This window comes from Streptomyces sp. HNM0645 (genome assembly GCF_030056615.1).
Taxonomy (GTDB): domain Bacteria; phylum Actinomycetota; class Actinomycetes; order Streptomycetales; family Streptomycetaceae; genus Streptomyces; species Streptomyces marianii.
On record NZ_JASHLT010000013.1, the window covers coordinates 1 to 57,671 of the forward strand.

Below are 57,671 nucleotides of genomic sequence, written 5' to 3' on the forward strand. Positions count from 1 at the left end.
GCAGCGACAGGCAGAGCACCCAGACGCTTCTCCACCACGGACGTCACCGCCACTTCAAGACGCTGACGCTGAGACCGTGGCCGCGGGGACCGGGAAGTCATCGACACACCCGATCCAACGCCACACCCCCGGCCCAGGACACCCCCAGGCCGGTCACACCATACGAATCAACGACCCGCGAAGTACGGGTCTAGAGCACGAAGGCCGGGTTGCCGCTGTCCGTGACCATCGGACGGCCGGCGGAGTCCCAGGCCTGCATCCCGCCGTCGATGTTCACCGCGTCGATGCCCTGCTGCACCAGGTACTGGGTGACCTGGGCGGAGCGGCCGCCCACCCGGCACATCACATAGGCCCGGCGGCCGCCGGCCACGGCCTCGGTGACCTCACCGAAGCGGGCCACGAAGTCGCTGATCGGGATGTGCACCGCGCCCTCGACATGGCCGGCCGCCCACTCGTCGTCCTCCCGGACGTCGATCACCAGACCGCTGGCGGGCACGGAAGCTGCATCCACCGAGGGCAGCTGGGCGAAGTTCATGGTCGGACCCTCTCTCGTACCTGGACTCGTCATGCCTCCCGCCCGCCGTACGTCCCGGCGCGAGCGAGTGGGCAACCTCCCGGAAAAGCTACTGCACCAGGGCGGCCAGCTCGGCCTCTCGCTCCGCGACCTGTGCCAGCAACTGCTCCGCGATCTCCTCGAGCAGCCGGTCGGGGTCGTCCGGCGCCATCCGCAGCATCGCGCCGATCGCGCTCTCCTCCAGGTCCTGGGCGACCACGGTCAGCAGTTCCTTGCGCCGCGCGAGCCACTCGAGGCGGACGTAGAGCTCCTCGGCCTCGCCGAGCCGTGCCTCATCGGGCGCGGGCCCCGCCTCCCACTCCCTCGTCAGCTCCCGCAGCAGCGCCTCGTCACCGCGCCCGTACGCGGCGTTGACCCGGGTGATGAACTCATCCCGGCGCGCCCGCTCCTTGTCCTCCTGGGCGAGGTCGGGGTGGGCCTTGCGGGCGAGCTCACGGTAGAGCCTGCGGGCCTCGTCCGTGGGCCGCACCCGCTTGGGAGGCTGCACGGGCCGGTCGGTGAGCATGGCCGCGGCCTCGGCGGACAACCCCTCGGAGTCGACCCAGCTGTGGAAGAGCTCCTCGACGCCGGGCATCGGCATCACCATCGCCCGTGCCTCCCGGGCCTTGCGCAGATCCTCGGGGTCTCCGCTCCGGGCCGCCCGCGCCTCGGCGATCAGCGCGTCGAGTTCGTCCAGACGCGAGTACATCGGACCGAGCTTCTGGTGGTGCAGCCGCGAGAAGTTCTCCACCTCGACCCGGAAGGTCTCGACCGCGATCTCGAACTCGATCAGGGCCTGCTCCGCGGCGCGTACGGCCTTCTCCAGCCGTGCCTCGGCACGCTCGGACTCCTCAGTGGCGTCCTCGCGCACGCCGTCGGCGCCGGGCGGGTCCTGCGCCGCCCGAGCGTTCTTCACGTTCTGATCGTCCACGCGGTGGTCGTCCTGCTCGTCCTCGTTCCGGGTGGCCGGGCCCCCGGGAGCGTCCTGAGTCACCCGCCCAGCGTATGGCAGAGCACCAGTCGCTCCGGCGGGCGGACGGACGATGCGCCCGTCACACACCCAGCTCGGCGGCTATCCGTCCACTGCGGACGGCGGTGACCAGATCGGCGTGATCGGCCTCGGTCCGGTCCGCGTAGACCACCGCGAAGCCGGCCACGGCCTCGTCCAGCTCCTCGCTCTTGCCGCAGTAGCCGGCGACCAGTCGCGGATCGACGCTGTGCGCGTGGGCCCTGGCCAGCAGCGCACCGGTCATACGGGCGTAGTCGTCCACGTGGTCCGCCGCGAGGGCGGCGGGATCCACGCTGCCCTTGCGGTTGCGGAACTGCCGCACCTGGAAAGGACGGCCCTCCACCGTCGTCCAGCCCAGCAGGTTGTCACTGACCACCTGCATCCGTTTCTGGCCCATCACCACACGACGCCCCTCGTGCGGAACTCCGGGGACCTCGAAGCCGGCGGCGGCCAGATGCGGCACCAGCACGGAGGGCCGTGCCTCCTTCACCTGCAGCACGAGCGGCTCGCCCCGGTGGTCCAGCAGCAGCACCACGTAGGACCGCGTCCCCACGCTGCCGGTACCGACGACCCGGAAGGCCACATCGTGGATCGCGTAGCGCGCGAGCAGCGGCAGCCGGTCCTCCGAGACGGTCTCCAGATACCCCGCGAGTGATGTGGCGACAGCCGCGGCCTCCGCGTCGGAGACCCGGCGCAGCACCGGCCGGGCGTCCACGAAGCGCCGGCCGCCGTCCTCCGACGCCTCGGTCGACTTGGCGGCGAAACGCGCGCTCGTGTTGTTCTTGGCCTTCTCCGAGACCCGCTCCAGCGTGCCCACCAGGTCACGTGCGTCGGCGTGCGAGACGAGCTCCTCGTCCGCGATGGCGTTCCACGCGTCCAGCACGGAGAGCTTCGCCAGCAGCCGCATCGTGCGCCGGTACGACCCGGCCGCGTCGTACGCGGCCTTGCGGCAGACGTCCTCGTCGGCGCCGGCCTCGCGGCCGGCGAGCACGAGCGAGGTGGCGAGACGCTTGAGGTCCCACTCCCAGGGGCCGACGGCGGTCTCGTCGAAGTCGTTGAGGTCGATCACGAGACTGCCGCGTGCATCGCCGTACAGACCGAAGTTGCCCGCGTGAGCGTCGCCGCAGATCTGTGCCGCGACGCCCGTGACCGGCGTGCCCGCCAGGTCATGGGCCATCAGCCCGGCGGAGCCGCGCAGGAACGCGAACGGGGTGGCCGCCATCCTTCCCACACGGATCGGTGTGAGTCCGGGGACCCTGCCCCGGCTGGACTCCTCCACGGCCCGCACCGCGTCGGGCCGCCCCTCGGGGAGCACCATCGTGGCGTGGGAACAACGCGGCACCTCCCGGCGCAGTGCCTTGCCGTCCCGCTTCGGGGAGTCCGGCACACCGCCCGGCACCCGGCGGGCGAAGCCGGTGACCTCCGGTATGCGCGCCTCGTCCGACGCCGTCCGCCGGTACGCCACCGTTTCGGTCCCACTCATGGCGTGACCGCCTCCCCCCGCTGTCGTGCAACATCAAGTGCCCACGACCGTACCGTCCGACCAGGCCGCCGTCTCCCCCTGTGGAAAACCGCGGCCGTCGTCCGCTTCACCGGCTCCGCGACACCGCAGGGGCCCCAAGAGCGCCGCCCACCGGAGATCGGGGCATCGGGACGCCATCCGATGGCGAAAGCCCCGGGAGGACCCTCCGGACCCGCGGGATGTCATGGACGACGTCCTCAGCAGGCCCCGTCCTCCGCGCCGCCGGGAAGGTGCGACTCCGCCCAGCGGCCCAGTTCCTTGAGCGCGGGCTCCAGCGCCGCACCGGCGTCGGTGAGCCGGTAGGCGACACGCAGCGGCGGGCCCTCGTCGACCTCGCGCACGACCAGCCCGGCCGCCGAGAGTTCGGTCAGCCGGTCGGACAGCATGCGCTCGCTGATCCCCGGGATGGCCCGTCGAAGCTCGGCGAAGTAGACCGGCCGCTGCAGCAGCACCGACACGATCTGACCGGTCCAGCGCTTTCCGAACAGCCCGAAGACACGCGTGATCCCCCCGTCGACCTGCTGGCACGCGTGCTCTCCGTGTTCCGCCATGCCTCCAGAGTACTGCCTCCCCGTGCGGAGGTGAAAAAAAGTAAGGACCTGTGTTATCTGTAGTTACGAACGGAACGGCGGCGGATACTTCCCATCTCCCGCCGGCCCCCCATCCCCTCACGGAGAACCCCATGGCCACGCTGCTGCACATCGATTCCGCCCTCTTCCCGCAGGGCTCCGCCTCGCGCGATGTCACCGCCACGTTTGTGAAGACCTGGTTGGAGGAGCACCCGGAGGGCAAGGTCGTCTACCGCGACCTGGCCGCGAACCCCCTGCCCCACCTGGACTTCGCCGCGGTGTCCGCCGGCGCGGACGACGCGCTCCGGGCGGAACTCGCCACCGAACTCGCCGATGCCGACGCTGTGTTGATCGGCGCCCCGATGTACAACTTCACGATTCCGTCCACCCTCAAGGCATGGCTCGACCAGGTGATCATCGTGGGTCACAACGCGGGCACTCCGGACGGACCCCTGTCCGGCACTCCCTTCACCGTGGTCGCCAGCCGGGGCGGTTCGTACGCTCCCGGTACGCCCCGGGAGGACTTCGAGTTCGTCCAGAACTACCTGGAGAAGGTGTTCGCCGGGATGTTCGGGGCCAAGGTGGACTTCATCGTCCCCGAACTCACCCTGGCGCCCAGCAAGCCCGAGATGGCCGAGCTCGTTCCGCTCGCCGAGGCCTCCCGTTCCAAGGCGTTCGCGGATGCCGCGCGGAAGGCCAAGGACCTGGCGGCACGGCTCGCCGCGTAAAGGCAGTCCCGGGGGCACGAGCGGCTCCCGCCGATGTTCCACGTGAAACCCTCCGCCACGGCCCTCGGGAGGGCCGTGGCGGAGGGACGTGCCCAGCGCCGACGCCCGGCCCTACAGCCCGGCGTCCCGCGCCAGCAGCGCGGCCTGCACCCGGTTCTCGCAGTCGAGCTTGGCCAGGATCCGGCTCACATAGGTCTTCACCGTCGCCTCGCTCATATGCAGCCGGCGCCCGGCGTCCGCGTTGGACAAGCCTTCCCCGAGCAGCGCCAGCACCTCGCGCTCACGGGCGGCCAGCGCCGCGACTCTGGCCCTGGCCTCCTCATCGCGCGTCGCCACCCGCCCCGAGGCCAGCTGGTCCACGACATGGCGCGTGGCAGCCGGCGAGAGATAGGCGTCCCCGGCCGCCGCCGCCCGCACCGCGCGAATCAGCTCCGCCGGAGCGGTGTCCTTGAGCAGGAATCCCGCGCCGCCGTGCTCCAGCGCTCGTAGTACGTTGTCGCGCTCACCGAAGGTCGTGAGCACGATGACGCGAGCGGTGGGAACCGCGCGGCGCAGTTCGGGCAGCGCGGTGAGTCCGTCCATCACCGGCATCTGGATGTCCAACAGCACCACGTCCGCCCGGTGCGACCGCGCCAGCTCGACGGCCTCACGGCCGTTGGCCCCCTCGGCGACGACCTCTATCTCCGGATCGGAGGTGAGGATCATCCGGATCCCGGCCCGGATCAGCGGCTCGTCGTCGGCGATCACGACCCGGATCGGCGAACCGGTCACAGACCCCCCTCTGCTCCCCAGCACCTGGCCGCTTACGCCTAGCGCCTGACCTCGTAGGACTTCTTCTCGACCAGCTTGCCGTCCTTGAAGCAGAACCGGAACACCGGCTCTGAGTCCAGACTCTCCCCGATCTCCGAGGACATCAGCACCAGGCACCGCGAACCCGCCGGCTCCGTCGGCCCCTTGCCGTCCAGTCCCTCGGTGGCGATCGTGTCCCCGCTCGGCAGCTGGTCCCGTACCGTCTTCTCGGCCGTTCCGACCTTGATCGCCTGGTACTCGGAGGGCTCGATCATGCCCTTGTCGAGGGAGCCGACCAGGAAGAACATCCCCACCAGAACAGCGATCCCCAGCAGCATCACGACACCCAGCGCGATTCCGCACCCCACGGCCACCCCGCTGAACCTGCTGTTCCCGTTCTTGCCGCCCATCGCCCACTCCCTCTCCGAAACGGTCCGGTCCATGACCGAAACACCGTCCCCGTAGAGGGTCTTCGCCGACTGCCGCCGGAAGTCGTCCGCCGGGTCGACGAACGGCGATGCTTCCCCGATGCCGTACGGAAGGACTCCCGCCACCCGGAAACCGCCGCCGGGGACCGGACCGGCGTGCACCATTCCGCCCACCAGCCGGGCGCGCTCGTGCAGTCCCGTCAGCCCCTGTCCGCCACTGACGACGTGGCCGACCACGTCCGAGGCCGCTCCGTTGACGATCTCGACGACGAACGAGTCCGGTTCGTAGCGCAGATCCACCGTGATCGGCGCACCGGGCGCGTGTTTGTAGGCGTTGGTGAGGGCCTCCTGGACGATGCGGTACGCCGCGTGGTCGGCGGCCGCCGCGAGTGGCCTGGCCTCCCCCGAGTACTTCAGCTCCACCGCGTTCCCCGCGCCCCTGGCCGCGTCGACGAGCGCCGCGATGCCTGCCGTGCCGCGAGCGGCCCGGCCCGACTCGTCCACTGACGCGGGCGCGGGCGCCTCCACCCCGTCCCTGAGTATCCCGACGACCTCGCGCAGCTCGTGCATGGCGGTCACCGACGCCTCCCGCAGCACCCCGACCACCTCACGCTGGCGCGGGGTGAGTTCGCGGTCGACCTCGAGGGCCCCCGTGTGCACGGAGATGAGCGCAAGCCGGTGCCCGAGGCTGTCGTGCATGTCCTGAGCGATGCGCTGCCGCTCCCTCAGCCGCGCCTGCCCGGCGACCATGGCACGCTCACGCAACAGCTGGCTGTTGCGCTCCTGCAGGGTGTGCAGAAGGGTCCGCCGCTGTGTCCAGTACCGGCTGGCCAGGCCGGGGACGACCGCGACCGCGAGGAAGTAGAGAGTGGTGAGCAGCACCAGCGTCAACGCGGTCGAGGGCGACCAGGTGTCGACGAGCGAGACGGTGACACAGAGTGCATAGGCACCGGCGAACGCGGCCACGGCCCGGCCCGCCCCGGTGATCCGGCGTCCGGCCGACCAGCCCGCCGCCATCATCAGCGGGAGGAACCCGTTCCCCACCGGCGTCAGCGCGGCGGTCACCGCCAGCACGGTCGCCGGCAGTCTCCGCCGCATCAGCGACAGGCCCGCGATCGCGACGGCCTCGGCCAGCACGGCCGGGACGGACGCCCCCAGCGCCTGTCCCAGACCCACCGCCAGGAGGGCGAGCAGCAGCGCGACGGTCGCCTCGCCCGCGAGTCTGCGCCGGGACCACAGCTCCGGCGGCGCCAGCCATCTGCCGCCCGACCGCACCCCGGCCCATATCTTCGATGACGCGTCCACGACCGCACCCTAGGCAACCGTGTCCCCCCGTCACTGCCCACTTTCGTCGCACACACGTCCGACGAAGGTTGCGAGGCCCGCTCTCAACCGTGGAGACGAAGCGCATATGAAAAGGATCGACCGGACGGATCGGAGTCCGATGAGGACCGGTCCTGGGGGAACTCAACGAGAAACGGGCCCCACCAGGACTTTCGTCACTGGTGAGAACCCGTTTCGTCGGTTTCTCTTGGTGCGCGAGGGGGGAGTTGAACCCCCACGCCCTTGCGGGCACTGGAACCTGAATCCAGCGCGTCTGCCTATTCCGCCACCCGCGCATTTGGGTGATGCCCCCTGCCCCCTCACCTGTTCGGTGCGAGCGCCTGGCGACATGCAGAAGATTAGCACGGTGCGGAGGGTGGATTCACATCCGTTGTTTCGGGCGGCCCCCGGCGGCGGAGAACACAGCAGAGGCCTGCCGGGCAGGCCGCGCACCGCCTCCGGTGCCGGGCCCCGGGCACCGCCTCGGCCGAGTGACGGGCACCCTCACCGGCCCCTGCGACGTTGAAGGAGCGAAGGCGGCGGACGGGCACCGGCCACACAAGCGGAACCCGCGGAGGAGAAGAGGCAGGGCTGGAGGACGAGGACACGGACAACCGGAGAGGGACAGACGAAGGAACGCAGCGCGGCCGCCGGCACTCCTCCCGGGTGCACGTCCCCCCGCTCCCCCGGGGTGCACCCCGGGTGCGGGACACTGTCAGGAGGCCGCCTCTACGATCCGTGTGAGAGGTGACACTCATCGACGGGGCAGACAAGGGGAACCAGCCGATTTCCCGACGCGTGGATACGATCAGTAAGCAGTACCAGGACGACATCGACGGAGGAGGTGCCCCATGGGAGTTCTGAAGCGTTTCGAGCAGCGGCTCGAAGGTCTGGTCAACGGCACCTTCGCCAAGGTCTTCAAGTCCGAGGTCCAGCCGGTCGAGATCGCGGGCGCCCTCCAGCGCGAGTGCGACAACAACGCGACGATCTGGAACCGGGACCGCACGGTCGTCCCCAACGACTTCATCGTGGAGCTGAGCGCGCCCGACTACGAGCGACTCAGCCCCTACTCCGGCCAGCTCGGCGACGAGCTCTCCGGACTGGTCCGGGACTACGCCAAGCAGCAGCGCTACACCTTCATGGGCCCGATCAAGGTCCATCTGGAGAAGGCCGACGACCTCGACACCGGTCTGTACCGGGTGCGCAGCCGCACCCTCGCGTCGAGTACGTCACAGTCACCCGACCGCGCCCACGCCGGCCCGGAGGCGGGTCACGCGGGCGCCCCGCAGGGGGCCCAGCGCGGCGGGTACGGCTACCCTCCTGTCGGTGCACCTCCCATGCCGCCCGCCCCGCCGTCCGGCGGAGGCAGGCCCGGCCCGGGAGCAGCCCATGGCGGGCGTCCGACGGCACCCGGTCCGATGCCGGGCGCCCAGGTGCGCCGCTGGATCGAGATCAACGGCACACGCCACCAGATCTCCCGCCCGACGATGGTGCTGGGCCGCAGCACCGACGCCGACGTGCGGATCGACGACCCCGGCGTCTCCCGCCGGCACTGCGAGATCCGGACCGGAACGCCCTCGACGATCCAGGATCTCGGGTCCACCAACGGCATCGTGGTGGACGGGCAGCACACCACCCGCGCTACGCTCCGCGACGGCTCGCGGATCGTCGTGGGCAGCACCACCATCGTTTACCGGCAAGCCGAAGGGTGAAGCGGGGGCAATGTCAGAGCTGACCCTGACGGTCATGCGGCTGGGTTTCCTGGCCGTTCTGTGGCTGTTCGTCATCGTGGCCGTCCAGGTCATCCGTAGCGACCTGTTCGGCACCCGCGTCACGCAGCGCGGCTCGCGCCGCAACGCCGAAGCGCGGCCGCAGCAGGCCGCGCGCCAGGCGGCCGCGCCTCCGCAGCAGCGCCAGCAGGCGACGCGCCAGCGCCGGGGGGCGCCCACGAAGCTGGTCGTCACCGAAGGCTCACTCACCGGCACCACGGTCGCGCTGCAGGGTCAGACGATCACGCTGGGCCGTGCGCACGATTCCACGATCGTGCTGGACGACGACTACGCCTCCAGCCGGCATGCCAGGATCTACCCGGACCGTGACGGCCAGTGGATCGTCGAGGACCTCGGGTCCACCAACGGCACGTATCTCGACCGGACCCGGCTCACCACCCCGACACCGATTCCGCCGGGCGCGCCGATCCGCATCGGCAAGACAGTCATCGAGCTGCGGAAGTAGTACGACAATGAGCGAGCGGAGCGAGCGAGCCGCGGCGGTCCGCACGGACCGCGCAGCGGTCCCGGCGACGGACCGGGGCAGGCTCCCGACCGGAGGGTGGGCAGTGTGGCTCGAGACCGGCTGTACCCCGAGGCAGCGTCGACAGGGCAGGTGCACATGAGTCTGTCACTGCGCTTCGCGGCCGGATCGCACAAGGGCATGATCCGGGAGGGCAACGAGGACTCCGGTTACGCCGGTCCGCGTCTTCTCGCGATCGCCGACGGCATGGGCGGCCAGGCGGCCGGCGAGGTCGCCTCGTCGGAGGTCATCTCCACGCTCGTCCAGCTCGACGACGACATCCCGGGCTCGGACATCCTCACCTCGCTCGGTACCGCCGTGCAGCGGGCCAACGAGCAGCTGCGCCTGATGGTCGAGGAGGACCCCCAGCTCGAGGGCATGGGCACCACGTTGACCGCGCTGCTGTGGACCGGACAGCGGCTCGGCCTCGTGCACGTCGGCGACTCCCGCGCGTACCTGCTCCGCGACGGGGTGCTGACCCAGATCACGCAGGACCACACCTGGGTGCAGCGGCTCGTCGACGAGGGCCGGATCACCGAGGAGGAGGCCACCACCCACCCGCAGCGCGCCCTGCTGATGCGTGCGCTGGGCAGTGGCGACCACGTCGAGCCGGATCTCTCCATCCGCGAGGTGAGGGCCGGCGACCGTTATCTGATCTGCTCCGACGGACTGTCCGGCGTCGTGTCCCACCAGACGCTGGAGGACACCCTCGCCAGCTACCAGGGCCCGCAGGAGATCGTGCAGGAGCTGATCCAGCTCGCCCTGCGCGGTGGCGGCCCCGACAACATCACCTGCATCGTCGCGGACGTGCTCGACACGGACTCCGGCGACACCCTCGCCGGCGCGCTCAGCGACACCCCGGTCGTCGTCGGCGCCGTCGCCGAGAACCAGGCTCAGCTGGGTGACGGCGGAGCGATGCAGCCCCCGGCCGGCCGCGCGTCCGGCCTCGGCCGGCCCGCCGCACCGCCGCAGGGCGGCGGCTTCGGTCCGCCCGGGAGCGGCGACGACGTCGGCTACGGCGGGATGCCGCCGGAGGGCGGCTACGGCACGTACACGGACGAGGACTTCGTCAAGCCGCGCCGCGGCCGTAGGTGGCTGAAGAGATCCTTCTTCATCGCGCTCGCGCTGGGCGTCGTGGGCGGCGGCCTCTACGGCGGATACCGCTGGACGCAGACCCAGTACTACGTCGGCGCGAACGAGGACCACGTCGCGCTGTACCGGGGCATCAGCCAGGACCTGGCCTGGCTCTCGCTCTCGAAGGTCGAGAAGGACCACCCCGAGATCGAACTCAAGTACCTGCCGCCCTACCAGCAGAAGCAGGTCAAGGAGACCATCACCGAGGGCAGCCTCGGCGATGCCCGCGACAAGATCCAGGAGCTCGGCGCACAGGCCGCCGTCTGCAAGAAGGACGAGCAGCGCCGGGCCGCCGCGGACCGCGCCGCCGGCACGCCGCCGGGCGAGGGCCAGGCCGGCGGTACGACCGGCACGCAGCCCTCGACCCAGTCCGCCCAGACCAAGCCGACCGCAGCGTCTCCCTCTCCGGGCCCCACCCTCTCGGAGGAGGAACAGAAGCTGGCCTCGAACTGCGGCAAGCAGTAAGCACCCGTAGGGGGGCCTTTCTCCACCATGAGCGTTGTCACCAACACGACCACCATCGGCGCCATCGACGCGCCGAGCCGCCGCAACACAGAGCTCGTGCTGCTCGCGTTCGCCGTCGCGATCCCGGTGTTCGCGTATCTCAACGTGGGGCTCGCGCTCGACGGCGAGGTGCCGTCCGGCATGCTCGGCTACGGGCTCGGCCTCGGGCTGATGGCGGCCGTCGCCCACATCGTCGTGCGGAAGTTCGCCAGGTACGCCGACCCGCTGCTGCTGCCCCTGGCGACGCTGCTCAACGGGCTCGGGCTGGTGCTGATCTGGCGGCTGGACCAGTCGCCGCGGCTGAACGCACGCCCCGACTTCGCCCCGCAGGCGACGAACCAGCTGATGTACTCGGCTCTCGGCATCGCGTTGTTCGTCGGCGTGCTGATGATCCTGAAGGACCACCGCGTCCTCCAGCGCTTCACGTACATCTCCATGGCGGCGGCGCTGGTCCTGCTGATCCTGCCGATCGTGCCGGGTCTCGGCGCCGACGTCTTCGGCGCGAAGATCTGGATCCGGGTGGGCGGGTTCTCCATCCAGCCCGGCGAGTTCGCGAAGATCGTCATCGCGGTCTTCTTCTCGGGCTACCTGATGGTGAAACGGGACGCGCTCGCCCTGGCCAGCCGCCGGTTCATGGGCCTGTACCTGCCGCGCGGCCGCGACCTCGGCCCGATCCTCACGATCTGGGCGATGAGCCTGCTCATCCTGGTCTTCGAGAACGACCTCGGCACCTCGCTGCTGTTCTTCGGCATGTTCGTGGTCATGCTGTACGTGGCCACCGAGCGGACGAGCTGGATCGTCATGGGCCTGCTGATGTCGGCGGGCGGCGCCGTGGTCGTCGCGCAGTTCGCGAGTCACGTCCAGTCCCGCGTCGCGGCCTGGCTCGACCCCTTCGGTTGCCTGGAGACCGCGCCCGAGCGCTCCAACATGATCAACGCCTGTGACCAGATGACCCAGGTCCTGATGTCGTTCGGCGCCGGCGGCACTCTCGGCACCGGCCTCGGTCAGGGCAATTCCGACCTCATCAGCTTCGCCGCGAACTCGGACTTCATCTTCGCCACCGTCGGCGAGGAGCTCGGCCTGACCGGCGTCATGGCGTTCCTGCTGCTGTACGGCCTGATCATCGAGCGCGGTATCCGCACGGCTCTGGCCGCCCGGGACCCGTTCGGCAAGCTGTTCGCCGTCGGTCTCTCCGGCGCCTTCGCCCTCCAGGTCTTCGTCGTGGCCGGCGGTGTGATGGGACTCATCCCGCTGACCGGTATGACCATGCCGTTCCTCGCGGCCGGTGGCTCCTCCGTCATCGCCAACTGGGCCCTGATCGGCATCCTCATCCGTATCAGCGACACCGCGCGCCGTCCGGCGCCGGCTCCCGCCCCGTCCCCCGATGCCGAGATGACCCAGGTGGTCCGACCGTGAACAAGCCCCTGCGCCGCATCGCGATCTTCTGCGGCCTCCTGGTCCTCGCCCTGCTCATCCGGGACAACTGGCTCCAGTACGTCCGCGCGGACGAGCTCAACACGCACAAGCTCAACCGCCGGGTGCAGATCGAGCGTTACGCCCACGAGCGCGGCAACATCATCGTCGACGGCAAGCCGATCACCGGCTCGGTCGAGACGAAGGGCAGCGACTTCAAGTACAAGCGCACGTACACCAACGGGCCCATGTGGGCGCCCGTCACCGGGTTCGCCTCGCAGGCCTTCGACGCCAACCAGATCGAGAAGCTCGAGGACGGGATACTGACCGGCAACGACGACCGGCTGTTCTTCGACCGCACGATGGCGATGTTCACGGGCGAGAAGAAGAAGGGCGGCGACGTCGTCACCACCCTGAACGGCAAGGCCCAGGAGGCCGCGTTCAAGGGACTCGGCGACAAGAAGGGCGCCGTCGCGGCGATCGACCCGCAGACCGGCAGGATCCTGGCGCTGGCCTCGACGCCGTCGTACGACCCGTCGGTCTTCGCGGGCAACTCGCTCAAGGACTCCGAGAACCGCCAGGAGCTGCTCAACGACAAAGACAAGCCGATGGTGAACCGCGCGCTGCGCGAGACCTACCCGCCCGGTTCCACGTTCAAGGTCGTCACCGCGGCCGCCGCACTGGAGAACGGCGTGGTCGAGGACATCGACGCGCCGACGGACACCCCCGAGCCCTACCTGATCCCGCTCTCGCGGACGCCGATGAAGAACTCGCACGGCGGCTGCGAGAAGGCGAGCCTGAACGCGGCCATGGAGGTGTCCTGCAACTCCGTCTTCGCCAATCTCGGTGACAAGGTGTCCCGGGACAAGATGGTGGAGATGGCCGAGAAGTTCGGCTTCAACAACGCCGAGATCGACACGCCGGTCCGGGCCTCCGCGTCCGTCTACAACAAGACCATGGACCGCGGCGGCAACGCGCTCTCCTCGATCGGCCAGTTCGACACCGCCGCGACACCCCTGCAGATGGCCATGGTCACCGCGGCGATCGCCAACGACGGCAAGCTGATGAAGCCGTACATGATCGACCAGCTGCGGGCGCCCAACCTGGACGTGATCCAGACCTTCGAGCCGGAGGAGATGAGCCGGCCGGTCTCGCAGGAGAACGCGCAGCTCCTCCAGCAGATGATGGAGAACGTCGTCGAGAAGGGCACCGGTACCAACGCGCAGATCAACGACGTCACCGTCGGCGGCAAGACCGGTACCGCCCAGCACGGTGTCGGCAACAGCAAGCGCCCGTACGCCTGGTTCATCTCGTACGCCAAGACCGACAACGGTTCGCCGGTCGCGGTCGCCGTGGTCGTGGAGGACTCCAGCGGCACCGCGCGCGACGACATCAGCGGCGGCGGACTCGCCGCTCCGATCGCGCGTGACGTGATGAAGGCGGTGCTCGACGGCAAGGAGTGACGGATGTCACTGTCCTGGCCTCTTCCCGCCTCATACCCGCACAATGCGATACCGGTCGCGTATCAGGTCCCGGCCATGGGCGGATGAGGAGCCCCCTGGCCGGTAGCGTATGCGCGAACAGCACACCGCCGGAGCACACACACGGGTGCGGTCGGGACTGACGGAGAGGGCTGGAACAGTTATGGAAGAGCCGCGTCGCCTCGGCGGCCGGTACGAGCTGGGCTCGGTGCTCGGCCGTGGTGGCATGGCCGAGGTCTACCTCGCCCACGACACCCGGCTCGGTCGCACCGTTGCCGTGAAGACGCTGCGGGCCGATCTCGCCCGTGACCCGTCCTTCCAGGCCCGGTTCCGCCGTGAGGCCCAGTCGGCCGCCTCCCTGAATCATCCCGCGATCGTCGCCGTGTACGACACCGGCGAGGACTACGTGGACGGCGTCTCCATCCCGTACATCGTGATGGAGTACGTGGACGGCTCCACGCTCAGAGAGCTGCTGCACTCCGGGCGCAAGCTGCTGCCCGAGCGCACGCTCGAGATGACCATCGGCATCCTCCAGGCCCTCGAGTACTCGCACCGCAACGGCATCGTGCACCGCGACATCAAGCCGGCGAACGTCATGCTGACGCGCACCGGCCAGGTCAAGGTGATGGACTTCGGCATCGCGCGCGCCATGGGCGACTCGGGCATGACCATGACCCAGACCGCGGCCGTGATCGGCACCGCCCAGTACCTCTCTCCGGAGCAGGCCAAGGGCGAGCAGGTCGACGCCCGGTCCGACCTGTACTCCACGGGCTGTCTGCTCTACGAGCTGCTGACGGTCCGGCCGCCCTTCGTCGGGGACTCCCCGGTGGCGGTCGCCTACCAGCACGTTCGGGAGGAACCGCAGGCACCGAGCGTCTTCGACCCCGAGATCACGCCCGAGATGGACGCGATCGTCCTGAAGGCGCTGGTCAAGGACCCGGACTACCGCTACCAGTCCGCCGACGAGATGCGGGCCGACATCGAGGCGTGCCTCGACGGCCAGCCGGTCGCGGCGACGGCGGCGATGGGAGCCGTCGGCTACGGCGGCGCGTACGGCGCCCAGCAGGGCCGCGGCGGCGACCAGCAGACGACGGCGCTGCGCCAGGCGGACCCGGGCGGCCAGACCTCGATGCTGCCGCCCATGAACCCGGACGACGGCGGATTCGGCGCGTACGACGACCGTCCGGACCGCCGCCGCCAGAAGAAGTCGAACACCTCCACGATCCTGCTCGTCGTCGCCGGCATCCTCGTGCTGGTCGGCGCGATCCTGATCGGCAAGGCGGTCTTCAGTCAGAACGAGGCCGGCGGCAAGGTCGACGTTCCGCAACTGGTCGGCAAGCCGTTCGAAGAGGCCAAGCAACTCGGCGAGAACGCCAAGGTCAAGGTCGCCCAGTCCGGCACGGACCGTTGCGACCAGCCCAAGGGCAGCGTTTGCAGCCAGACCCCCAACAGCGGTCAGATGAACCAGGGGGACACCGTCCAGGTGGTCGTCTCCGAGGGCGCACCGCTGGTCAAGGTGCCGGACGTCACGAAGGACTCCGGAGAGGACGCCGTCAAGGAGCTGAAGGACAAGGGCTTCGAGGTCGAGACCGAGTCGGTCGAGTCCGACCAGGAGCGCGGCACGGTCGTCGAACAGGACCCCGAGGGCGGCACCCGGGTGGAGAAGGGTGAGACCGTCACCCTGAAGATCGCCAAGCAGGAGACGAAGCCCGTACCGGACGTGGTCGGTCAGCAGTTCGACCAGGCCAACCAGCAGCTGACGACCCTCGGGTACACGGTCGTGCGACAGGACGTCGACGGCGCCGAGCCGGCGGGCCAGATCATCGCGCAGGACCCGACCGCGGGCTCGAAGGAGGCCAAGGGCATCACGATCACCCTGAAGGTCTCCAAGGGCCCGCAGACGCCTCAGGCCCAGGTGCCGGAGGTGCGGAACCGCACTCTGGGCGAGGCCAGGGCCCTGCTGCAGCAGGCCGGATTCAACAACATCCAGGTGCAGGGCGACCAGAACGACAACGCCCGGGTGATCCAGCAGACCCCCCAGCCGGGAACCCAGGGTGACCCCGCTCAGACCCAGGTGGTGCTGTTCACGCTCCCCGGTGGTGACGGCAACGACGGCGGGGGCAACAACGGCGGCGGATTCATCGGCGGACGCGGCGACTGACCTCCCGGCCACCGCACGCCCGGGACACGGGAAGAAGCCCCGGCACCCATCAGGTGCCGGGGCGTTCCCATGTCCGACTGCGGTCCTCCAACTCGCACGTGCGAGCCCCGGCCGCACCCGGTCCGCGGATCTCCCCGCTACGGCTCGCGGTGTCGCGCTCCGGGCCCGGCGCCGTGCCGTACGGTGGCGGGGCTACAGGGGCGAGGTCACGACCTCCCGGCCCGCACGGGCCGGAGAAGCGCGGGTCACGGTGCCGCGCTCGCAGCGGCCTCGCTCACGACTGCCGCAGCTCCGCCGGCGGCGTGCGGTCCCGGTCGACCTTCTCCGTGCGCTCGAGTTCGCCCCACACGATGTAGCGGTAGTCCGAGGTGTAGATCGGCGTGCAGGTCGTCAGCGTGATGTAGCGGCCCGGCTTCGTCCGGCCCGACTCCTTCGGCACGGGCTGGAGCACGTCGACGTTGTACTTGGACGTCTCCTTGAGGTCCTTGAAGACCTTGTAGATGTACCAGGTGTCCACGGTCTCGAAGACGATCGAGTCGCCCGTCTTGATCTTGTGGATGTTGTGGAACTTGGCGCCGTGGCCGTCCCGGTGGGCGGCGAGGGTGAAGTTGCCCTGCTTGTCGGCCGGGAGAGCCGACGCGATGGGGTCGACGTAGTAGCCCGCCACCCCGTTGTTGAGGGTCTTGGGATCGGTGCCCTTCTTGACCAGGACCTCGCCGTTGTTCATGGCGGGCACGTGCAGGAAGCCGATGCCGTCCTTGGTGTCGAGCGCACCGGGGCCCCCGGCCCAGCGGTCGCGGACGCGTTCGCCCTGCTCCGCGGCCTCACGGTCGGCGATGACGTTCGTCCACCACAGCGAGTAGACGACGAAGAGGGCCAGCACCAGCCCCGCGGTGATCAGCAGCTCGCCGAAGACACTGATGACGCCGGCGATCCGGCTGCGCGCACGTGCCACTGCACCTGTCCCTGTCCCAGTCCCTGTTGTTCTCTCGCCCGGAGCGACGCCCGTCCGTCAGCCGACGAGCGCGTCCGGCTTGCCCTTGCTGCGCGGGCGTTCGTCGACCATCTTGCCCCACACGATCATGCGGTACGTACTCGTGAACTCGGGCGTGCACGTCGTGAGCGTGATGTACCGGCCGGGCCCGGTGAAACCGGATCCGGCCGGCACGGGAGCGATCACCCCGACGTTCGAGGGCGAGGTCTGCGGCAGGATGCTGTGCATCTCGTACGTGTAGTAGGTGTCCTGCGTCTCGACGACGATCGGGTCGCCCTGTGCGAGCCGGTTGATGTACCGGAAGGGCTCGCCGTGGGTGTTGCGGTGCCCGGCGACCGCGAAGTTGCCCTGCTTGTCCTCGGGCATCGCCGTCTTGAGCCCGCCCTCGGCGTAGTGGCCGACCATGCCCCGGTCCAGTACCCGGTGCTTGTCGATGCCCTCGGCGATCGGCACGACGACGTCGAGCTTGGGGATGTGCATGATGGCGAAGCCCTGGCCCGGTTCGAACGCGCCCGGGGCCCGGCCCTTCGCCCAATCGTCCTGGATCTTGCTCGCCGCGGCGTTGGCCTGCTGGCCGGCCAGGATGTTGGTCCACCACAGCTGGTACGTGACGAACAGCAGCATGAGGACGCCGATGGTGATGAACAGCTCGCCGAAGGCCCGGCTGGCGATCACTGCCGGGCTGTCCTTGGCCGCCCGGGCCGCCCGCCGAGCCTCCACGCGGGAGAGCGGGGCCCCCGTCTCCGAGGGTTTGGGCGCCGCGGGCCGGGCGGTCGGTGCCCGGCGTCTGCGGCCCCGTCCCTGTGCTTTGGCCGCCCTACGGCGCTCTGCGCGGCCTCCGGTGGGCCGCTCGGGCTCCGACGGGCCCGTTCCGGGCACCCGAAGCCCCGCGGTCTCGTTCTCGGGCGGGAAGAACGGCGACGGCACGGCCGCGGTCGGACTGTCGGCTCCAGTCCCTGACGGCGACGGGTACCCAGCCCCCGTCATGGAGCCGGTCCGGCCCCGGACCCGGCCCCGGGACTGCTCCTGGACCTGGGTCTCTTCCCGGCCCCGGGGATACGCCTGCTGTCCGTGCAAGTCCTCCTGGTACGCCGCGGGGTACTGGCCGTGGTCGGGCCACTCCCGTGGCGGGGACTGCTGCGGTCCGCGCTGTCCGGGAACATCCGGAGCGCGGTACCAAGGCGGTCCCCCCTCGCCGTTCACGCCAGGGCCTTGCCCACCACCGGCGCGAGCCCCGCCGACCGGCCCACCGCCCCCGCGTCACCGCATTCCACCAGCCAGTTGGCCAGCATCAGATGGCCGTGCTCCGTGAGCACCGACTCGGGGTGGAACTGCACACCCTCGACCCGCTTCACCCTGTGGCGCAGGCCCATGATGATTCCGTCCTCCGTGCGGGCCGTGACCTCGAGCTCGTCGGGTACGGTGCCCGGCTCCGCCGCCAGCGAGTGGTAGCGGGTCGCCGTGAAGGGAGAGGGCAGCCCGGCGAACACGCCCTTGCCCTCGTGCCGCACGAGCGAGGTCTTGCCGTGGAGGAGTTCGGGCGCCCGGTCGACCACCCCGCCGTAGGCCACGGCCATCGACTGCATGCCGAGGCAGACGCCGAAGACGGGGACGTCGGTGGCGTCGCAGTGACGGACCATCTCGATGCACACCCCGGCCTGTTCGGGGGCACCCGGCCCCGGGGACAGCAGCACCCCGTCGAAGCCGTCCTGCGCATGCGCAGTGGACACCTGGTCGTTGCGCACGACCTCGCACTCGGCGCCCAACTGGTAGAGATACTGAACGAGGTTGAAGACGAAGCTGTCGTAGTTGTCGACGACGAGAATCCGCGCGCTCACTGGCCGTCCACCGTCACGTCGTTGAACGGAAGCAGAGGCTCCGCCCAGGGGAACACGTACTGGAAGAGCACGTACACGACCGCGAGGGCCAGCACGAGCGAGATGAACGCCCGCACCCACGCGTTGCCCGGCAGATGCCGCCAGATCCAGCCGTACATGCCGTCCCTTTCCTTTCGGTACGGGACCAGATTAGAGGGCGCGGGGGACCTGTGGGTCAGCTGTGGAAAGCTTCCGGTTTGCCGTGGGTCACAGGCCGGGTGGCGTCGAGGTGCGCCCAGACCACCAGCCGGTGGCTGCTGCCCCACTCGGGATCGCAGGTGGTGAGGGTGAGGTAGCGGCCCGGTCCGTCGAATCCGGACTTCACCGGAACGGCGTCGATGACTCCCACGTCCCCGGGCACGGTGCGGTACGGCTTGTTCCGTATGCGGTAGGTGAACCACATCGTCCCGTCGTTGAGGACGACCGCGTCGCCGGGACGCAGCCGCGGGAAGTCCTTGAACGGGTCCCCGTAGGTACGGCGGTGGCCGGCCACCGAGAAGTTCCCCGTCGCGCCGAGCCGGGCGCTGCCCGCATAGTGCCCGAGCCCCTTCTTCAGGGTTTCCGCCTCGGTGCCCTCCAGCACCGGCCAGTCCCAGCCGGCGCCGAAGCGCGGCACGTACATCACCGCGAAGGGCCGGCCCCGCTCGTACGGCTTCGCTGCCGGCGGAGCGGGATCCGCGGCGGGCGGCGAGACGGCGGGGCCGCTCGCCTCCGGTGCCGCAGACGGCGCCTGCGGCTGCCTCGCCCACTCCTCATGGAGCCGGACGATCTCGTCGTCGGTCGCTCCCTCGGCCTTCACACCGGTCCAGAACAGCACGTACGCCACGAACAGCACGATCACCGCACCCGTGGTGATGCATATCTCACTGAACGTCCGGACGATCAGTCGCACCGACACGGGCCGGCCTCCCCGGGGGCTACTGCACGGGCTTCGCGTAGTGGAGATCCACTGTGCCCGAGTAGCCCGGGAGAGTCACCGCCTCGCGCTCGTCGACTTTCCAGCCCAGCCCGTACGCCTTCACGTAGAGCTGGTAGTTCTGGATCGCGGGGGAGGCGGTCAGCGCCCGCTTGAGCCGATCCGGGTCGCCCACGGCGGTGACCTTGTACGGCGGTGAGTAGACCCTGCCCTGCAGGATCAGTGTGTTGCCCACGCAGCGCACGGCGCTGGTGGAGATCAGCCGCTGGTCCATGACCTGGATGCCACGGGCGCCGCCCTGCCAGAGGGCGTTGACCACGGCCTGCAGGTCCTGCTGGTGGATGACCAGGTCGTTGGCCTGCGGCTCCGGGTAACCGGGTGCCGCCTGGGCGTTCGGGGGAGCATCATTGAGAGTGACGGAGACCGCCCGGCCGCTGAGCTTCTCGGTTCCCGCGGCCGTCTCCAGCGCCCGGAGCTTCTCGTCCTCGGCCGCGGTGGAGCCGTCGTCGCGCCGGGCGAGGGCGTCGACGTCCTCGCGGACCGCCGACGTGGACTCGTCGAGTTCGGCGTTCTCGTGGCTGCGCTGCTGGATCAGGTCGGAGAGCCTCAGCAGTGAGTCGTCGGTCCGGAGGTTGGTGCCCTTGGCCGTGTTGAAACTGGTGACGAAGATCATTCCGGCGAGCGCGAAAACGGCAGCGGTCAGCAACCGGACCGGTCGCCACGAGGAACGACGGACCGGCCCACCGGGGGAGTCGGCAGAATTGCTCAACGTACCCTTACCCTTCAGGCGCTGCGGAAGGACTACGCTAACGGACGCCCGGGGGAGGACCAGGTCCCCCTCATCCCCCGCCGGCGCCAGCCACAGTTTCCCCTGCGCGGTCACGCAGCGCATCGACAGGAGAGTCCCTCGTGCCGAAGTCACGTATCCGCAAGAAAGCCGACTTCACGCCTCCGCCGTCCTCGAAGCAGGCGACGAGCATCAAGCTGACCAACCGCAGTTGGGTCGCTCCCGTGATGCTGGCGCTGTTCCTGATCGGGCTGGCGTGGATCGTCGTCTTCTACGTCACCGACGGCTCGCTGCCCGTGAAGACCCTGGGCAACTGGAACATCGTGGTCGGCTTCGGCTTCATCGCGGGCGGCTTCGCCGTCTCCACCCAGTGGAAGTAGCGGCGACCGACGGTGGAGCCGGTGGACCGGCCGCTGTCAAGCTCTGCCCCCAAGTTATCCACAGCGTCGTCCACAGATGAGGAAAAGGTCTGACGATCTGTGGATAACCCTCCGGTTGTTGACGCCGGTGTGACCACTGGGGCCGATCCAGCGACGATCGCCCACCCTGTGAGCCCCTTGTCCCTCCTGGGAAAACCCAGGTCAGGGACAGGGGGCACAGTTGTTCCCCACGAGGCGCACAAGATCCGCCACACGCTGTGGACAACTTTGGGGAAAGCTCACGCTCAGGCGAGCAGCGACTGGGTCCTCAGCACGATGGACAGGACCGAGGCGACCAGAACGAGAGCGCAGACACCGACCTGCACGAGGACCCGCCGCTCACGAGGGGCGTGCACCATGCCGAACGCGATCAGCGTGCCACCGACCAGACCGCCGACGTGGGCCTCCCAGGAAATGCCGGGCATGGTGAAGGTGATGAGCAGATTCAGCGCCAGGAGTGCGATCACCGGACGCAGGTCGTATTCGAGCCGGCGCAGCAGCACGGCCGTGGCGCCGAGCAGTCCCCAGATCGCCCCGGAGGCGCCGAGCGCACCCTGGTTCGGCTCCGCCAGCAGATAGACCAGCGCGCTTCCCGCCAGTCCGGAGAGGAGGTACAGCGCGAGATAGCGCGCCCGGCCGAGCGCCGCTTCCAGCGGGCCGCCCAGCCACCAGAGCCCCAGCATGTTGAAGGCGATGTGCCAGATCTCCTGGTGCAGGAACACCGAGGTCACCAGGCGGTACCACTCGCCGTCCGCGACTCCCACGACCTCCTGGATCCGCGGGTTGAACGCCAGCCCGATCAGATCGAGCCGGTCCGCGACGGTCCGGTCGGCGAGCACCGCGAGGAACACCGCGGCGTTGACGGCCAGAAGGATCTTGGTGACGAGCCGGGGGTCGCCCGAGGTGAGTTCGGCCCCCGCGATCGTACGGGGACGGCTCGCGGACGGGGCGTGTCCGGTACCCGAACCCGTACGCACGCACTCCGGGCACTGGAAACCGACCGACGCGCTGACCATGCAGTCGGGGCAGATCGGCCGCTCACATCGGGTACAGCTGATGCCGGTCTCCCGGCCCGGGTGCCGGTAGCAGCTGGGCAGCCCGTGTGCGGCCCGGGGCCGGTCCGGGCTTCCTGGCGCCTGATCCATGAGGTCCCCTCGTCTTCCGCGCGGGCTCCCGCGCAATGCTTCGCCCCGCTCGTCTTACGGACGAGCGGGGCGTAAAGGTTCCCGTACGGAACCCGGCCCCCGCAGCTGGTTCCCGCCGCGGCCCCCCGGGGGTCAGCCCTGGCGGGTCTCGATCACGACGGACTCGATCACCACGTCGTTCAGCGGGCGGTCGGTGCGCGGATTGGTCGGCGCCCCCGCGATGGCGTCCACGATCTTCCGGCTGGCCTCGTCCGTGACCTCGCCGAAGATCGTGTGCTTGCGGGTCAGCCAGGCGGTGGGGGCCACGGTGATGAAGAACTGCGAGCCGTTGGTGCCCGGGCCGGCATTGGCCATGGCCAGCAGGTAGGGCCGGTCGAAGGCCAGGTCGGGGTGGAACTCGTCGGCGAACTCGTAGCCCGGACCGCCGGTGCCGTTGCCCAGCGGATCGCCGCCCTGGATCATGAAGCCACTGATCACCCGGTGGAAGACCGTGCCGTCGTACAGCTTGTCCGTCGACTTCTTCCCGGTCGCCGGATGGGTCCACTCCCGCTCACCCGTGGCGAGCTCGACGAAGTTCTTCACCGTCTTCGGCGCGTGGTTCGGCAGAAGCCGGATGTCGATGTCGCCGTGGTTGGTCTTCAGGGTGGCGTGGAGCTGCTCGGCCACGATCTGCCTTCCGTAAGTCTTCTCTGACGTCCCCAGATCCTCCCACGGGAGGGCCGCGGACGCGGAAAATGACCCGGATGCCCGTCCCGCATGCCGTGCCGTCCCCCAGCGGGCATGATTTCGAAATGGGTGGAAAGGCGGATGGTGCCTTTGCTGGGTCGACAAACACCCCAGACGCCCGCGAACGCCACCGAGGAGGAGGATCCCGTGACCCGCATGGACAGCGTGCGCGCCGCGACGGACACGGCCAAGGAGAGCGTGCTGCACGCCGCGGAAGCGGTGGCGCCCTACGCCGGCACGGCCAAGGACCAGGCCGCGGTCTACGCCCACCAGGCTCGTGTCGCCCTCGAGCCCAAGGTGAAGAAGGCCGCTCGCCAGGCGCGCCATCAAGCCCGCGTCCAGTACAAGTCCCATGTCGCACCGCACGTTCCACCGCAGGTGGACGACGCGGCTCACCGGGCCGCCGTCATGACCCGGAATGCCGCACGTCAAGCGGCGGACTACACGACTCCACGCCTCGAGCACGCCGTCGCGGTGGCGCAGCCCGTGGGGCAGGAGGCCGTCGCCCGGTCCGCCGCCGCCCTTGCCGCACTGCGCGGTTCGGTCACGGCCGACGACATCAAGAAGCTCGCGAGGAAGAACGAGCGGCGTGCGAAGTGCGGTAGCGCCGCGAAGGGCGCGCTGGTGGTCGGCGCCGTCGCCGCGGGGCTGTTCGCCGTGTGGAAGTGGTGGGACAAGCAGGCCAACCCGGACTGGCTGGTGGAGCCTCCCGCCGCGACCGAGGTCCCGGACCGTTCACTGTCGTCGGTCGACGGGAGCGACGAGTCGGTGCTGGACCCGGAGGTTCAGGCCAAGCAGACGGAGAACGAGGCGGAGTCGGATCGCGAGGACCGTCGCTGACGTTCCGGGACGCCCGTCACCGGCGCTCTGCCGGCAGGACTGTCACCGGCCGGTCCTGCGGGCCGCTGGTGATGGTCTTGCGGAACGCCGGTGCATGGCTTCCGCGGACCGTCGGGGGCTTTCGATGACCGTCGCCCACCCTGGCCGGAGGACTCCAGCCGGGCATTGCCGGAGGTTCCGCACCGGTCGGCCTCGGAGGGCCGTGGGCGTACGCCCTTCGCCTTCAGCGGTCCCGACAGTGCCGGCCTGCCAGCACCGATCGGCCTGGGCAGCAGGGGTTCCGGCCGTCTCCGACCGTCCCGGCCACGCACGACATCGCTGACGACGTGTGATGCCGGACGGGCGGCGCCTGGCGGGCAGAGAGCCTCCCGGCGCCTCATGCCGCCGCCGGAACGCGCGCCTCGTCATCGATGTACGAGGACTCCCGCTGCGCTTCGGCCGCGTCGTTGAGGGTGGGCACCTTCCGGACGGCGGGCGAGGCACCGTGGGCCTCGGCGCGGATCCGCTGCTCGATGGTCGGCGGCAGAGCGCGGTCACGAGGCGTCCTCTGGCGCACCACCTGGTACCAGAAACCGTGCACGGCCATGGTCCCGTGCGTTCCCGCGGCGGCCGCGGGCACCGGGCGCGCCCCAGCGGGATGCTCGTGCGCACCCGCTCTCTTCCCCACCCTCCGCGCGCCGAAGGAACGCTCGTGCGTACCCGCTCTGTTGCCCGCGCTCCGCGCGCCGGGGACGGTGGGCTTCTGCTCCGCCGGGCCCTCGGGCTGACGGGGACCGGCCGACTGCTCGGCGGCCTTGGCGGAGGGGGCGAAGCCGAGGGAGGTGAGCAGGGTGACGATCAGGGAGACGAAGGCGGTCCACAAAGAGGTGACCTTGACGGCGGCCATGGCTCCTCGCTTTCGGATTGGGCGTTTTACATACGTTCCTCATGATGTGGACGCACCTCGAAAATCGTGGGACCTCGGCGCCGGGTCGGCGGATCTTCCGATGAACACCACCCGTGCGGCCTACCACCCCTGAGCCGCCGTCATACCGGAACCGAGCACCTCACCCCCATCCCGCCTGCGGAAACAGCCCATCCCGACGGCGCGGGCGACGCCTAACGCGGCGCCACACATCCCGCAACCCGGAACGGATACCGGCCGCTGCTCCGGACGGGCATCGGAGCGGGACACACAGCGGGGAGGCCGCCGCCCGGCCGGGTGGGGCCCTGGGCACGGGGGTTCCCTGCGGCGGCCGCCGTGCACGGCTGGGCGAGCGGCCCGGGAGATGCACTCCCGCCGGGACCACGGGGACGCACCGGACGCCCCCGCTGCGTCCTGGGACCCTGTCGCGGAAAGCGCCCCCTGATCCTGCACTTGCACAGGTCAGAGGGCATTTGCCGGATGGATCCCAGGAGAGTCGGCGCCGGTCTGCCAGTTTTCGCAAACGCTCCGCGGCCGGTCGCGAACAAGCTCGGGCCGGCGCTCCATAGCGGGCGGCGATCGCGGCGGCGCGCACGAACACCGCGCGCCGGACCTCGGCCACTACGGTGTCGTCTTCGGCGGCCACTCGGCGCGAGAGGGTGCCGGTCTCCGGCTCGACGGGTAATCGCTGCGCCGCGCCGGCCGCGGTATCCCGAAGGCCTTCGGGCAAGGCGTCGACCACTTTGAGCATGGCCGAATCGAGCGCCGAGCCGAGGCCGAACAGCTGCGCGCCGCCCGCCTCGACCGGGCTCTCCCCGCGCACCCGCAGCTCGGCCGGCGCCCACGTGGCTCACCGGACACCGCGGGATCCCCCGGGGGAGGCTCGGGCCCCCATGCCCTCGGGAACCAAGCGGTCTCGCACCACTCGCGGGCACCACCGTGCCCGTCGATGGGTACGAAAACGCCCTCCGAAACCACGTTTCCGCAGGCCAGAGGGCATTTACCGAGTGGAGCCTAGGGGAGTCGAACCCCTGACATCTGCCATGCAAAGACAGCGCTCTACCAACTGAGCTAAGGCCCCGGAACGGAGACCAGAGTACCGGGTAACCCCCGGGATCTTCCAAAAGGATTAGGGCTCCCGGTATTCGACCACTCTCCGTAGGATGCTCGTCGGGTTCGCACCAGCGAAGCCACGCCAGGGGAAGCGATGGGGAGACGCAACATGGATGCAGCACAGCAGGACGCGACCGCGAGAGCGAGAGAGCTGCAGCGCAGCTGGTACGGGGAGCCGCTGGGGGCGCTCTTCCGCCGGCTCATCGACGATCTGGGCCTGAACCAGGCCCGGCTTGCCGCGGTGCTCGGGCTGTCGGCTCCGATGCTCTCCCAGCTGATGAGCGGCCAGCGCGCCAAGATCGGCAACCCGGCGGTCGTCCAGCGTGTCCAGGCCCTGCAGGAGCTGGCCAATCAGGTCGCCGACGGCAGCGTCAGCGCGGCCGAGGCCACGGAGCGCATGGACGAGATCAAGAAGTCCCAGGGAGGCTCCGTGCTCACCGGCACGGGGCAGTCCACGACGAGCTCGGGAGCTCCGACCGTGCGCCGGGTCGTGCGGGAGATCCAGTCGCTGCTCCGTTCGGTCGCGGCGGCGGGCGACATTATCGACGCGGCCGACTCGCTCGCCCCCACCCATCCGGAACTGGCAGAGTTCCTCAGGGTGTACGGCGCCGGACGCACCGCGGAGGCGGTCGCCCACTACGAGTCGCACCAGAGCTGACCGTGGCGGGACGCGGGCGGGCGGGAAGCACACCGGACGAAGCAGGACGCCGGAACAGGGAACCGGGAGCGGGCGCAGCGCAATGGGTGAGGTCTTCGCTGGTCGGTACGAGCTGATCGACCCGATCGGACGCGGTGGGGTCGGCGCCGTGTGGCGCGCCTGGGACCATCGGCGGCGGCGTTATGTGGCCGCCAAGGTCCTGCAGCAGAGCGACGCCCATTCGCTGCTGCGCTTCGTCCGCGAGCAGGCCCTCCGCATCGACCATCCGCACGTCCTCGCCCCGGCCAGCTGGGCCGCGGACGACGACAAGGTGCTGTTCACCATGGATCTGGTGAGTGGCGGGTCGCTGGCGCACGTCATCGGCGACTACGGCCCGCTGCCGCCGCGGTTCGTCTGCACCCTGCTGGACCAGCTGCTGTCGGGACTCGCCGCGGTGCACGCCGAGGGGGTCGTGCACCGCGACATCAAGCCCGCGAACATCCTGCTGGAGGCCACCGGCACCGGGCGGCCGCATCTGCGGCTGTCCGACTTCGGCATCTCCATGCGGAAGGGCGAACCGCGGCTCACCGAGACGAACTACGTGGTGGGGACGCCCGGTTACTTCGCGCCCGAGCAGATGCTGGGCGCGGAGCCGGACTTTCCCGCCGACCTGTTCGCCGTGGGGCTCGTGGCCCTGTATCTGCTCCAGGGCCAGAAGCCCGACTCCCGGGCCCTGGTCGAGCATTTCGCCGCGCACGGCACCCCGGGCGCCCCGCAGGGTATTCCGGAACCCTTTTGGCAGGTCCTCGCCGGGCTGCTCCAGCCCGACCCGCACGCCCGCTTCCGCACGGCGACCGGCGCGCGAAAGGCCCTCACGTCGGCAGTCGAACTGCTGCCAGAGCCCGCCGTCGACGACGAGCCGGTCGAGGTCTTCGACCAACTGGGGCCGCTGCCCTCGGGCTTCGGCCCCGACGGCCCTGCGGGACGCGGACCGGGCGGGCCGGGGACCGACGCCGCGCCGTCCGGGGAACCGACGGGCGGCCACACCGGCCGTACGGACCGCACCGGACAGGCTCAGCAAGCCGCACGGGGGGACGACGCGGACTCCTGGTCGCGCCCACCCGAGCCCCGGCCGGATCCAGAGCCGCAGCCCCAGCCGCAGCCCCAGCAGACCGGACAGGCGTTCCAGGGCGGGCTCGGCTCCTACGGCTCGCAGGGGGCTCCCCTGCCGTCGCCGTCGGAGACCGGCTCCTTCCGTCTGCCCCCGCCGCCCCAGTCCCCGGCGCCGTCCCGGGCCGGGGACCTACCGTCCGCCTCCGCGCCTCAGGGCACCCCCGCACCCGCCCATGCCGACCACCCCCACGGGCATCAACCGCCGCCGGCACCGGACTTCGCCCAGGCGCCGACCGCTGCGGTCCCGCACGAACAACCCCTCACCCGTCAGTACACCGGCCACGGCCCCCAGGTGCCGGGTCAGGCGCATCCAGTGCCGTACGCGCCGCTCCATGCCCCGGCCCACGCCCCCTCGTCCGTGCCCCTGCCCTCGGCGCGGAAACGACCGGGACCGCCCGCGAAGGTGGCGGTCCCGGTGCTGCTCGTCGCGTTGGTCTGTTTCGCGGTCGGGATCTGGGCCCTCGCCCAGACCTGAGAATCGGCGCGGCACGAGAAGTGCGGTCGCCGCGCGCGAAAGCCGACTTCACCGAGCGGCAGTCGGCTTCACCGAGCGGGAGGCGGGCCGTAGTCGGTCCGTGCCGTGCCGTCAGCCGGCGCCGTACCCTCCGGGTGACCGGATCCGGCAGCGGGCCCGTACCCGTGGCCGTGCCCGTACGGAGAACCGGTCCCCGGAGTCTGCGTCCCACCGGGGCCTGCCGGGAGACCGGGGGTGTGGAGCGGGGTACCCGCCGGAACCCGTGGTGTGCCGCGCCCCTGCCCGGCGCCGGAGGACGGCCCGTCCTGCGGTGGTGCGGCAGCGCGCCGACGCGCCAGCAGCGTCCAGGCGCCCAGTCCCAGGACCAGCACCGTCCCCGTGCTCACTCCGGCCATGCCGACCAGCCGCATCATGTCGCTCTTCTCGGCCTTCTCGCTCTCGGAGACGCCGAGGTCGCCGACCGGCTCCGCATACGGCGGCGCGGCCTTGGCCTCGCCCTCGACGTTGACCCGGAGCGTCACGCCGAACTGCTCCTTGCCGAACTTCTGCGCCAGCTGGGGATTCAGGCTGACGGCAAGGTAGTAGTCGCCCTTGAGCCGCATGCCTTCCACCTTGTCGTCGCTGCCGAACCGGTTCTCGTAGGCGACCTCAGGCAGCGGGTCCAGTACGGCCTGCTTCTGCCGACCGTCGTACGACCTCGTCCCGGAGTCCTCGACCAGACCGCGCACGGGGTTGTACAGCCGCATGGACAGGGCCTCGCTGACGAAGGTGGGGCGCTCGGTGTTCGTGCTTCCCAGGGAGGCCGTCCCGAAGATCCGCTGCCCCCAGTCGACCTTGACCCGGTAGAAGTACGTGCGCCCTGCCTCCATGCGGCTGATCCACTCGCCCTCGGCGATCTCGGTCGCGTCGTTGAACCCCGTTCCGCCGACGGCGTCCCTCGCCCCGCCCCCGGGCAGTCCGGGTGAGGCGGAGGGCCACTCCGTGGGGGCCTCGGTGGGTCCCTGCTGCTTCAGCCCGGGCTCGGTGACATGGCGGATCTCCAGCTCCCAGTCCTCGGGGGCGGAGGCGTCGGCGGACGTGGAGGCCGCGTCTCCGGTCCTCTCCACGACCACGTTGTAGGCACCGCCCTCCTGGCAGGTCGAGCGGCCGTTCCCGATCGTGCGGTGCGCGGTGGCGGCCAGCGGCCTGGCGAACCTCCCCGGCCCCACCTTGTCGTCGGCGCTGCTGCAGTCGGCGCCCTGGCCGTTCTGGAGAGTGACCTCGATGCCGGCGTTGTAGGCGAGCCCGGTTCCCGGGCCGGGGATGGCCACGACCGAGACGTACGCGTTCCGCGCGGCATCCAGATCGACGCGGAAGTTGAGCTTCCCGCCCGGCCCGATCGAGGAGCGGTAGGTCGTGCCTGCCCTCAGCTCCTCGGCGTCGGAGCTGCTCTCCGCGCCCTCGATCCGCTGCGCGTCCGCGCCGAAGACATACGGGTCCGGCTGGTCGGCCGCCCGAGCCGGGACGGTGGCCAGTGCCGCCGCCGCGCACACCGCCGCCGTCACGACCGGTGCCACCTTGCCCCTGCTGCGCTGCCTCATCTCCGCGCTTCCCCTTGTCGACTCCGTCATCGCCCCGGGACGCCGGAGCGCTCTTACGGCCCGTAACGACACTCACGGATCCCGGTCGCGATCCACCGGGCGGGACCGCCTGTCGCCGGTGCGGTCGTGGTGCCGGTCCATCCTGCCGCGCGGTCCGGGCCTCTGTCTTCGCGCGGCCCCGAATCGCCGCCCTCGCCGCACGCGACCTGCAGAAAGGGCCGCCGGCACGGTGGCTTCACTCATGCAAGCAATCTATTTGCTCAAGCGAATCCAGAGCGGGATCCCGGAGCCCCGTCGGTATGGACAGCACGGAGCCCCGGCCGCTCGGCGGCCGGGGCTCCGTCACTCTCAGACTGTCTGCGTCTCACACACCCGAACCTGCGGGCACGGAGTCGGTCGCCTCCGTCCACAGATCCTGCTCGGCGCGATCCGCCTGGATCTGGCGGTACACGAGGAGCCCGCCGATGGCGGCCAGTGCGACCAGGAGAAGCTTCTTCACCGCGCGACCTCGTCTTTCCTTGACGTAGGGGACTTCTGGCGCCCGACTATACACACCGATCGATACCGATCGGTGACCTGCGTACGCCTCGACCGGAGCCCCCCGAGTGGCCAACTCCCCCTTCCGCCAACAGGGATAGCCCTCCCGTGGGCACCACCGATCCCGCCACGGTACGTCACAGGGCGTGAACCGGCGGCCCCTGCACCTCTCCTCCGCAGTCCCGCCCCGCGCACCGCCCCGGGCCGTCTGGAGCCGTCACGGGACCCGCCTCGGCGGATCACGGCTCCGGAGACGGCATTCGGGCCCGTATCCGCCCCGGCAGCAACCCGCCGGGGCGGATGCGCGAGGGATGCCGCCTCGATGACGTGAGCATGTACCGGCGTCCACGAAACGTCTGATTCGGCCCGGAAACGATCGGCCCCTGAAGTGCGCACCGCTCCTGGCTCCGCTCATGAGCGATCACGGCCTGCCGCCCGACCCGCCCAGTCCTCGTCGGCTGATGTCGGCCATGCACGCCGAAGGCCCCCAACCGTGATTGGCTGGGGGCCTTCGTGCTGGTGGGGCTAACAGGATTTGAACCTGTGGCCTCATCCTTATCAGGGATGCGCTCTAACCAACTGAGCTATAGCCCCGCCGCGCTGCGCGCTGACCCCTGAAGGTTAGCGCACGTGGGGGGCAGTCCCAAAATCGGTTATCCACCCCCTGGGACCTCGGGCTATTCGTCCTCGGCCAGCGTGAGCTCGACTCCGCCCACGAACCCGGCGGAGAGGTTGTAGATGAAGGCGCCCAGCGTCGCCAGTGCCGTGGCCAGCACCACGTCGATGACCGCGATCACCGATGTGAAGAGGAGGACACGGGGGAGCGAGAGGAACGACTGGAGGTCGAAACCGTTGCTCTCGTTCGAGCCCGTAGCCTCGCTGATCGTGCCGCCGACCGTCGAGAAGACGCCCATGGCGTCCATGACCATCCACAGCACCGCCGCGGCGACGATCGTGCAGATGCCCAGGGCGATCGAGAGCAGGAAGCTGACCTTCATCACCGACCACGGGTCGGCCTTGGCCACCCGCAGACGGGCCTTGCGCGTACGGGGCTGTGTGGTCGCCCCGGTCCGCGGCCGGCGGACCGCCGCACCCGAGGCCGTCTGCTGTCCTGGATGCTGCTGACCGCCCTGCGTCCCCCCGGGAGGGGAGGGGTACGCCTGGGGCGGGTGGTACGGCTGGGTTCCCTGCTGCACCGGTTGCTCCCCACCATAGGTTTCGTGCGGGGGCTGCGGCCCCCGGGTGTCGGTCACGGTCGTCCCCCTGCCCTCGGCGGGGGCGCCCCCAGCCGGGGAGTGCGAGGCGGAGCCACTGGCACCGTTCGTTCCAGAAGCGTCGCCGGCATCGGCCGATCCGGCGCCGGTGGCTCCACTCACGTTCTACTCCTCGTCGTGCTCTCCGGCCGAGGGCTCCGCGCCCTGGCCGTTCTCCGCGGCCGCGGTGACCTCGGGGGCCCCGGCCTCGGCGCCCTCTCCGGCGTCGTCGGCCCCGTCGACCTCCTCGGCCTCGCGACCGGCCTCCGCGTTGCGCGCGATGCCCACGACGGCGTCCCGCTTGCCGAGATTGATCAGTTGGACGCCCATGGTGTCACGGCCCGTCTCCCTGACTTCATTGACTCGCGTACGAATCACACCACCGGACAACGTGATGGCGAGGATCTCGTCGGTCTCCTCCACCACCAACGCGCCGACCAGCGAACCGCGGTCCTCCACGATCTTGGCGGCCTTGATGCCGAGGCCGCCGCGGCCCTGGACGCGGTACTCGTCGACGGCGGTCCGCTTGGCGTACCCGCCGTCCGTGGCAGTGAACACGAAAGTACCGGGCCGCACCACATTCATCGAGAGGAGTTCGTCGCCCTCGCGGAAACTCATGCCCTTCACACCCGACGTGGCACGGCCCATCGGGCGCAGCGCCTCGTCCGTCGCGGTGAACCGGATCGACTGGGCCTTCCTGCTGATCAGCAGCAGGTCGTCCTCGGCCGACACCAGCTCGGCACCGATCAGCTCGTCATCGCCGCCGGCCTCCGTCTCGCGGAGGTTGATCGCGATGACACCGCCGGAGCGCGGGGAGTCGTAGTCCTTCAGCGGGGTCTTCTTCACCAGGCCCGCCTTGGTGGCGAGGACCAGGTAGGGGGCGGCCTCGTAGTCGCGGATCGCGAGGATCTCGGCGATCTGCTCGTCCGGCTGGAAGGCCAGCAGGTTGGCGACGTGCTGGCCGCGGGCCTCGCGGCCGGCGTCCGGCAGCTCGTACGCCTTGGCCCGGTAGACCCGTCCCTTGTTGGTGAAGAACAGCAGCCAGTGGTGCGTGGTGGAGACGAAGAAGTGGTCGACGATGTCGTCTTCCTTGAGCTTCGTGCCCCGGACGCCCTTGCCACCGCGCTTCTGCGAGCGGTAGTCGTCGGTCTTCGTGCGCTTCACATAGCCGCCACGCGTGATCGTGACGACGATGTCCTCCTCGGCGATCAGGTCCTCGATGGACATGTCGCCGTCGAAGGGCACGAGCTTGGAGCGCCGGTCGTCGCCGAACTTCTCGACGAGGGCGGCCAGTTCCTCACTGACGATGCCGCGCTGCTTCTCGGGGGAGGCGAGGATCCGGTTGTACTCGTTGATCTTCGCCTGGAGCTCGTCGTGCTCCTGCACGATCTTCTGGCGCTCCAGGGCGGCCAGCCGACGCAGCTGCATCTCGAGGATCGCGTTGGCCTGGATCTCGTCGATCTCCAGCAGGCCCATCAGGCCCTCGCGCGCGACCTCGACCGTCTCACTGCGCCGGATCAGCGCGATGACCTCGTCGATCGCGTCGAGCGCCTTGAGCAGACCGCGCAGGATGTGGGCGCGCTCCTCGGCCTTGCGCAGCCGGAACTTCGTCCGGCGGACGATGACCTCGATCTGGTGCGTCACCCAGTGGCGGATGAACGCGTCCAGCGACAGCGTGCGCGGCACCCCGTCGACCAGCGCCAGCATGTTGGCGCCGAAGTTCGTCTGCAGGTCGGTGTGCTTGTACAGGTTGTTGAGGACGACCTTGGCGACGGCGTCGCGCTTCAGCACGATGACGAGGCGCTGACCCGTGCGGGACGAGGTCTCGTCACGGACGTCGGCGATGCCGCCGATCTTGCCGTCCTTCACCAGGTCGGCGATCTTCTGCGCGAGGTTGTCCGGGTTCACCTGGTACGGAAGCTCCGTGACCACCAGGCACTGGCGGTTCTGGATCTCCTCGACCTCGACGACCGCGCGCATCGTGATGGAGCCGCGGCCGGTGCGGTACGCCTCCTCGATGCCCTTGCGACCCACGACCAGCGCACCGGTCGGGAAGTCCGGGCCCTTGATCCGCTCGATCAGCGCGTCGAGGAGCTCCTCGTGGGTGGCCTCCGGGTGCTCCAGGGCCCACTGGGCTCCGGCCGCGACCTCGCGCAGATTGTGCGGCGGGATGTTGGTGGCCATACCGACGGCGATACCAGCGCTGCCGTTGACCAGCAGGTTCGGGAAACGTGACGGCAGGACCGTCGGCTCCTGGTTCCGGCCGTCGTAGTTGTCCTGGAAGTCGACGGTCTCCTCGTCGATGTCCCGGAGCATCTCCATGGACAGCGGCGCCATCTTGCACTCGGTGTAGCGCATGGCGGCCGCCGGGTCGTTGCCCGGGGAACCGAAGTTTCCGTTCGAGTCCACCAGCGGCATCCGCATCGACCACGGCTGCGCGAGACGGACCAGCGCGTCGTAGATCGAGGAGTCACCGTGCGGGTGGTACGTACCCATGACGTCACCGACGACGCGGGCGCACTTGTAGAAGCCCTTCTCGGGCCGGTAGCCGCCGTCGTACATCGCGTACAGCACACGGCGGTGGACGGGCTTGAGGCCGTCCCGCACGTCGGGCAGCGCACGCGACACGATGACGGACATCGCGTAGTCGAGGTAGGAGCGCTGCATCTCCGTCTCGAGCCCGACGGGCTCGATCCGCAGCTGCGAGCCTTCCTCTTCGGTGCCGGTGGTGACGGGAGCGGGGGTGTCCCCGGTGGGGACGGGAGAGGTCTCGTCGGCCATTGCTGGTCTTCAGTCCTTTCGAGCGGTCAGCTGAGACCGACTCAGATGTCGAGGAAGCGGACGTCCTTGGCGTTGCGCTGGATGAAGGAGCGCCGTGCCTCGACGTCCTCGCCCATCAGCACCGAGAACAGGTCGTCCGCCTGCGCGGCGTCGTCCAGCGTGACCTGGCCGAGGACTCGGTGCTCGACGTCCATCGTGGTGACGCGCAGTTCCTCGGCGTTCATCTCACCGAGACCCTTGAAGCGCTGGATCGAGTCTTCCTTGATCCGCTTGCCCTGCTGCTTGCCGAGTTCGACGAGGGCGTCGCGCTCCCGGTCCGAGTACGCGTACTCGAAGTCGTCACGGCCCCACTTGATCTTGTAGAGCGGGGGACGGGACAGGAACACGTGGCCCGCCTCGACCAGCGGCCGCATGAAGCGGAAGAGGAAGGTCAGCAGCAGGGTGTTGATGTGCTGGCCGTCGACGTCGGCGTCCGCCATCAGGATGATCTTGTGATAGCGAAGCTTCTCGATGTCGAAGTCTTCGTGGATACCGGTGCCGAAGGCGGAGATCAACGCCTGGACCTCGGTGTTCTGGAGGATCTTGTCGACCCGCGCCTTCTCCACGTTCAGGATCTTGCCTCGGATCGGCAGGATGGCCTGGTACATCGGGTTGCGGCCGGACTTGGCCGAGCCGCCCGCGGAGTCACCCTCGACGATGAAGATCTCGCACTTGGTGGGGTCGTTCGACTGGCAGTCGGACAGCTTGCCCGGCAGCGAGGCGCTCTCCAGCAGGCCCTTGCGGCGCGTCAGGTCGCGGGCCTTGCGGGCGGCGACACGGGCCGTGGCGGCCTGGATGCCCTTGCGGACGATGTCCGCGGCCTCGTTGGGGTTCCGGTCGAACCAGTCGGTGAGGTGCTCGTTGACCACCTTCTGGACGAAGGTCTTCGCCTCCGTGTTGCCCAGCTTGGTCTTGGTCTGGCCCTCGAACTGGGGCTCGCCCAGCTTGACCGAGATGATCGCGGTCAGGCCCTCGCGGATGTCCTCACCGGTGAGGTTGTCGTCCTTCTCGCGCAGCAGCTTCCGGTCCCTGGCGTAACGGTTGACCAGACCCGTGAGCGCGGCGCGGAAACCCTCCTCGTGGGTACCGCCCTCGTGCGTGTGGATCGTGTTCGCGAAGGAGTAGACACCCTCGCTGTACTGCGAGTTCCACTGCATCGCGACCTCGACGGACAGCAGCCGCTCCTTGTCCTCGGCCTCGATGTCGATGACCGTGGGGTGAATCAGCTCGCCCTTGCGCGAGTTCAGGTACGTCACGAAGTCGACGATGCCGCCCTCGTAGTGGTACTTGACCGTGCGCGCCTGGGGCTCGGCCGCCGCCTCCGCGTCCGGGTCGTCCGCGCCGACGGTCGCCTTCGCGGACTCGCGCTCGTCCGTCAGCGTCAGGGTCAGGCCCTTGTTGAGGAAGGCCATCTCCTGGAAGCGGCGCGAGAGCGTCTCGAACGAGTACTCCGTCGTCTCGAAGATGTCCGGGTCGGCCCAGAAGGTGACCGTGGTTCCCGAGTCCTCGACCGGTTCGTGCTTCGCCAGCGGGGCGGTGGGCACGCCCAACTTGTAGTCCTGCGTCCACCGGTAGCCGTCACGCTTGATCTCCACCGAGACCCTGGTGGAGAGCGCGTTGACGACGCTCACGCCGACGCCGTGCAGACCGCCGGACACGGCGTAGCCGCCGCCTCCGAACTTGCCGCCCGCGTGCAGGACGGTGAGGACGACCTCAACGGCCGGCTTCTTCTCCACGGGGTGGATGTCGACGGGGATGCCACGGCCGTTGTCCACGACCCTGACCCCGCCGTCGGCGAGGATCGTCACGTCGATCGTGTCCGCGTGCCCGGCCAGGGCCTCGTCCACGGAGTTGTCGACGACCTCCTGGACGAGGTGATGAAGACCACGCTCACCGGTCGACCCGATGTACATGCCGGGGCGCTTGCGGACCGCGTCCAGACCCTCGAGGACGGTGATCGCGCTGGCGTCGTACGACGACGGCCCCAGGCCCTCGCGGGCCTCGTCGGCGGCAGTGGAAGGAATGTTCTCGTTGGGGTTGCCGGAATCGGCCACGAAGCGCCCTTTCTGGCACAGCACAAACCGTTCTCCGGGCAAGCCGGACCGGCTGCGTCGTTCGGCTGTAATCGACGTGTCCCGCACAGTGGCGGGATTCTCCACCAGTCTACCGGTACCGCAGACACGAATGGGGGTTTGCCGGTACCTGAGTCCGCATGTGCCGCCCTCAACGGGCGGCTGCCGACTCCCCATATTCGGGAAGGGCCTCCAAGAGGCTCACACGGGCTTTGAGAGCTTCGGCCTGTCAACCTCCGGCTACGGTGAGGGACACCCCCTGCGCCCCACAAGCACCACCGCTCCCGAGAACGGGCCGGCGGACGGCGCGGGCATGCGGACCGGAGGCGCATCGGGAGCACCGACAAGGCACCTGACCTGCGACAATGATCGTCCTCGGTCAACTCGGGGTCTCTCCGCAGAGAGACGGGGGCGCAGGTGGGCACGGCGTTCCCCGGCAGGCGTCCCGTCCGGCTTCCGGGGAGCTCGGGGCACCGCGCCTCCGGAGTCGTGCCCGCCGGACGGCTGTCCCCAGCCCGGGGACCGTGCCCGGAGTCGCGGGAACCCGGCCGCGGCAGCCTTCGGCGGGAGGGGAGCGACTCGTATGTGTGATGCGGACCACTTCACGACGGCGCCGGGGGACCGGCCGTCGGCCGCGGTGGCCCGTTGCGAACGGGACGGGTCGGTCGAGGTCCCGACCCACCGGGGCTCAGCCGTAGGTGTCGCCGGCGCCCGTACTGCCGGGCGCGCGCAGGGGGCCGAAGCGGCGGGCGGGGCCGCCGGGGCCCAGAACCTTGATCATGCGAACCGTGCCCTGGCCGAGGTCCTCGTTCAGCCGGGCTACGAGCCGGGGCGCGAGGAGGCGCAGCTGGGTCGCCCACGCCGTCGAGTCGCACTGGACGGTGAGGACGCGCTCGCCCGGATCCTCGTCGTACCGCAGTGGAACGCAGTGCTTCGCCAGGTCCTCGCCCACGATCTGCGGCCAGCGGCCCATCACGCCGCCCACCGCCGCGGGCGTCTCCCAGCCCCGCTCCGTGATCAGCCGGTTGATCGCCGCGCCCAGCGGCAAGGGATCCCGCCCGTCCGCACGTGCCCCGGACCGCAGCCCGCCGCCCCGCCTGGCCTGGCGTTTCTCCTGGGCGGCCGCGCCCCGGGCACGGGCCTGCTCCTTCGCCGCACGCAGCGCCACACGCGCGAGATCGACACCGGAGGGTTCGGGCGCCGGGTTCGACGCCGGCCCGGACAGCGGGCCCGTCCCGGACAACTGCGGAATCTCGTTCCCGCTCATACCCGCTCCACCGATCCGTCCGCGACTCTGTACCGCGCCCCCGCCAGCACCCCCGGAACGTCGTCGTCCACCGCTGCCGTCACCAGCACCTGTTCACCCGGGGCCACCAGCTCCGCCAGCCGCTCCCGCCGCCGGGCGTCGAGTTCGGCGAACACGTCGTCGAGCACCAGCACCGGTTCGTTGCCCTCAGCCCGCAGCAGGTCGTAGGAGGCCAGCCGCAGCGCGAGCGCGTAGGACCAGCACTCGCCGTGGCTGGCGTAGCCCTTCGCCGGCATCTCGCCCAGCTTGAGCAGGAGCTCGTCGCGATGCGGTCCGACGAGCGTGACCCCGCGCTCGATCTCCTGCTTGCGCGCCTCGCCCAGCGCGGCCACGAGCCGCTCGCACAGCTCCTCGCGCGACTGGGCGGGGCCGCCGCCCGCCGACCCGCGGTACTCCAGCGTGACCGGACCACCCCCGGGAGCCAGCTGCTCGTAAGCCTTGTCGGTCAGCGGCTGCAGGGTGGCGATCAGATCCAGCCGTCGTGCCAGCAGCTCCGCTCCGGCCCGGGCCAGGTGCTGGTCCCACACGTCCAGGGTCGACAGGTCCATGGAGCGGCCGCCGTGCCGGCGCGCCATCGCCGCCGACTTCAGCAGCGTGTTGCGCTGCTTGAGCACCCGCTCGTAGTCCGAGCGCACTCCGGCCATCCGAGGAGAGCGTGCCGTGATCAGCTCGTCCAGGAAGCGCCGGCGCTCGCCGGGGTCGCCCTTCACCAGGGCCAGGTCCTCCGGCGCGAACAGCACGGTCCTGACGATCCCCAGCACGTCCCTGGGCCTGACCTGCGAGGATCTATTGATCCGCGCCCGGTTCGACTTCCCCGGGTTGAGCTCCAACTCGATGAGCTGGGACCGCTCCCCCTGGGTGACCGCGGCCCTGATGACCGCCCGCTCCGCTCCCATCCGCACCAGCGGCGCATCCGAGGCGACGCGGTGGCTGCCCAGCGTCGCGAGATAGCCGATGGCTTCCACCAGATTGGTCTTGCCCTGCCCGTTGGCCCCCACGAAAGCGGTGACGCCCGGCTCGAGCGGGACCTCGACCCGGGCGTACGAGCGGAAGTCGGCCAGCGACAGATGCGTGACATGCATGTGGACGCCGACCTCCCCCGGCCTACCGCTTACTGCTCCAGGACAGACCGTTTGCCGCAGTCTGTGGATGACTAGTTGCTCTCGACCGCGTGCCCGCCGAACTGGTTCCGCAGGGCCGCGATCATCTTCATCTGCGGGGAGTCGTCCTGACGGGACGCGAACCGCGCGAACAGGGACGCGGTGATCGCCGGCAGCGGCACCGCGTTGTCGATCGCGGCTTCCACAGTCCACCGGCCCTCGCCGGAGTCCTGCGCATAACCGCGGATCTTCTCCAGGTGCTCGTCGTCGTCCAGCGCGTTGACCGCGAGGTCGAGCAGCCAGGAACGGATGACCGTACCCTCCTGCCACGAGCGGAAGACCTCGCGCACATCGGTGACGGAGTCGACCTTCTCCAGCAGCTCCCAGCCCTCGGCGTAGGCCTGCATCATGGCGTACTCGATGCCGTTGTGGACCATCTTCGCGAAGTGGCCGGCGCCGACCTTGCCCGCGTGCACCGCGCCGTACTCGCCCTCCGGCTTCAGCGCGTCGAAGACCGGCTGCACCTTGGCGACGTTCTCCTCGGAGCCGCCGTACATCAGCGCGTAGCCGTTCTCCAGGCCCCAGACGCCTCCCGACACACCACAGTCGACGAAGCCGATGCCCTTGATGCCCAGCTCGACGGCGTGCTTCTCGTCGTCCGTCCACCGGGAGTTGCCGCCGTCGACGACCACGTCGCCGGGTGACAGCAGCCCGGCCAGCTCGTCGACGGTGGCCTGGGTCGCGGCGCCGGCGGGGACCATCACCCACACCACCCGCGGGCCCTCGAGCCTGTCCACGAGGGCCTCGAGGCTGGGGACGTCGGAGAGGTCCGGGTTGCGGTCGTAACCGATGACGGTGTGGCCTGCGCGGCGGATGCGCTCGCGCATGTTGCCGCCCATCTTGCCGAGGCCGACGAGACCGAGCTCCATCAGAAAGAATCCTTACAGTGTGGTGTTTCGTACCCGCGTCCGAGCCTACGCCGGGGCACGGGCACACACCTGTGGGGTCGAGCGCTCATAAGTACAGGCCAGACAAGGGCCGAAGCGGTCCGGGAGTCCGGCCGGACCGGGGCTCAGCCGCTGAGGCGCACCGGCATGATCAGGTACTTGTACGCCTCGTCCGCCTCCGCGTCCGCGGCGGGCTTGCCGCTGAGCAGCGCCGGCTTGGTGGAGGTGGTGAAGGAGAGCTGTGCGACCGGAGCGTCGATGGCGCTGAGCCCGTCCAGCAGGAACGTGGGGTTGAAGGCGATCGAGATGTCGTCGCCCTCCAACTGGGCGTCCACCCGCTCCACAGCCTGTGCGTCGTCGCTGGAACCCGCTTCCAGGATCAGCACGCCCTGCTCGAAGCTGAGCCGCACCGGGGTGTTCCGCTCGGCGACGAGGGCGACGCGCTTGACGGCCTCGACGAACGGGGCGGTCTCGATCACGGCGACCGAGTTGAACTCGGTGGGGAAGAGCGTCCGGTACTTCGGCAGGTCGCCTTCGAGCAGACGCGTGGTCGTACGCCGGCCGGCGCCCTCGAAACCGATCAGGCCCTCCCCGGCACCCGAGCCGGACAGCGCCAGCGTGACGGTGTCGCCGCTGGTCAGGGCCTTTGCGGTGTCGAGCAGGGTCTTGGCGGGCACCAGGGCGACCGCGGAGGCGTCCGGGGACTCCGGCTTCCACAGGAACTCGCGGACCGCAAAGCGGTAGCGGTCGGTGGAGGCCAGGGTGACGGTGTCCCCTTCGATCTCGATCCGCACGCCGGTGAGCACGGGCAGCGTGTCGTCGCGACCGGCGGCGATGGCGACCTGGGCGGCGGCCGAGGCGAAGACCTCGCCGGGGACGGTGCCGGTCGCGGTGGGCATCTGGGGCAGCGCCGGGTACTCCTCCACGGGAAGGGTGTGGAGCGTGAAGCGGGAGGAGCCGCAGACCACGGTCGCCCGTACACCGTCTGTGGAAATCTCCACCGGGCGGTTCGGGAGGGCGCGGCAGATGTCGGCGAGAAGGCGGCCGGAGACGAGGACCGTCCCGTCCTCCTCGACCTCGGCCTCGACCGAGACCCTGGCGGAGACCTCGTAGTCGAAGCTGGAGAAGCTGAGGGCGCCGTCCTCCGCCTTCAGAAGAAGGCCCGCGAGAACGGGCGCCGGCGGACGTGCCGGGAGGCTCCGGGCCACCCACGCCACCGCCTCCGCGAGTACATCGCGCTCCACCCGGATCTTCACCGGAACCGCCTCCTGCTGTTGCTCGCTCGCCCTGCCGGCCTTCTTCGGCACACGGCACCCCGACCGGTGGTGGGGGCCGATGCCGGAGAACAGTCTGACGCACTGCACCGACACTCGGTGCGGCTCGGGGTCAAGTCGGGACGAGAGGCTGCCGGAGCTCCGGCAGCGAGTTGTGCACAGGCCCCTCTTCGAAGCGAATTCCCCGGTATCTCTGAGTGGGAGTAGTAGTAGGGGCTGTGGAAACCGTGGATAACGCCATCCACGCAGGTCAGACCCTGATTTTTGTCCACGGGCCCTGTGGGCGGGAGCAGTGGACAACCGGGGCGCGCTGTGGACACCGGAAAGTTCTGCACACCCGATGCACAGGTCACAGGGACTTCTCCCCAGCACCGTCCCCAGCTTTACCCACGTTCCCCACAGCCCAACCCAGCGTCTTGGTGTGACGCCTTTCACTCGCTCCGGTGAGCTCGGGCGTTTCGTTGCCGAACAGTGGACAGGCGTGTGGAGAAGCTGTGGGCAACGCCGCCGTACCTGTGGGCCGGGTGGGGACAACGCGGATCCCACCCTGTGGACGGTCTGTGCGTCCACAGCCTGTGGAGCACGGTTGGACACAAATCCACACCCTGCTGACCTGCCATGATCAAGTCCAGTCCCACCGCTCCTGTGGACGCAATCTGGACAACTCACAGGTCCCCAGGCTGTGGACGGAAGATTCTTCCCACTTCTGTGGAGAACGGCCCCGCCGCGCCATCTATTCGAACAGCGTGAGGGCGTCAGGGTGTCGGCGGCCAGGAGGAGTCAGGAGGAGGAGGACGGGGCGGGAGCGGGCCGGATGCGGCGGGGCACGCCGGGAGCGGACGCCGAGGCGCCGGGCGGACTGCCCGCAGCCCGGCGCCTCGGCGTCCGTGCGGGGATCGGAGCCACACGGGCCCCGGCGGCGGCCGTGCATGCCGCCCGTCCGCCGCAGTACGGGGGCGGGTGCGGAAGGAAGCCGCGTCCATGCCGATCGGATCCTCGGGTGCTGCGGCAGCCCGCGGACGCCCGTTCGGGGTCGCGGCTTCCGGCCGGCGGGGTGTCCCGGGCGTCCGCGGCCGCGCCCGGTCTCTTCAGCCGTTCTTGATGCGGTTGGTGAGCTCGGTGACCTGGTTGTAGATGGAGCGTCGCTCGGCCATCAGCGCACGGATCTTCCGGTCGGCGTGCATCACCGTCGTGTGGTCCCGCCCGCCGAACTGTGCACCGATCTTCGGCAGCGACAGATCCGTGAGCTCCCGGCACAGGTACATGGCGATCTGACGCGCGGTCACGAGGACCCGGCTGCGTGAGGAACCACAGAGGTCCTCCACCGTCAGCCCGAAGTAGTCGGCGGTCGCCGCCATGATCGCGCCCGCGGTGATCTCCGGAGCGGTGTCCTCCCCGCCCGGGATGAGGTCCTTCAGGACGATCTCGGTGAGGCCGAGGTCCACCGGCTGCCGGTTCAGGCTCGCGAACGCCGTGACCCGGATCAGCGCGCCCTCCAGCTCGCGGATGTTCCGCGAGATCCGGGAGGCGATGAACTCCAGCACCTCCGGCGGCGCGTTGAGCTGTTCCTGTACCGCCTTCTTGCGCAGGATCGCGATGCGGGTCTCCAGCTCCGGCGGCTGGACGTCGGTGGTGAGACCCCACTCGAAGCGGTTCCGCAGCCGGTCCTCCAGGGTCATCAGCTGCTTGGGCGGCCGGTCGGAGGACAGCACGATCTGCTTGTTGGCGTTGTGGAGCGTGTTGAAGGTGTGGAAGAACTCCTCCTGCGTCGACTCCTTGCTCGCGAGGAACTGGATGTCGTCGACCAACAGGATGTCCACATCGCGGTAGCGCTTGCGGAAGGTGTCGCCCTTGCCGTCGCGGATCGAGTTGATGAACTCGTTGGTGAACTCCTCCGAGCTCACGTACCGCACCCGGGTGCCGGGATAGAGGCTGCGCGCGTAGTGCCCGATGGCGTGCAGGAGATGGGTCTTGCCGAGCCCCGACTCCCCGTAGATGAAGAGGGGGTTGTACGCCTTCGCCGGTGCCTCGGCCACCGCGACGGCGGCCGCGTGGGCGAACCGGTTGGACGCGCCGATGACGAAGGTGTCGAAGAGGTACTTGGGGTTGAGCCGGGCGTGCGGCTCACCAGGGCCCGGGGCCGGCGCGGGCTGCGCGCCGAGGGGACCGGGCGCGCCCGGAACCGGCGCTCCGCCCCCTGGACCGCCGTGCCGAGGGGCCCCGGGATCCGGGAGCTCGTGCCGGTCGTGGCGCTGGTGGTCGTACTGCCCGCGGTCGGGCATGGGCGAGCGGTAGTCGTGCTGCCGCTGCGAGGGGCGGGCCGTGGCGTAGGGGTCGCGCTCCTGGAAGCCGCCGAGCCGGGGCTGCTGCCAGGACAGGTCCTCCTGGGTGCGCGGCCAGGCACCGGGCTCCGGGCGCTGCTGGTACTCGGGATAGGCGGGGCGGGCGCCAGGCAGGCCGTCGCCGTCCCCGGACCGGTGGCCGTAGCTGTCGTAGGCGTCAGCGTGGCGCGGCTCGTCGTGCTGCGGGCCCTGGTAGCGGGAAGGCTGCTGCACGGGCGGTGCCGGCGCGGCGACGGGCTCGGCCACGGAGTCGTCGACGGTGATCGCGATCCGGATCGGGCGTCCGCACTCGCGGCTGAGGGTGTCGCTGATCAGCGGCGCCAGCCGACCTTCGAGTACGCGCTTGCCCCATTCGTTGGGGACGGCGAGGAGAGCGGTGTCGGCCACCAGCGCCAGCGGCTGGCAGCGTTCGATCCACTGCTTGTCCTTGGGCTCGATGCCCTGCTGGCCTTCTCCGAGAAGCTGTTCCAGCACGCGTGGCCACACTGCGGCAAGATCGGCAGGTACGTCAGCCACAAGGCACGCTCTCTCACAGGTCCCACGAATATGTGGTTCTCGGGACGGGTCGGTCAGGCCCGGCAGGCGGGTGGGAAAGGAATTCGAGTCCAGTCACGGTAGTCAGGGCGACCCGTACGGTTCAAGTTGTTGTCCACAGCCTGTGTACAGTCGGTGCCGCTGTGACCCTGGTTTGACCGGATGGCGTAGCCGCGCGTACCGTAACCAGGTCGAGTTGTCGATGGCTGCTGCCGCCTGCCTCCGATGGGCAAAGATCACGATCAGTAGATCACGATCGGTGATTGTGAAGCGGTGCACTCGGGCGTATTGCGAGCTACTCGTGGGCGCACGGTGACAGCCAGGCGATGCCCCGCCACCACACGAATCATTACTGGAGCCCCCGAGTGAGCAAGCGCACCTTCCAGCCGAACAACCGTCGTCGCGCGAAGACCCACGGCTTCCGGCTGCGGATGCGCACCCGTGCCGGCCGCGCGATTCTCGCGTCCCGCCGTAGCAAGGGTCGCGCCCGCCTGTCCGCCTGATCTGCAGCACAGGTCATGACGTGCTGCCTACCGAAAATCGGCTGAGGCGGCGCGAGGATTTCGCGACCGCGGTACGCCGGGGACGCCGGGCCGGACGCCCGCTTCTCGTCGTCCATCTTCGCAGCGGTTCAACGGACCCGCACGCGCCTGGGGAGAGCGCTTCCCCGACGCGTGCGGGTTTCGTCGTGAGCAAGGCGGTAGGTGGTGCGGTGGTGCGGAACCGGGTGAAGCGTCGGCTTCGCCACCTAATGCGCGAACGACTGTCCGAGCTGCCCCCCGGTAGCCTGGTGGTCGTACGGGCGCTGCCCGGAGCGGGCGACGCCGAGCATGCACAGCTGGCCCGAGACCTGGACGCCGCTCTCCAGCGGCTGCAGGGAGGGGGCGCGCGATGAAGTACCCGCTGCTGGCTCTGATCAAGCTGTACCAGTGGACGATCAGCCCGCTGCTGGGCCCCGTCTGCCGGTACTACCCGTCGTGCTCCCACTACGGGTACACCGCCATTGACCGGCATGGCGCGGTGAAAGGCACGGCACTGACTGCCTGGCGCATCCTGCGGTGCAACCCGTGGTCGCCCGGCGGTGTGGACCATGTCCCTCCCCGTAAACGACCTCGTTGGCACGAGCTGCTGCGCGACCACCTGCGCGGCGGCAAGGGCGGGCAACCCCCTGAGACCAGCCCGGCCGCAGAGACCTCGCCCAATGCTCAAGGAGCCTGATTAGTGGACACGATTGCCAGTCTCTTCAGCTTTATCACCACACCCGTCTCCTGGATCATCGTCCAGTTCCACAAGTTGTACGGGGCGATCTTCGGCCCGGACACGGGCTGGGCATGGGGACTGTCCATCGTGTCCCTGGTGGTGGTCATCCGTATCTGCCTGATCCCGCTCTTCGTGAAGCAGATTAAGTCGATGCGGAACATGCAGGCGCTCCAGCCCAAGATGAAGGCGATCCAGGAGCGCTACAAGAACGACCGACAGCGTCAGTCCGAAGAGATGATGAAGCTGTACAAGGACACGGGTACCAACCCGCTGTCCTCGTGCCTGCCCATCCTCGCGCAGTCGCCGTTCTTCTTCGCGCTGTACCACGTGCTGAGCAAGATCGCCTCGGGTGACACCATCGGCGTCCTCAACCAGGAACTGGTGAACAGCGCGCGCGAGGCCCACATCTTCGGTGCCCCGATCGCCGCGAAGTTCATGGACTCCGAGGAGAAGGTCGCGGCGCTCAGCGCCTCATTGACCGACGTCCGCATCGTCACCGCGATCATGATCGTCCTGATGTCCGCGTCCCAGTTCTACACACAGCGCCAGCTGATGCAGAAGAACGTGGACCTCACGGTCAAGACGCCGTACATGCAGCAGCAGAAGATGCTGATGTACATCTTCCCGTTGATCTTCGCCGTCACGGGTATCAACTTCCCGGTCGGTGTCCTCGTCTACTGGCTGACCACCAACGTGTGGACCATGGGCCAGCAGATGTACGTGATCAACCAGAACCCGACGCCCGGTTCCAAGGCGCAGGACAACTACCTGCAGCGTCTGCTGAAGAGCGTCAGCTCTCATGGCGAGGTTCGTGGTCGTCGCAGGCGTTCGGTCGTCCAGGCCATCGTGGCCAAGGGTGCGGACCGCAACGACAACGAGCGCAAGTTCATCGCCGGCCTGGCGAAGGCGGGTTTCGCGGCTCAGGCGGACGGCACCGTGCTCAAGAGCGACACGGTCACGGCGGATGCCGAAGGTGGTTCCGCCGCCCGGCGTCAGCAGCCCAAGCGTCAGAGCAAGGCCCAGCGCCAGTCGGGCGGTACCCCTCAGACGGGCGAGGCCAAGCCTTCGCTTGAGAAGCAGCAGGACACACCGCCGAAGCCGGCGGGCAAGAGCTCTCCCGGTACCCCTCGCCAAGCCAAGTCCGGACAGCGCAAGGGCTCGCAGCGGCCCAAGCACCCGTCGTCCAAGAAGTAAGAAGGAGTCCATCCGTGACGGAAGGCACCACCTCCGCCGCCGCTGAGGGTGGCGACACCCTGTCCCGCCTGGAGCAGGAGGGGGAGATCGCCGCTGACTACCTCGAGGGCCTGCTCGACATCGCCGATCTCGACGGCGACATCGACATGGACGTCGAGGCGGATCGGGCCTCGGTATCGATCATCAGCGATTCGGGCAGCCGTGACCTGCAGAAGCTCGTGGGCCGCGATGGTGAGGTGCTTGAGGCACTCCAGGAGCTGACCCGGCTCGCCGTGCACCGGGAGACCGGTGACCGCAGCCGCCTGATGCTGGACATCTCGGGTTTCCGCGCAAAGAAGCGTGCCGAACTCGCGGATCTCGGCGCCAAGGCCGCGGCTGAGGTCAAGAACACGGGTGAGCCCGTGAAGATGAAGCCGATGACCCCGTTCGAGCGGAAGGTCGTTCACGACGCGGTCGCGGCCGCCGGTCTGCGCAGCGAGTCCGAGGGCGAGGAGCCGCAGCGCTTCGTCGTCGTCCTCCCCGCCTGACCTGCAGCGTTCTGTCGGCCCCGTCTGTTCGCAGGCGGGGCCGAACTTTGTCAGCCTGATAATTCAGCCATTACAGCGCGGTGCGGTACGGAAGGACGGTTCCGGTGACGGAGGCAGCAGAGCTTCCCCAGGCGCCAGAAGAGGCGCGGACGGTATTCGGTGAGTTCTTCCCTGAGGCCGTCAGGTACGCGGAGCTGCTCGCGGATGCGGGAGTCAAGCGCGGCCTGATCGGCCCCCGTGAGGTGCCGCGACTGTGGGAGCGGCACCTGCTGAACTGCGCGGTGCTGTCCGAGGTCGTGCCGGAGGGGGTGACGGTGTGCGACGTGGGTTCCGGTGCGGGACTGCCGGGCATTCCGCTGGCCCTGGTCCGGCCCGATCTCAAGATCACCCTTCTGGAGCCGCTGCTGCGTCGTACGAACTTCCTGCAGGAAGTCGTGGAGCTGCTGGGCCTGGACCATGTCACGGTGGTGCGTGGCCGAGCCGAGGAAATGCTCGGCAAGCTACCCCCCGTGCATGTGGTCACCGCGCGTGCTGTGGCACCCCTGGACCGGTTGGCAGGTTGGGGCGTACCGCTGCTGCGGCCCTATGGGGAGATGCTCGCTCTCAAGGGCGACACCGCCCAGGAAGAGCTCGACGGGGCACGGGCGGCGCTGAGTAAGCTCGGCGTGGTGGAGACCTCCGTGGTTCAGGTGGGACAGGGAATCGTCGATCCCTTGTCCACGGTGGTCCGTGTCGAGGTCGGGGAGAGTCCGGGCGGGGTGCGGTTCGCTGCCAAGAGGGCAAAGGCTGCCCGCGCCGGCCGTGTCCGTCGTCGCCGCTGAGCTGTTCCGTCACTGCTGTCCGATTGCGGCGTTGCATCCCCGGTACGTACGCATTTCGGAGTGTCGTAACGATGTGACCCTGCGGTGTGTGCATCGTGTTTCACGTGAAACGTCGCTCACTGCTGCAGGGAATCATCAGCCGTGGCCGTGCGGCCGCCGCGCCACGTGACCGCAAGCCGCTCGCGAGGGTTACTGACTTGTCCACAGAGGTGGAATTCTCCACAGAACCACCGGCCTCGCTGGTTCGGGACCCCGAAACCATGGCAGGCTCTGTTCATCGCGAGCCTGAAGTCGAGGAGAGTGAATCCTTGCGGTCCGACGCCAACATCGCGGGACCGATGACCGATCCGGTCCCTGGTCCCCGTACCGAATCGGCGGGGGAGGATGTTTCACGTGAAACACCGCCGCCGATGGACGACACCCCCATTGGTCGTGCTGCCCAACTGGCGGTGGAGGCTCTGGGCCGTGCCGGTGAGGGTCTTCCCCGACCTGAGCAGACGCGCGTCATGGTCGTCGCCAACCAGAAGGGTGGGGTGGGCAAGACGACGACGACGGTCAATCTTGCCGCCTCGCTCGCGCTGCACGGTGCGCGTGTCCTTGTGATCGACCTCGACCCGCAGGGCAACGCATCCACGGCCCTGGGTATCGACCACCATGCGGAAGTACCCTCGATCTATGACGTCCTTGTCGAGAGCAAGCCGCTCTCCGACGTGGTCCAGCCGGTCCCGGACGTCGAGGGACTCTTCTGTGCCCCGGCCACCATCGATCTCGCCGGTGCGGAGATCGAGCTGGTGTCCCTGGTGGCACGGGAGAGTAGGCTGCAGCGCGCGATCCAGGCGTATGAACAGCCGCTGGACTACATCCTGATCGACTGTCCGCCGTCGCTCGGCCTGCTGACCGTCAATGCGCTCGTGGCGGGTGCCGAGGTGCTGATCCCGATCCAGTGCGAGTACTACGCGCTGGAGGGGCTGGGGCAGCTCCTGAGGAACGTTGACCTGGTGCGTGGACACCTCAACCCCGCGCTCCATGTCTCCACGATTCTGCTCACCATGTATGACGGTCGCACCAGGCTCGCCTCCCAGGTCGCGGAGGAGGTACGCAGCCACTTCGGCGATGAGGTGCTGCGAACGAGCATTCCGCGATCTGTCCGCATCTCCGAGGCGCCCAGCTATGGGCAGACCGTTCTCACCTACGATCCGGGCTCCAGTGGCTCGCTGTCGTATCTTGAGGCTGCCCGTGAGATCGCACTGCGCGGTGTGGGGATCCACTATGAAGCCCATCCCGCCCATGTGCTCAGCCAGAACAGTCAGCAGAGTTTGTCGGAGGGGATCCAGTGAGCGAGCGACGTAGAGGTCTGGGGCGTGGGCTCGGTGCACTGATCCCGGCAGCTCCACAGGAGAGGCCGGGTCCTTCGGATGCGGGAGCAGGCTCCCCGGTTCTGACGACGGACCGCGGTGTGGCCGCGGCCAAGGTCACCACGCTGCCTGCCGGCCTTCTCACGCCGGAGCAGCGTGCGGCCGAGCCGGAGTCGGAGGCCCTCTCCGAACCTGGCCCGGCCGGTGCGCACTTCGCCGAGGTGCCGCTGGACGCCATCGCTCCGAACCCTCGGCAACCGCGCGAGGTGTTCGACGAGGACGCGCTCGCTGAGTTGGTGACCTCCATCAAGGAAGTGGGTCTTCTTCAGCCGGTCGTCGTACGGCAACTGGGAACCGAGCGGTACGAGCTCATCATGGGAGAGCGTCGCTGGCGCGCCTGCCGAGAGGCGGGCCTCGAGCGCATCCCTGCGATCGTGCGGGCAACCGACGACGAGAAGCTTCTTCTGGACGCGCTCCTGGAGAATCTCCACCGGGCCCAGCTGAACCCGCTGGAAGAGGCGGCCGCCTATGACCAGTTGTTGAAGGACTTCAACTGCACCCACGACCAGCTGGCCGACCGGATCGGACGCTCGCGTCCTCAGGTTTCCAACACACTGCGACTGCTCCGTCTCTCCCCTCCCGTGCAGCGACGGGTGGCGGCCGGCGTGCTGTCCGCCGGTCATGCCAGGGCACTGCTCTCGGTGGAGGACTCGGAGGAGCAGGACAAGCTGGCCCACCGCATCGTGGCCGAGGGACTCTCGGTGCGAGCCGTGGAGGAGATCGTGACCCTGATGGGGTCCCGTCCGAAGAGCACGCCGAAGTCCAAAGGCCCTCGTGCCGGCGCCCGCCTGTCCCCCGCGCTCACCGATCTCGCATCCCGTCTCTCTGACCGCTTCGAGACCCGAGTGAAGGTCGACCTCGGTCAGAAGAAGGGCAAGATCGTCGTAGAGTTCGCCTCGATAGAGGATCTCGACCGCATCCTCGGCACGCTCGCCCCGGGTGAGGGACGGGTCATGGAGAAGGGACTCTCCGAGGAGGCCGAGGAAGAGCAGGTCTGAGACTTCGCCTCAGCCGATCAGGGCGGGTCGTGTCCAATTCCCAGCGGACACGATCCGCCCTTTGCCGTCTCACAGTAGGCGTGTCCCCGCTGGGTGGATACGATGCGTTCTGGTATGACGCATCCACCTTGCACCATCTCAGAGGAAGGCGAGCCATGCGATCGGTGAGCCGCGGCCACCTATTGACAGCCGGACTGGGCATTGGCGCGGTCGGCGGATTCATCGGCAGCCTACTCCGGGAGCGGAGTGAGCTGTCCGCTGCTCTTGGCGCGGCAGTCCAAGGAAGTGAGGAACAGCCTTCATGGGCCGTCGGCTCGTCCCGCTCACGCTGGACAACCTTTCAGACCTCCCCAAGCGCTGCCGAGCCTGTGTCTTCTGGGAGCTTGACCCAGTCAGCGGAGAAGCAGCAGTAAAGGCGGGCAGACCCGAGCTGGAGAAGGAGGCCTGGATCTCGGCCGTCCTGCTCGAGTGGGGATCGTGCGGCCGTGTCGTCTACGTCGACGAGGTGCCCGTCGGATTCGTGCTCTACGCCCCACCCGCCTACGTTCCGCGTTCGACCGCCTTCCCCACCAGTCCGGTCTCCTCCGATGCCGTACAGCTGATGACCGCATGGATCACTCCCGGCTACCAGGGGCAGGGACTGGGGCGAGTGATGGTGCAGACAGTCGCCAAGGATCTGCTTCGTCGGGGCTTCAAGGCGATCGAGGCGTTCGGGGACGCTCGCTGGACCGAGCCGGCCTGTGTGCTGCCGGCCGATCATCTCTTGGCGGTCGGCTTCAAGACCGTCCGCCCACATCCCACCTATCCCCGACTGAGGCTGGAGCTGCGTACGACGCTCTCCTGGAAGGAGGACGTGGAGCTGGCTCTCGACCGGCTTCTGGGCGCGGTACAGAAGGAGCCGGCTCTGCGACCGCTGTAGGTGTTCCGGGGAGCGACGGACGCAGAGACCCCGAATGGGCCAACCCGCTGGGGTTGGCCCATTCGTGTTTCACGTGAAACAAAGGGTGTCAGGCCTTCGTGACCTCATCGCCGATGAAGGCATCGAGCTCACGGACGAGCATGGCCTTAGGCTTGGCGCCGACGATCGTCTGGGCGACCTCACCGTTCTGGTACACGTTCAGCGTCGGGATGGACATGACGCCGTACTTGGCGGCCGTGGCCGGGTTCTCGTCGATGTTGAGCTTGACGACCTCGAGCTTCTCGCCGTGCTCGGCAGCGATAGCCTCCAGCGAAGGAGCGATCTGGCGGCACGGCCCGCACCACTCGGCCCAGAAGTCGACGAGCACGGGCTTGTCGCTCTTGAGGACTTCCTCTTCGAAGGTCGCATCGGTCACGGTCTTGAGGGCCACGGTGGACTCCTTACCTTGCAGGGTGGGGTGGGAACGAGAGGGTGTCAGACGGTCGCTGCCGCGGACTTCTCCTCGTCCGCGAGGGCAGCGAGGAAGCGCTCGGCATCCAGGGCGGCGGAGCAGCCGGTACCCGCAGCGGTGATGGCCTGCCGGTAGGTGTGGTCGACCACGTCGCCGGCGCCGAAGACACCGGTGAGGTTCGTTCGCGTCGACGGAGCATCCACCCGCAGATAGCCCTCCTCGTCCAGCTCCAGCTGACCCTTGAAGAGCTCGGTGCGAGGGTCGTGGCCGACGGCGATGAACAGTCCTGTGACCGGCAGCTCGCTCGTCTCGCAGGTCTTGGTGTTGCGCAGGGTCAGGCCTGTGAGCTTCTGCTCGCCGTGGATCTCTGCCACTTCGCTGTCCCAGGCGAACTTGATCTTCGGGTCGGCGAAGGCCCGCTCCTGCATGGCCTTGGAGGCACGGAGGCTGTCACGACGGTGGACGATGGTGACGGACTTGGCGAAGCGTGAGAGGAAGGTGGCTTCCTCCATCGCGGTGTCGCCGCCACCGACGACCGCGATGTCCTGGTCCTTGAAGAAGAAGCCGTCACAGGTGGCGCACCACGAGACACCACGTCCCGAGAGGGTGTCCTCGTTCGGCAGGCCGAGCTTCCGGTGCTGTGAACCGGTGGTGACGATGACGGCCTTGGCACGGTGCACCGTACCGGCGGTGTCCGTCACGGTCTTGATCTCGCCTGCCAGATCGACGGCCACGACATCGTCCGGAACCAGCTCAGCGCCGAAGCGCTCAGCCTGTGCCCGCATGTTGTCCATGAGATCCGGGCCCATGATCCCGTCGCGGAAACCGGGGAAGTTCTCCACATCGGTGGTGTTCATCAGCGCGCCACCGGCGGTCACGGCACCCTCGAACACCAGCGGGTTCAGCGACGCACGCGCGGTGTACAGCGCGGCCGTGTAGCCGGCCGGCCCGGAGCCGATGATGATCACGTTACGGACGTCGCTCACGGGTTTCTTCCTCGTCTCTGCAGACTGCTGCCTACTGGGGCCGGTCAACGACTCTCACCCCACCCAACGGATCCTACGGGGCATGCATTCCCGCCATGGCCGAGCGGCACGGAGGCTGTTTCAGGGGCGAGCGTAGGCATGAGTCAGCAACAGCTCGCCCTTGCTTGCGGGGGCCGTTTCCACACACGCCGCCGCCACTACATATGCCTGTACGCGGGAGGCGTCCTCGGCGTGCGGCAGCAACACGAGAAAGGCCGGGGTGCCCTCGAAAGTACCCTGATCGACCGCGATCGCCGCGTCGGTGCGGCCCGTGCCCTTCTGGACACAGGGAGGCACCGGAACGTCCGGCGAGCGCAGGGGGGTGGCTTCCGAGTCGACGGAGGCGTCCTTCTCCAGCCGGGGCCCGGTTGCCGTCCATCCCCCGGAGTCCTGGGGAGCCCCCTCGGAGGACAGCAGTGAGTGCACCCGTGTCTGCAGAGTCGCCGCCGTGAAGTCATGACCGCCCGACGCGGTGCTCGCGGCGGCGTCCGCCTTCCTCTCGGAGGTGTCGTTGCTCGGGCCTCCGAGAGTCTGCAGCAGCACCACACTCAGGCCGACGGCGGCAGCGCTGAATGCGGCAGTGACCACGGTGACGCGCCGCCGTCGACGGGACGAGGGGGCGCGGCCCGGTCCCGTGGCCGCACGGGCGCGTCCCGCGGGGCGATCGGTCGCCGAGGTCTCGGGGCGCTGTGCCGTGGGCGCTGTTTCACGTGAAACGTCGGTCGGCTCATCAGCCGGGGCAGTGGCATTCAGCAGAGCCTCGGCCGCCAACGCCGCGTCGATACGGCCGGCGATATCGGCGGGCATGCGCTGCGGGCCGGGCAGGGTGCCGAGCAGGCCGCGGATCTCCTCCAGTGAGGTGCGCACGTCGGCACACAGATCGCAGGCTTCGAGATGCTTCCTCACGGCCGCTTGGCGGGTCGGCGGGAGAAGTCCCTCGGCGAGATCGGCGATCTCGGATACCTCCGGGTGCTGAGCCGTGCCGGTCGTGGAGGTCACGTGCGTCCACCTCCGCCCTTCACAGCAGCAGGACCATTCGGCCCCGCGTCCCTTTCTCCGGTCGCCGGTGGGACGGATGTCCCAGGCGTCCGGTTCCTTCCCCCGTCGGGGACGCCGTTATCCCTCGTATCACCGCGTAGATGCCTGAGTAGAGGAACCAGGCGGGCACGGCCGCGGGCGCATCTGCTTTTCACGGTGCCCGTCGGGACGTCCAGCACACGGGCTGCCTCCGCAACCGGGTATCCCTGCATATCGACCAGCACCAGCGCGGCACGCTGGTCGACGGGAAGCGTGGCGAGCGCCGCCAGGAGCTCGCGATGGAGGTCCTGGCGCTCTGCGGGCGCCTCGGCGGACTCATGGGGCTCGAGGAGCTGTTCCAGCCGCTCGGTGTCGTCCACCGGCGAGGTCTTGCGGGACGCCGCTTTGCGGGCCCGGTCGAGACAGGCGTTGACGGTGATGCGGTGCAGCCAGGTCGTCACGGCGGATTGTCCCCGGAACGTGTGGGCGGCCCGGAAGGCGGAGACGAAAGCGTCCTGTACGGCGTCCGCCGCTTCCTCCCGGTCCCCCAGTGTGCGCAGGGCCACCGCCCAGAGCCGATCGCGGTGGCGCCGTACGAGCTCACCGAAGGCATCCGGATCCCCGGCGACGTGCTGGGCCAGCAAGTCCTGGTCACTGACGTTGCCGAGCGTGTGGTCCTCCATCGACGCCTTCCCTCCCCAGCCACCGCGAACACGACCGGCGACGGTGCGCTGGCCCTTGCAGGCATCAGCCCAGGACGTTGATCTCCGAGATTCCGCCCCTGTAACGGTCCGATGAGCCTGCCGCGGGAAGCTCGGTCACGTGGATCAGCACGTACCGGGTGCGCGTCGGGCGCTCCAGTGTTTTCTTCATCTGCTCGCCGACCTTCTCGGACTGGCTGAGCCGCTGTGAGAAATCGCCGAGGGATGTCGGACTCGATGCGTTCTCGTCGGCAGCGAGCACCTCTACCGTCTGCCCGCTGGTGGACATGGCAATGTCGAACCCGGTGACGGTTTGTACGGATCCTAGATCAACGACTATGCCGCTGCCGTCCTTGCGCGTCGGCAGGTTTCCGAAGTTCGGATAACCCAGGTACTCGGGCGTGATCCACGCGGTGTCCGTCTTGCCGTCCACTGCCAGCGGTACCTGATCCTCTTGGATCCCTGTACCGCCGGGCATGAACTCCGTCGCACCGGTGATCTTCAGCGGCTTCCCCGGAGAGGTGGGCCGCTTGTCGTCCTTGTCATCGCCGCCCGCGGTCTGGGTCGTGCCCTTGGGGTCGCCCCCCGAAGGGCTCCGGTTGTCCAGCAGCTTGTCGGCGATCTGCCAACTACCCAGTCCCAGTGCGGCGATGAGCAGAGCTGACACCGTCCACTTCAGGAGCTTGCCGGTGCGGCTCTCCAGGGGCGCCGGCGGGACCACCACCGGCTGCGTCAGACCGCCGCCGGGGTGGGCCGCCGTACGGCCGTATGTGCCCTGTTGGTACGTGGTGCGCTGGTATTCCGGCGGGGCGGTGAAGGCCGGCTCCGGCGGGCGGATGCGGGGCATTGCCGCCACCGCCTTGGTGAGCTCGTCCGGAGTGGTGCAGGGCGGCTCCTGGCGGGATGCGGTGGCCCCGTCATTGACCAGGGCACGCATGGCCAGCTCGGACAGTCCGCGGTGGACGCCCGCACGTACCTGGTCGGGGGCAATCAGCCCGACGCCCTTGGGAAGCCCGGAGAGGCCGTACGCGTCGCTCTCGTAGGGCCACCGCTGAGTCAGCGCGGCGTACAGCAGAGCCCCGATCGCCTCGGTGTCCGTCCGCTGCGGCCGGTCGGCGCTGATGCCCCGCAGGGCAGCGTTCACGGCAAGGCCGCGGATCCTGTACTGCCCCGTGGAGCTGCGGAGTACGGCGCCGGGGGTGAGCCTCAGATGGGCGAGCCCCTCCCGATGGGCCGCTGCCATGGCCTGGGAGAGCTGGCTCACCAACTGGTAGGCGTCATGGGCCTCCATCGGCCCTGCGGCGAGCAGCGCGGTGAGCTCGGTCGCGTCGGGCAGCCACTCGTGCACGACGTAGACGAGGTCGTTCTCCTCGACGGCGTCCAGCACCTGAACGAAACGGGGGTCGCCCAGCAGAGCCGCCGACCGGGCCGCGGCCAGCACGGACCGAGCCCGGGGGTGGTCGGCAGGCAGAATGTGCACGCCGACGGCGCGGCGCAGTTTCTCGTCGACAGCACGCCAACTGCTGAATCCGTCCAGACGGGTGACGCACTCCTCGAGCCGGTAGCGTCTGGCGAGTTTATGGCCGCTGTGCAGTTCGGGAGCGCTGATGGCCGACTGCTCCCGGGTCTTCCGTTCGCCGCCCGTGTCCTGAGCGCCCTGCTCCGCCGCTTCGTCGGCGTGCGCCTCCCCGTCGGTCGCGGCCTTGTCCGCCTGGGCGGCCAGCGGGTCGTCACCGCTGTTGTCGGCCACGTCGACGGCAGCCGTGCTACGTTCCGCCACCGTCGTTCCCTGCCTCCCCATCCGTTGCGCCAAATCCAACAGCCATGCCAATTGTGCCCACAGTCCGCTGCTATGCACGACACACGGTGGCGGACGATGGTTGTGCTGGGACGGCCGGTCCCTACCGACCGAGTCGGCCGCGCACCATGCCGACCAGGGTGTTGAGCTCCTGGATCCTCATCCTTCTCGCCGCTACGAAGAAGACTCCGAGCAGGATCGCACCACCCGCGACGAGTGCGACGAGCGATCCGAGCGCGCCCTCGCCGAAGGCCTTCAGCACGAAGTAGCCCACGGCGCCAGCCGCCGCGGCCGCCGGCACGGATGCCAGGCACAGCCGGGCGTAGGTGCGCACCACCTGGGTGCCGTCGAGGTCGCCGCCCAGCCTGTTCCGCAGCCGCCGCCAGGCGACCCCGACGCCGACCGCGTACGCGAGGCCGTAGGAGCCGGCCATGCCGACCACGGCCCACCGGGCCGGAAGGAGGAAGTAGCAGGCAGCCGAGGCGGCTGCGTTCACCGCGGCCACGATCACGGTGTTGTAGAAGGGCGTGCGGGTGTCCTCGTAGGCGTAGAAGCCGCGGAGGACCACGTACTGGACCGAATAGGGGATCAGACCGAGGCCGAACGCCATCAGGATGAAGCCCATCGAGCGGGCCGCCTCGGTGCCCGCCGACGCGTACAGCAGGGTGCACATGGGGACGCCCAGCGCCAGGAAGGAGAACGCGACCGGCACGATCGCGACCGCCGAGTTCCGCAACCCCTGGGAGATGTCGTCGCGGACCGCGCCGGGGTCGTCGTCGTGTGCGGCTCGGGAGATCCTCGGGAGCAGAGCCGCCATCACCGACACGGTGATGATCGCCTGCGGCATGCCCCAGATCAGCTGGGCGTTCGAGTAGGCGAGGAATCCCGCTCCGTCCTTGCCGGACGCCGCACCGGCGGCGGTGGAGAGCTGGGTGACCACGAGCACGCCGGCCTGGTTGGCGAGGACGAACAGCACCGTCCACTTGGCGAGCCTGACGGTCTTCCCCAGGCCCTGGCCCTTCCAGTCGAAGCGGGGGCGGAAACGGAAACCCGTCTCTCTGAGGTACGGAATCATCGCGAGAGCCTGGACGACGAGACCGAGCAGGGTTCCGATGGCCAGCAGCCGCACGCCTTCCGGCGGGATCGTCCGGACGCTCATCTGCGACTCGGCGAAGCTGCCGTAGACCCAGATGAACAGGCCGAAGGTGAAGATGATGACGATGTTGTTGAGGACCGGCGTCCACATCATCGCGCCGAACCTGCCGCGGGCATTCAGGATCTGCCCCATGACCACGTGCACACCCATGAAGAAGATCGTGGGCAGGCAGAAACGGGCGAAGGTGACGGCGACGCTGTTCGCCGGGGGATTGCCGGCGATCGTCGGCGACAGGGCCTTGATCAGCAGCGGGGCCGCGAACACGGCGATGAGGACGATCGCGCCGAGGGCGACCATGACGAGGGTCAGCAGCCGGTTGGCATACGCCTCCCCGCCATCCTCGTCGTTCTTCATGGCCCGGACGAGCTGCGGGACGAACACCGAGTTCAGTCCGCCACCCACCGTGAGGATGTAGATCATCGTCGGCAGGGTCAGGGCGATCGTGTAGGAGTCACCGAGCAGTGCGGCGCCGAGCGCAGCGGTGATCACCAGGCTGCGGACGAAACCGGTGAGGCGGGACACCATGGTTCCGGCGGCCATGACGGCGCTGGATTTCAGCAGGCTGGAGGCCCGGCCGCCGCCCCCCTTCCGAGCGGCGGGCACAGGGGCGGGCTCCGGATCCCGATCAGGTTCGGCGGGGGCCGTGGTGCGCCCGGTGGTCTGCTGGTCCCGGTAGAGGTGGGCGAATGCGTCGGGCTCCGACTTGTCCTCG

At 69.3% G+C, this 57,671-nt stretch carries 51 protein-coding genes and 3 tRNA genes (1 of these 54 running past the window's edge); 20 read left to right on the forward strand and 34 right to left on the reverse strand.

What is annotated here, in order from left to right; translation table 11 throughout:
- Window positions 1–190: 190 nt before the first annotated feature.
- The 4 genes from QMZ92_RS10220 to QMZ92_RS10235 form a co-directional block, all read right to left on the reverse strand.
- Window positions 191–535: a rhodanese-like domain-containing protein gene (locus QMZ92_RS10220; protein ID WP_283296934.1), complete on the reverse strand. Its 345-nt coding sequence runs from the start codon at window positions 533–535 to the stop codon at window positions 191–193.
- A gap of 88 nt (window positions 536–623) precedes the next feature.
- On the reverse strand, window positions 624–1,547 hold the full coding sequence (locus QMZ92_RS10225; protein WP_283296935.1) for a J domain-containing protein: 924 nt from the start codon (window positions 1,545–1,547) through the stop codon (window positions 624–626).
- Window positions 1,548–1,605: 58 nt separating this feature from the next.
- Window positions 1,606–3,045: a DUF2252 domain-containing protein gene (locus tag QMZ92_RS10230; RefSeq protein WP_283296936.1), complete on the reverse strand. Its 1,440-nt coding sequence runs from the start codon at window positions 3,043–3,045 to the stop codon at window positions 1,606–1,608.
- Between the two features lie 236 nt (window positions 3,046–3,281).
- Window positions 3,282–3,635, reverse strand: coding sequence for a winged helix-turn-helix transcriptional regulator (locus QMZ92_RS10235; protein ID WP_283296937.1), 354 nt, complete (start codon window positions 3,633–3,635; stop codon window positions 3,282–3,284).
- A 131-nt stretch (window positions 3,636–3,766) separates the two neighbouring features.
- On the opposite strand from QMZ92_RS10235, the gene QMZ92_RS10240 reads away from it, so the two are divergent.
- Entirely contained in the window at window positions 3,767–4,381 is a 615-nt protein-coding gene (locus QMZ92_RS10240) for an FMN-dependent NADH-azoreductase (RefSeq protein ID WP_283296938.1), read from the forward strand.
- A 111-nt stretch (window positions 4,382–4,492) separates the two neighbouring features.
- Here QMZ92_RS10240 and QMZ92_RS10245 read toward each other — a convergent pair whose 3' ends face one another.
- The 3 genes from QMZ92_RS10245 to QMZ92_RS10255 form a co-directional block, all read right to left on the reverse strand.
- On the reverse strand, window positions 4,493–5,152 hold the full coding sequence (locus QMZ92_RS10245) for a response regulator transcription factor (protein WP_283296939.1): 660 nt from the start codon (window positions 5,150–5,152) through the stop codon (window positions 4,493–4,495).
- A 38-nt stretch (window positions 5,153–5,190) separates the two neighbouring features.
- Window positions 5,191–6,873: a sensor histidine kinase gene (locus QMZ92_RS10250; RefSeq protein WP_283297034.1), complete on the reverse strand. Its 1,683-nt coding sequence runs from the start codon at window positions 6,871–6,873 to the stop codon at window positions 5,191–5,193.
- A 257-nt stretch (window positions 6,874–7,130) separates the two neighbouring features.
- A tRNA-Leu gene (locus QMZ92_RS10255) sits at window positions 7,131–7,217 on the reverse strand.
- 555 nt (window positions 7,218–7,772) lie between these two features.
- Between QMZ92_RS10255 and QMZ92_RS10260 the strand changes: the two genes are divergently transcribed.
- From QMZ92_RS10260 to pknB, 6 genes are all read left to right on the forward strand, one after another.
- On the forward strand, window positions 7,773–8,633 hold the full coding sequence (locus QMZ92_RS10260; RefSeq protein WP_283296940.1) for an FHA domain-containing protein: 861 nt from the start codon (window positions 7,773–7,775) through the stop codon (window positions 8,631–8,633).
- Window positions 8,634–8,643: 10 nt separating this feature from the next.
- Window positions 8,644–9,156, forward strand: a complete 513-nt coding sequence (locus tag QMZ92_RS10265) for an FHA domain-containing protein FhaB/FipA (protein WP_283296941.1) — start codon at window positions 8,644–8,646, stop codon at window positions 9,154–9,156.
- A 156-nt stretch (window positions 9,157–9,312) separates the two neighbouring features.
- Entirely contained in the window at window positions 9,313–10,812 is a 1,500-nt protein-coding gene (locus QMZ92_RS10270; protein ID WP_283296942.1) for a PP2C family protein-serine/threonine phosphatase, read from the forward strand.
- A 27-nt stretch (window positions 10,813–10,839) separates the two neighbouring features.
- On the forward strand, window positions 10,840–12,267 hold the full coding sequence (locus tag QMZ92_RS10275) for an FtsW/RodA/SpoVE family cell cycle protein (RefSeq protein WP_283296943.1): 1,428 nt from the start codon (window positions 10,840–10,842) through the stop codon (window positions 12,265–12,267).
- Entirely contained in the window at window positions 12,264–13,727 is a 1,464-nt protein-coding gene (locus tag QMZ92_RS10280; protein WP_283296944.1) for a peptidoglycan D,D-transpeptidase FtsI family protein, read from the forward strand. Before QMZ92_RS10275 ends, QMZ92_RS10280 begins: the two co-directional genes overlap by 4 nt.
- Before the next feature lie 181 nt (window positions 13,728–13,908).
- On the forward strand, window positions 13,909–15,906 hold the full coding sequence (gene pknB, locus QMZ92_RS10285; protein ID WP_283296945.1) for a Stk1 family PASTA domain-containing Ser/Thr kinase: 1,998 nt from the start codon (window positions 13,909–13,911) through the stop codon (window positions 15,904–15,906).
- Window positions 15,907–16,180: 274 nt separating this feature from the next.
- Here pknB and QMZ92_RS10290 read toward each other — a convergent pair whose 3' ends face one another.
- The 6 genes from QMZ92_RS10290 to QMZ92_RS10315 are packed head-to-tail and all read right to left on the reverse strand — an operon-like array spanning window position 16,181 to window position 20,462.
- Window positions 16,181–16,861 carry a class E sortase gene (locus QMZ92_RS10290; RefSeq protein WP_283296946.1) on the reverse strand — a complete coding sequence of 227 codons (681 nt, stop codon included), beginning with the start codon at window positions 16,859–16,861 and terminating at the stop codon, window positions 16,181–16,183.
- Window positions 16,862–16,918: 57 nt separating this feature from the next.
- Complete coding sequence (locus QMZ92_RS10295; RefSeq protein WP_283296947.1) at window positions 16,919–18,103, reverse strand: class E sortase; 1,185 nt, start codon at window positions 18,101–18,103, stop codon at window positions 16,919–16,921.
- Complete coding sequence (locus QMZ92_RS10300; RefSeq protein WP_283296948.1) at window positions 18,100–18,738, reverse strand: aminodeoxychorismate/anthranilate synthase component II; 639 nt, start codon at window positions 18,736–18,738, stop codon at window positions 18,100–18,102. The genes QMZ92_RS10295 and QMZ92_RS10300 overlap by 4 nt, the downstream gene beginning before the upstream one ends.
- Complete coding sequence (locus QMZ92_RS10305; protein WP_283296949.1) at window positions 18,735–18,896, reverse strand: hypothetical protein; 162 nt, start codon at window positions 18,894–18,896, stop codon at window positions 18,735–18,737. Before QMZ92_RS10305 ends, QMZ92_RS10300 begins: the two co-directional genes overlap by 4 nt.
- A 56-nt stretch (window positions 18,897–18,952) precedes the next feature.
- Window positions 18,953–19,675, reverse strand: a complete 723-nt coding sequence (locus tag QMZ92_RS10310) for a class E sortase (protein WP_283296950.1) — start codon at window positions 19,673–19,675, stop codon at window positions 18,953–18,955.
- A gap of 19 nt (window positions 19,676–19,694) precedes the next feature.
- Window positions 19,695–20,462, reverse strand: coding sequence for a DUF881 domain-containing protein (locus QMZ92_RS10315; protein WP_283296951.1), 768 nt, complete (start codon window positions 20,460–20,462; stop codon window positions 19,695–19,697).
- A 140-nt stretch (window positions 20,463–20,602) separates the two neighbouring features.
- On the opposite strand from QMZ92_RS10315, the gene crgA reads away from it, so the two are divergent.
- The gene (gene crgA, locus QMZ92_RS10320; RefSeq protein ID WP_138054182.1) at window positions 20,603–20,860 is read left to right on the forward strand and encodes a cell division protein CrgA; all 258 of its coding nucleotides are present in this window, start codon (window positions 20,603–20,605) and stop codon (window positions 20,858–20,860) included.
- 284 nt (window positions 20,861–21,144) lie between these two features.
- On the opposite strand, the gene QMZ92_RS10325 is transcribed toward crgA, so the two are convergent.
- Both QMZ92_RS10325 and QMZ92_RS10330 read right to left on the reverse strand, forming a co-directional pair.
- Window positions 21,145–22,044: a rhomboid family intramembrane serine protease gene (locus QMZ92_RS10325; RefSeq protein WP_283296952.1), complete on the reverse strand. Its 900-nt coding sequence runs from the start codon at window positions 22,042–22,044 to the stop codon at window positions 21,145–21,147.
- 132 nt (window positions 22,045–22,176) lie between these two features.
- Window positions 22,177–22,710, reverse strand: coding sequence for a peptidylprolyl isomerase (locus tag QMZ92_RS10330; protein WP_283296953.1), 534 nt, complete (start codon window positions 22,708–22,710; stop codon window positions 22,177–22,179).
- Between the two features lie 207 nt (window positions 22,711–22,917).
- On the opposite strand from QMZ92_RS10330, the gene QMZ92_RS10335 reads away from it, so the two are divergent.
- Window positions 22,918–23,610, forward strand: coding sequence for a DUF5324 family protein (locus QMZ92_RS10335; protein WP_283296954.1), 693 nt, complete (start codon window positions 22,918–22,920; stop codon window positions 23,608–23,610).
- A 376-nt stretch (window positions 23,611–23,986) separates the two neighbouring features.
- Here the strand turns inward: QMZ92_RS10335 and QMZ92_RS10340 are convergent, their stop codons facing one another.
- Together QMZ92_RS10340 and QMZ92_RS10350 are read right to left on the reverse strand one after the other, a co-directional pair.
- The gene (locus QMZ92_RS10340; RefSeq protein ID WP_283296955.1) at window positions 23,987–24,496 is read right to left on the reverse strand and encodes a DUF6344 domain-containing protein; all 510 of its coding nucleotides are present in this window, start codon (window positions 24,494–24,496) and stop codon (window positions 23,987–23,989) included.
- 1,026 nt (window positions 24,497–25,522) lie between these two features.
- Window positions 25,523–25,595, reverse strand: a tRNA-Ala gene (locus QMZ92_RS10350).
- A gap of 141 nt (window positions 25,596–25,736) precedes the next feature.
- Between QMZ92_RS10350 and QMZ92_RS10355 the strand changes: the two genes are divergently transcribed.
- A complete protein-coding gene (locus QMZ92_RS10355; RefSeq protein WP_283296956.1) occupies window positions 25,737–26,285 on the forward strand; it encodes a helix-turn-helix domain-containing protein in 549 nt (182 codons plus the stop codon).
- Window positions 26,286–26,367: 82 nt separating this feature from the next.
- Window positions 26,368–27,912 carry a serine/threonine-protein kinase gene (locus QMZ92_RS10360; RefSeq protein WP_283296957.1) on the forward strand — a complete coding sequence of 515 codons (1,545 nt, stop codon included), beginning with the start codon at window positions 26,368–26,370 and terminating at the stop codon, window positions 27,910–27,912.
- A 68-nt stretch (window positions 27,913–27,980) separates the two neighbouring features.
- Here the strand turns inward: QMZ92_RS10360 and QMZ92_RS10365 are convergent, their stop codons facing one another.
- The 11 genes from QMZ92_RS10365 to dnaA form a co-directional block, all read right to left on the reverse strand.
- Complete coding sequence (locus QMZ92_RS10365) at window positions 27,981–29,492, reverse strand: hypothetical protein (RefSeq protein WP_283296958.1); 1,512 nt, start codon at window positions 29,490–29,492, stop codon at window positions 27,981–27,983.
- 364 nt (window positions 29,493–29,856) lie between these two features.
- Complete coding sequence (locus QMZ92_RS10370) at window positions 29,857–29,991, reverse strand: DLW-39 family protein (RefSeq protein ID WP_003958712.1); 135 nt, start codon at window positions 29,989–29,991, stop codon at window positions 29,857–29,859.
- Window positions 29,992–30,546: 555 nt separating this feature from the next.
- Window positions 30,547–30,623: transfer RNA gene (locus tag QMZ92_RS10375), tRNA-Ile, on the reverse strand.
- A gap of 83 nt (window positions 30,624–30,706) precedes the next feature.
- Complete coding sequence (locus QMZ92_RS10380) at window positions 30,707–31,282, reverse strand: DUF3566 domain-containing protein (protein WP_283296959.1); 576 nt, start codon at window positions 31,280–31,282, stop codon at window positions 30,707–30,709.
- Window positions 31,283–31,408: 126 nt separating this feature from the next.
- Window positions 31,409–34,063: a DNA gyrase subunit A gene (gene gyrA / locus QMZ92_RS10385; RefSeq protein ID WP_283296960.1), complete on the reverse strand. Its 2,655-nt coding sequence runs from the start codon at window positions 34,061–34,063 to the stop codon at window positions 31,409–31,411.
- A 41-nt stretch (window positions 34,064–34,104) separates the two neighbouring features.
- Window positions 34,105–36,180 (reverse strand): DNA topoisomerase (ATP-hydrolyzing) subunit B, encoded by a 2,076-nt coding sequence (gene gyrB, locus QMZ92_RS10390; protein ID WP_283296961.1) that lies wholly within the window; start codon window positions 36,178–36,180, stop codon window positions 34,105–34,107.
- Between the two features lie 682 nt (window positions 36,181–36,862).
- A complete protein-coding gene (locus QMZ92_RS10395; protein ID WP_283296962.1) occupies window positions 36,863–37,441 on the reverse strand; it encodes a DciA family protein in 579 nt (192 codons plus the stop codon).
- Window positions 37,438–38,562 carry a DNA replication/repair protein RecF gene (gene recF, locus QMZ92_RS10400; protein ID WP_283296963.1) on the reverse strand — a complete coding sequence of 375 codons (1,125 nt, stop codon included), beginning with the start codon at window positions 38,560–38,562 and terminating at the stop codon, window positions 37,438–37,440. Before recF ends, QMZ92_RS10395 begins: the two co-directional genes overlap by 4 nt.
- 71 nt (window positions 38,563–38,633) lie before the next feature.
- Window positions 38,634–39,509 (reverse strand): phosphogluconate dehydrogenase (NAD(+)-dependent, decarboxylating), encoded by an 876-nt coding sequence (gnd, locus tag QMZ92_RS10405; protein WP_283296964.1) that lies wholly within the window; start codon window positions 39,507–39,509, stop codon window positions 38,634–38,636.
- A 143-nt stretch (window positions 39,510–39,652) separates the two neighbouring features.
- On the reverse strand, window positions 39,653–40,783 hold the full coding sequence (gene dnaN / locus QMZ92_RS10410) for a DNA polymerase III subunit beta (RefSeq protein WP_283297035.1): 1,131 nt from the start codon (window positions 40,781–40,783) through the stop codon (window positions 39,653–39,655).
- 1,106 nt (window positions 40,784–41,889) lie between these two features.
- Window positions 41,890–43,659 carry a chromosomal replication initiator protein DnaA gene (gene dnaA / locus QMZ92_RS10415; protein WP_283296965.1) on the reverse strand — a complete coding sequence of 590 codons (1,770 nt, stop codon included), beginning with the start codon at window positions 43,657–43,659 and terminating at the stop codon, window positions 41,890–41,892.
- A 383-nt stretch (window positions 43,660–44,042) separates the two neighbouring features.
- Here dnaA and rpmH point away from each other — a divergent pair, with 383 nt between their 5' ends.
- The 9 genes from rpmH (at window position 44,043) to QMZ92_RS10460 (ending at window position 50,811) form a co-directional block, all read left to right on the forward strand.
- Window positions 44,043–44,180, forward strand: coding sequence for a 50S ribosomal protein L34 (gene rpmH, locus QMZ92_RS10420; protein ID WP_003956500.1), 138 nt, complete (start codon window positions 44,043–44,045; stop codon window positions 44,178–44,180).
- A 20-nt stretch (window positions 44,181–44,200) separates the two neighbouring features.
- Window positions 44,201–44,572 (forward strand): ribonuclease P protein component, encoded by a 372-nt coding sequence (gene rnpA / locus QMZ92_RS10425; RefSeq protein ID WP_138054200.1) that lies wholly within the window; start codon window positions 44,201–44,203, stop codon window positions 44,570–44,572.
- Window positions 44,569–44,895, forward strand: coding sequence for a membrane protein insertion efficiency factor YidD (gene yidD, locus QMZ92_RS10430; protein WP_109295069.1), 327 nt, complete (start codon window positions 44,569–44,571; stop codon window positions 44,893–44,895). Before rnpA ends, yidD begins: the two co-directional genes overlap by 4 nt.
- 3 nt (window positions 44,896–44,898) lie before the next feature.
- Window positions 44,899–46,131, forward strand: a complete 1,233-nt coding sequence (gene yidC / locus QMZ92_RS10435; RefSeq protein ID WP_283296966.1) for a membrane protein insertase YidC — start codon at window positions 44,899–44,901, stop codon at window positions 46,129–46,131.
- A gap of 14 nt (window positions 46,132–46,145) precedes the next feature.
- A complete protein-coding gene (locus QMZ92_RS10440) occupies window positions 46,146–46,658 on the forward strand; it encodes a Jag family protein (RefSeq protein WP_283296967.1) in 513 nt (170 codons plus the stop codon).
- Between the two features lie 104 nt (window positions 46,659–46,762).
- Window positions 46,763–47,479, forward strand: a complete 717-nt coding sequence (gene rsmG, locus QMZ92_RS10445) for a 16S rRNA (guanine(527)-N(7))-methyltransferase RsmG (RefSeq protein ID WP_138054203.1) — start codon at window positions 46,763–46,765, stop codon at window positions 47,477–47,479.
- 260 nt (window positions 47,480–47,739) lie between these two features.
- Complete coding sequence (locus QMZ92_RS10450; protein WP_138057579.1) at window positions 47,740–48,816, forward strand: ParA family protein; 1,077 nt, start codon at window positions 47,740–47,742, stop codon at window positions 48,814–48,816.
- A complete protein-coding gene (locus tag QMZ92_RS10455) occupies window positions 48,813–49,892 on the forward strand; it encodes a ParB/RepB/Spo0J family partition protein (RefSeq protein WP_283296968.1) in 1,080 nt (359 codons plus the stop codon). The genes QMZ92_RS10450 and QMZ92_RS10455 overlap by 4 nt, the downstream gene beginning before the upstream one ends.
- A 301-nt stretch (window positions 49,893–50,193) precedes the next feature.
- Complete coding sequence (locus QMZ92_RS10460) at window positions 50,194–50,811, forward strand: GNAT family N-acetyltransferase (protein ID WP_283296969.1); 618 nt, start codon at window positions 50,194–50,196, stop codon at window positions 50,809–50,811.
- Between the two features lie 88 nt (window positions 50,812–50,899).
- Here QMZ92_RS10460 and trxA read toward each other — a convergent pair whose 3' ends face one another.
- From trxA to murJ, 6 genes are all read right to left on the reverse strand, one after another.
- Window positions 50,900–51,241, reverse strand: coding sequence for a thioredoxin (gene trxA / locus QMZ92_RS10465; protein WP_093655607.1), 342 nt, complete (start codon window positions 51,239–51,241; stop codon window positions 50,900–50,902).
- 44 nt (window positions 51,242–51,285) lie between these two features.
- The gene (gene trxB, locus QMZ92_RS10470) at window positions 51,286–52,248 is read right to left on the reverse strand and encodes a thioredoxin-disulfide reductase (RefSeq protein WP_283296970.1); all 963 of its coding nucleotides are present in this window, start codon (window positions 52,246–52,248) and stop codon (window positions 51,286–51,288) included.
- A gap of 120 nt (window positions 52,249–52,368) precedes the next feature.
- Entirely contained in the window at window positions 52,369–53,286 is a 918-nt protein-coding gene (locus tag QMZ92_RS10475; RefSeq protein ID WP_283296971.1) for an RsmA family anti-sigma factor, read from the reverse strand.
- Complete coding sequence (gene sigM / locus QMZ92_RS10480) at window positions 53,283–53,987, reverse strand: RNA polymerase sigma factor SigM (RefSeq protein WP_283296972.1); 705 nt, start codon at window positions 53,985–53,987, stop codon at window positions 53,283–53,285. The genes QMZ92_RS10475 and sigM overlap by 4 nt, the downstream gene beginning before the upstream one ends.
- Window positions 53,988–54,051: 64 nt before the next feature.
- Window positions 54,052–55,785, reverse strand: a complete 1,734-nt coding sequence (locus QMZ92_RS10485; RefSeq protein ID WP_283296973.1) for a protein kinase family protein — start codon at window positions 55,783–55,785, stop codon at window positions 54,052–54,054.
- A 121-nt stretch (window positions 55,786–55,906) separates the two neighbouring features.
- Window positions 55,907–57,671, reverse strand: partial view of a murein biosynthesis integral membrane protein MurJ gene (murJ, locus tag QMZ92_RS10490; RefSeq protein ID WP_283296974.1) — the 3' portion only. The gene runs 449 nt beyond the window's last position; 1,765 of the gene's 2,214 nt are visible here — the last part of the coding sequence; its start codon lies beyond the right edge, outside the window; it ends in the stop codon at window positions 55,907–55,909.

Excerpts from the sequence above, each read along its gene's own strand:
- QMZ92_RS10220 (WP_283296934.1), bottom strand. The coding sequence starts at position 535 with ATGAACTTCGCCCAGCTGCCCTCGGTGGATGCAGCTTCCGTGCCCGCC.
- QMZ92_RS10230 (WP_283296936.1), bottom strand. The coding sequence starts at position 3,045 with ATGAGTGGGACCGAAACGGTGGCGTACCGGCGGACGGCGTCGGACGAG.
- QMZ92_RS10235 (WP_283296937.1), bottom strand. The coding sequence starts at position 3,635 with ATGGCGGAACACGGAGAGCACGCGTGCCAGCAGGTCGACGGGGGGATC.
- QMZ92_RS10240 (WP_283296938.1), top strand. The coding sequence starts at position 3,767 with ATGGCCACGCTGCTGCACATCGATTCCGCCCTCTTCCCGCAGGGCTCC.
- QMZ92_RS10260 (WP_283296940.1), top strand. The coding sequence starts at position 7,773 with ATGGGAGTTCTGAAGCGTTTCGAGCAGCGGCTCGAAGGTCTGGTCAAC.
- QMZ92_RS10265 (WP_283296941.1), top strand. The coding sequence starts at position 8,644 with ATGTCAGAGCTGACCCTGACGGTCATGCGGCTGGGTTTCCTGGCCGTT.
- QMZ92_RS10270 (WP_283296942.1), top strand. The coding sequence starts at position 9,313 with ATGAGTCTGTCACTGCGCTTCGCGGCCGGATCGCACAAGGGCATGATC.
- QMZ92_RS10275 (WP_283296943.1), top strand. The coding sequence starts at position 10,840 with ATGAGCGTTGTCACCAACACGACCACCATCGGCGCCATCGACGCGCCG.
- pknB (WP_283296945.1), top strand. The coding sequence starts at position 13,909 with ATGGAAGAGCCGCGTCGCCTCGGCGGCCGGTACGAGCTGGGCTCGGTG.
- QMZ92_RS10305 (WP_283296949.1), bottom strand. The coding sequence starts at position 18,896 with ATGTACGGCTGGATCTGGCGGCATCTGCCGGGCAACGCGTGGGTGCGG.
- QMZ92_RS10325 (WP_283296952.1), bottom strand. The coding sequence starts at position 22,044 with ATGGATCAGGCGCCAGGAAGCCCGGACCGGCCCCGGGCCGCACACGGG.
- QMZ92_RS10340 (WP_283296955.1), bottom strand. The coding sequence starts at position 24,496 with ATGGCCGCCGTCAAGGTCACCTCTTTGTGGACCGCCTTCGTCTCCCTG.
- QMZ92_RS10355 (WP_283296956.1), top strand. The coding sequence starts at position 25,737 with ATGGATGCAGCACAGCAGGACGCGACCGCGAGAGCGAGAGAGCTGCAG.
- QMZ92_RS10360 (WP_283296957.1), top strand. The coding sequence starts at position 26,368 with ATGGGTGAGGTCTTCGCTGGTCGGTACGAGCTGATCGACCCGATCGGA.
- QMZ92_RS10365 (WP_283296958.1), bottom strand. The coding sequence starts at position 29,492 with ATGAGGCAGCGCAGCAGGGGCAAGGTGGCACCGGTCGTGACGGCGGCG.
- gyrA (WP_283296960.1), bottom strand. The coding sequence starts at position 34,063 with ATGGCCGACGAGACCTCTCCCGTCCCCACCGGGGACACCCCCGCTCCC.
- QMZ92_RS10395 (WP_283296962.1), bottom strand. The coding sequence starts at position 37,441 with ATGAGCGGGAACGAGATTCCGCAGTTGTCCGGGACGGGCCCGCTGTCC.
- recF (WP_283296963.1), bottom strand. The coding sequence starts at position 38,562 with ATGCATGTCACGCATCTGTCGCTGGCCGACTTCCGCTCGTACGCCCGG.
- gnd (WP_283296964.1), bottom strand. The coding sequence starts at position 39,509 with ATGGAGCTCGGTCTCGTCGGCCTCGGCAAGATGGGCGGCAACATGCGC.
- yidD (WP_109295069.1), top strand. The coding sequence starts at position 44,569 with ATGAAGTACCCGCTGCTGGCTCTGATCAAGCTGTACCAGTGGACGATC.
- QMZ92_RS10450 (WP_138057579.1), top strand. The coding sequence starts at position 47,740 with ATGGCAGGCTCTGTTCATCGCGAGCCTGAAGTCGAGGAGAGTGAATCC.
- QMZ92_RS10460 (WP_283296969.1), top strand. The coding sequence starts at position 50,194 with ATGGGCCGTCGGCTCGTCCCGCTCACGCTGGACAACCTTTCAGACCTC.
- sigM (WP_283296972.1), bottom strand. The coding sequence starts at position 53,987 with ATGGAGGACCACACGCTCGGCAACGTCAGTGACCAGGACTTGCTGGCC.